The organism is Streptomyces sp. NPDC007863, from assembly GCF_040633895.1.
In the GTDB taxonomy this organism is placed as follows: Bacteria; Actinomycetota; Actinomycetes; order Streptomycetales; family Streptomycetaceae; genus Streptomyces.
Map to the genome: position 1 here is coordinate 112400 of NZ_JBEYEI010000005.1, position 56224 is coordinate 168623.

A 56224-nucleotide genomic window follows, 5' to 3' on the forward strand; every position below is an offset into this window, starting at 1 on the left:
GCGCCCGGTGCCGGCCGTGTCGCGTACGGATCCCGCGGCTCTAGGACATCCGCGGCTCTACGACTTCCGCGGTTCTACGACTCCGAGGAGGCGGAGGCGGAGGCCGTCGCCTTCGGCGAGGCCGAGGTGGTGGGCGTGGCCGTGGCGCCCGCCTTCGGGGAGGCGGAGCCGGACGGCGTCTTCGGGACCGACGGCGTCGGCTTCTGGCAGCCGGGCTGCTGGGCCATGGCCTGGCCCAGCTCGCCGTTCTCCAGGTTGGCCAGCGCGTTCTGGTCCATCTTCTCGATCTTGGTGAGGCCGTCGGCGACGTCCTTCAGGCCCTCGGCGAACTTCTGCTGGTTCGTCGGGTCCAGCGCGTCGACCTGCTTCTTCAGTCCGTCGTAGGCGACGGCGGTCGCGTTGAGCTCCGCGATGACGTCCTTCTGGACCTTCTCGCCGTTCTCGATCGGCGGGACGCCGGCGCTCTCCACGGCCTTGGCGAGCGCCCGGTCGGCGTCCGCGATGTCCTTGAACGCCTGGGAGTCGGCGGCCTGGATCTCCGCCGGACGGCTGTCGGCCGCGGTCGAGATGATGATCTGGTGGGCGTCGGCCCGCTTCTGGATCTGCGGCTTGGCCTGGTCGCAGAACGACTTGGCCCAGTCGTTGACCTTGTCGCCCTCGTCCTCGCTGCAGCCGGACAGCACGAGCACCAGTACCGCACCGCCGGACAGCGCTGCCGCAAGCTTCTTGTTCAACGGATCGGTCCCTTCCAAGACTCTCGGCCCCGGAACATACACGCCGCGCGGACGACTTCCACCTTTCGTACGAGGGATTCCTCCCGTGTTGAATCCGTTTGACCCAAGGGGCGCCCGGCCTCCGGGCGGTCCGCACGTCCGGGAAATGAGACGGACGCCACGTCAGGCGACGGCCACCGGACGGCGCTTGGAGGCGCGGACCGCGACGACCACCACGAGCAGCGCGAAGACGGCGATCCCGGCCCGCGCCCAGGCGTTCGCGTCCTCGCCGTGGCCGAAGCGGACCACGGCCGGGGCGATCAGCAGCGCCACCAGGTTCATGACCTTCAGGAGCGGGTTGATCGCCGGTCCCGCGGTGTCCTTGAACGGGTCGCCGACGGTGTCGCCGATCACCGTCGCCTCGTGCGCCGGGCTGCCCTTGCCGCCGTGGTTTCCGTCCTCGACCAGCTTCTTGGCGTTGTCCCAGGCGCCGCCGGAGTTGGCGAGGAAGACCGCCATCAGCGCGCCGGTACCGATCGCCCCGGCGAGGTACGCGCCGAGCGGGCCGACGCCCAGCGCGAAGCCGACCGCGACGGGGGCGGTGACGGCGAGCAGCCCGGGCGTGGCGAGCTCCCGCAGCGCGTCCTTGGTGCAGATGTCGACGACCCGCCCGTACTCGGGCAGCTCGGTGCCGTCCATGATCCCGGGGTGCTCACGGAACTGCCGCCGTACCTCGTACACCACCGAACCGGCCGACCGGGAGACCGCGTTGATGGCCAGTCCGGAGAAGAGGAAGACGACGGCCGCGCCGAGGATCAGCCCGACGAGGTTGTTGGGCTGCGAGATGTCCATGGAGAGTGTCAACTCCCCGGCCTTGGCGCCGACCTCGGCGACGGAGGTGGCGATGGCGTCGCGGTACGAGCCGAAGAGCGCGGCGGCGGCGAGGACGGCGGTCGCGATCGCGATGCCCTTGGTGATCGCCTTGGTGGTGTTGCCGACGGCGTCCAGCTCGGTGAGGACCTGCGCCCCGGCGCCGCTGACCTCCCCGGACATCTCGGCGATGCCCTGCGCGTTGTCGGCGACCGGGCCGAAGGTGTCCATGGCGACGATCACGCCGACCGTGGTGAGCAGCCCGGTCCCGGCGAGTGCGACCGCGAACAACGCCAGCATCACGGAGGCGCCGCCGAGCAGGAAGGCCCCGTAGACGGCGAGGGCGATGAGGAGCGCCGCGTACACCGCGGACTCCAGGCCGATGGCGACGCCGGCGAGGACGACGGTGGCGGGGCCGGTGAGCGCGGAACGGCCGATGTCCTGGACGGGGCGGCGGCCGGTCTCGGTGAAGTAGCCGGTGAGCCGCTGGATGAGCGCGGCGAGGAAGATCCCGATGGCGACGGCGACCAGGGCGAGGACCCGGGGGTCGCCGTCGTGCTCGTTCAGGCCGGGCTCGGTGACGCCGGCCAGGTCGGCGTAGGAGGACGGCAGGTAGACGAAGGCGGCGACGGCGACGAGGGCGAGGGAGACGACGGCGGAGACGAAGAAGCCCCGGTCGACGGCGCGCATCCCGCCGCGGTCGGAGCGCCGGGGCACGACGGCGAGGACGCCGACGACGGCGGTGAGGACGCCGATCGCGGGCACGACCAGCGGGAAGACCAGGCCGTGGTCGCCGAAGGCGGCCTTGCCGAGGATGAGGGCGGCGACCAGGGTGACGGCGTACGACTCGAAGAGGTCGGCGGCCATGCCCGCGCAGTCGCCGACGTTGTCGCCCACGTTGTCGGCGATGGTGGCGGCGTTGCGCGGATCGTCCTCGGGGATGCCCTTCTCGACCTTGCCGACGAGGTCGGCGCCGACGTCGGCGGCCTTGGTGAAGATGCCGCCGCCGACCCTCATGAACATGGCGATGAGGGCGGCGCCGAGGCCGAATCCCTCCAGGACCTTGGGGGCGTCGGCGGCGTAGACGAGGACGACGCAGGCCGCGCCGAGCAGTCCGAGCCCGACCGTGCACATGCCGACGACGCCGCCGGTGCGGAAGGCGATGCGCAGGGCCCGGTGGGCCGCTTCCACGGGGTCGCGGCCGGGTTCGCCGGGGGCCGGGGCGGCCTCCCGCGCGGCGGCGGCGACCCGGACGTTGGCCCGGACCGCGAGCCGCATCCCCACGTAGCCGGTGACCGCCGAGAACAACGCCCCGACCAGGAAGAACAGCGAGCGCCCGGCCCGCTGCGACCAGGAGTCGGCGGGCAGCGCGAGGAGCAGGAGGAAGACGACGACGGCGAAGAGCGCGATGGTGCGCAGCTGGCGGGCGAGGTAGGCGTTGGCGCCCTCCTGCACGGCGGCGGCGATCCGCCGCATCACCGGGGTGCCCTCGTCGGCCTTGAGCACCTGCCGGCCGAAGAGCCGGGCGGTGACCAGTGCGGCGAGGGCGACCCCGGCGATGACGGCGACGATCGTCCGGTTCCCGCTGGTGAGCACCGCCGCGGCGAGGGCGGCGGGGGCCTGGGCCAATTCCGGTTCCGGGTGCATGGGCACGGATCATAGGCAGTGGAAGTGGGGCGAAAGGGATGGAAGGGATGGCACCCCGCCGGAATCCTTCGATTGCCCCGAGAACGGCCTTGAGCGCGCCTCCGGGGGCCCGGAACGCGTGAAGAGGCCCTGCCGAATACGGCAGGGCCTCTTCACGTACGTCTGTGTACGCCTGTGTACGCCGCCGGGGGCCGCGGGGTCAGGACAGGATGTCCGCGTCCGCCTCCGCCAGGGTGGTGGGCCAGGTCATCCGGATGGTGCCGCCGTCCTCGCCGGCGGTCACCTCGACGTCGTCGACGAGCCCCCGGATCACGGCGAGACCCATCTCGTCCTCGCCGTCGGCCTCGTCGGACTCCTCCGCCGGGGCCTCGGACCGCGCGCCGGGGACACCGGCGGCGGCACCGGAACCGGGCACCTCGTCACCGACCTCGATGGAGAACGTCTTCTCCTCCTCGGTCAGCACGACCCGGATGGGCGTGGTGACGCCGCCGAGGCGGTGCAGCCCGACCGCGCGGGAACACGCCTCGCCGACGGCGAGGCGCACCTCGTCGAGGACCGCCTCGTCCACCCCGGCCCGGCGGGCGACCGCGGCCGCCACCAGGCGGGCCGTGCGGACGTGCTCGGGCTGGGCGCTGAAGCGGAGTTCAACGGTGGCCATGGGATCCCCCCGGTCAGTCGACCGCGTTGACGGCCTCGTCGACCGAGGTGTGGATCGGGAAGACCTTGGTGAGGCCCGTGATCCGGAAGATCTTGAGGATGCGCTCCTGGTTGCAGACCAGGCGCAGCGAACCCTCGTGCGCACGCACGCGCTTCAGGCCACCCACGAGCACGCCGAGGCCGGTGGAGTCGAGGAAGTCCACTCCCTCCATGTCGACGACCAGGTGGTAACTGCCGTCGTTCACCAACTCGACCAACTGCTCGCGCAGCTTGGGCGCGGTATAAACATCAATCTCGCCACCGACCTCGACGACCGTACGGTCGCCGCCAGCTCCGGGCACAGTGCGAGTCGACAGGGACAGGTCCACGGATCCTCCAGCACCTTGCTATCGGGCGTTCGCCCCCTCGGATCTCCCGGGCGGAGTCGGAGAACGAATCGCCAGCCGCGATGGCATTCAATCACTTACCAGCAGCCATGCACGACGCCTTGGAAGCATTGTCCGTCACGCCGGTGACACACTCGGTGCCGATGGCCACGAATCACCGCACCGCTCGACCCGCCGGGGACACGGGCAGCCGCCCCTCCCCGCACCGGGTCCTCGAACGGCTCGCCTCGGGCGAGAGCCGCGCCGCGCGCATCACTCATATGGAGCACATGCCCGCTCGGGCGGGCCGTCATGCCGTCTGGCCGGACCGCATCCGCTCCGAGGTGATCGCCGCGATCCAGGACGCCGGCATCGAGCACCCGTGGGCCCACCAGGCCGAGGCCGCCGAGCACGCCCTCGACGGCGAGTCGGTGGTGATCGCCACGGGTACCGCCTCCGGCAAGTCGCTCGCCTACCTCGCCCCCGTCCTCTCCACCCTCCTCGACGGCGCCGAGGCCGCCAACGGCCGCGGCACGACCGCCCTCTACCTCTCCCCCACCAAGGCCCTCGCCGCCGACCAGCGCCGCGCCGTCCGCGAGCTGGCCGCCCCGCTCGGCAACCGGATCCGGCCCGCCGTCTACGACGGCGACACCCCCGTCGAGGAACGCGAGTGGGTCCGCCAGTACGCGAACTACGTGCTCACCAACCCCGACATGCTGCACCGGGGCATCCTGCCCTCCCACCCCAGGTGGTCCTCCTTCCTGCGCTCGCTGCGCTACGTCGTCATCGACGAGTGCCACACCTACCGGGGCGTCTTCGGATCCCACGTCGCCCAGGTCCTGCGCCGGCTGCGCCGGGTCTGCGCCCGGTACGGCTCCGATCCGGTCTTCCTCCTCGCCTCCGCCACCTCCGCCGACCCGGCCCGCGCCGCCGGCCGGCTCACGGGCCTGCCCGTCACCGAGGTCTCCGACGACGCCTCCCCCCGCGGCGAACTCGTCTTCGCCCTGTGGGAGCCGCCCCTCACCGAGCTCCAGGGCGAGCGGGGCGCCCCGGTCCGCCGCACCGCCACCGCCGAGACCGCCGACCTCCTCACCGACCTCACCCGGCAGGGCGTCCGCACGGTCGCCTTCGTCCGCTCCCGGCGCGGCGCCGAACTGATCTCGGTGATCGCCCAGGAACGGCTCGCCGAGACCGACCGGTCCCTCGCCCGCCGGGTCGCCGCCTACCGGGGCGGCTACCTCCCCGAGGAGCGCCGCGCCCTGGAACGGGCCCTGCACTCCGGGGAGCTCCTCGGCCTCGCCGCCACCACCGCCCTGGAGCTGGGCGTGGACGTCTCCGGCCTCGACGCCGTCCTCATCGCCGGCTACCCCGGCACCCGGGCCTCGCTGTGGCAGCAGGCCGGCCGGGCGGGCCGCTCGGGCGAGGGCGCCCTCGCCGTCATGATCGCCCGTGACGACCCGCTGGACACCTTCCTCGTCCACCACCCCGAGGCGATCTTCGACCAGCCGGTCGAGTCGACCGTCCTGGACCCCGACAACCCCTACGTCCTCGCCCCCCACCTCTGCGCCGCCGCCTCCGAGCTCCCCCTCACCGAGGCCGACCTCGCCCTCTTCGGCCCCGCCGCGCCCGGCCTCATGCCCCAGCTGGAGGGCGCCGGGCTGCTCCGCCGCCGCGCCGGCGGCTGGTACTGGACCCGCCGCGAGCGCGCCGCCGACCTCGCCGACATCCGGGGCGGCGGCGGCAGCCCGGTCCGGATCGTCGAGGAGGGCACCGGACGGCTCCTCGGCACGGTCGACGAGGCCGCCTCCCACGCCTCCGTCCACGAGGGCGCCGTCCACCTCCACCAGGGCCGCACCTACCTGGTCCGCACGCTGGACCTGGAGGATTCCGTCGCCCTCGTCGAAGAGACCGTCCCGCCGTACTCGACCGTCGCCCGCGACACCACCTCCATCCGCGTCCTGGAGACCGACACCGAGCTCCCCTGGGGCGCGGGCCGCCTCTGCTACGGCTCCGTCGAGGTCACCAACCAGGTCGTCTCCTTCCTGCGCCGCAGGCTGATCACGGGCGAGGTCCTCGGCGAGACCAAGCTCGACCTGCCGCCCCGCACCCTGCGCACCCGGGCCGTGTGGTGGACGGTCACCGAGGACCAGCTCGACGCCGCCCGGATCACCCCGGAGATCCTCGGCGGCGCCCTGCACGCCGCCGAACACGCCTCCATCGGCATGCTGCCGCTCTTCGCCACCTGCGACCGCTGGGACATCGGCGGCGTCTCCGTCCCGCTCCACCCGGACACCCTGCTGCCGACCGTCTTCGTGTACGACGGCCACCCCGGCGGCGCCGGCTTCGCCGAACGCGCCTTCCACACCGCCCGGACCTGGCTCGCCGCCACCCGCGAGGCGATCGCCTCCTGCGAGTGCGAGGCCGGCTGCCCCTCCTGCATCCAGTCCCCCAAGTGCGGCAACGGCAACGACCCCCTCCACAAGCGAGGCGCCATCCGCCTCCTCACCGAACTCCTCCGCGAACCCCCCACGGACCCCGCGGACCCCACGGACCCCGCGGCCACGACACCCGCCCCGGAGCCGAACCCGGAGCCGGAGACCGATCCCACGTAGAAGGCACCTCGCCGCCGACCGAACGGCCCGGGGTCAGGGGCCGGAGGGGTCAGGGGCCGGGCGTGGCCGGGCCCGCGCGGGATCTGGCCGTGGGGGCCCATGGCCCGGCGGCCGCCCGGGCCGTCACCTCCGCCTCGGCACCGGTCAGCCGGCAGCGGAGCAGCTCGGCGCCCTGCGCGGTGGCGACGCGGCGGGCCGCCGCGCACGCCTCCGGCTCGCCCCGGACCGCCCGGTCGGCGGCCGCCAGGGCCGCGAGGTCCGCGGCGCCACCGGCCCGGTGCCGGGCGGCCACCGCCTGTCCGAGCGCCAGCACCGCCCCGAAGACCACGCACAGGGCGCAGGCCGCGAAGGCCGTCCACACGCTCGCGACGCCCCGGTCGCCGTGTCCGCGCCTCACACCGGGCCCCCTCCCCCGACGGTGTCCTCGGCGAGGGCCGCGGCCCCGGCCCTCAGAGTCACGCCCAGGCCGCCCGGCCCGGGCGCCGCGGACTCCACGGTCACCCGCCACAGCTCTCCCTCCCGCGCCACCGCCACCCGGGCCCCCTCGGGCGCGGCGGCCCTGGCGGCGGCCACGACGGCGTCCGCGGGCTCCGAACGGGCCGCCGCCCGCGCCCCCGCCCTGGCCGCGTCCACGCACCGGATCTGCGCGGCGGACGCGGCCAGTGCCCACAGCAGCGCCATGGCGAAGAGCGCGAGCACCGGCAGCACCACCGCCGCCTCCACGGTCACCGACCCCCGGTCCCGGCCCCGGTCAGAACGGCGCATCGAGTGCCTTCGTGACCAGGGATTCCAGGGCGCCCGCGACGGACCCGCCGGTCACCACCTTGTAGAACACGGCGGCCAGGCCGGCCGCCGTGAGCGTGCCCAGCGCGTACTCGACCGTGCTCATGCCGCCGTCGGCCCGCAGCGCGGCCCGTCGGGCCGCCCAGAACCCCCGCAGCGCCGCCCGCACCCGCGTGTATGCCGTTTCCATCTCTCTTCCCTCCGTCGTTCGTCCGTCGTTCCGTCGGTTCATGTCGTGTCGTCGTTCAGGGGCCGAGCAGGCCCTTCGCCAGGCCGATCACCACCGGGGCCACCCCGACCGCGAGGAACGCGGGCAGGAAGCACAGCCCCACGGGGGCGCTGATCAGCACCTCGGCCCGGCGGGCCCGGGCGGCGGCCGCGCGGGCGGTCGCCGCCCGCAGTCCGGCCGCGTGCCGGGCCACCGCCTCCGCGGCGGGCGCCCCGGAGGCGTCGGCCCTTTCCAGGCAGCGGGCGAGCCCCTCGGCGCCCGGTATCGCGCCGAATCTCCCCCACACCTCCGCCGGTTCACCGCCGAGCCGCAGCTCGGCGGCGGTCCGCAGCAGCCGCTCCCCGAGCGGCCCGCCGAGGGACCGCCCCACGGCCTCCGCCGCCTCTCCGGGCCCGGCTCCGGCCGAGGCGCAGGCCGCCAGCAGATCGGCCGCCAGCGGGAGCCGTGCCGCCGCCTCCCGGTCCACGGCCGACGACCGGGAGGCACCGGCCCGCCGCAGCCACCACCGGGCACCGAGCACTCCGCCCACGACCGCGAGCAGCGCCGCCACCGCCCCGAGGAACACCCCCGCGACGAGCACCGCGCCCACGACCGCCGCCCGCACCGCTGCCGGCACGTCCCGCGGTCCGGCCGTCAGCCGCGCCCACCGCCGCCCCGGCGCCCCGGCCCGCGCCCCCAAGGGCCCGCCGCCGGCGTCCGCCAGCAGCCCGCCGAGCCGTCGCCGGGCGCCCCGCCCGCCGCGCACCCGCGCCAGTCGCCGCCAGGCCCGGCCGAGCAGCCAGCAGCCCAGGAGCAGCAGCGGGGCCGCCCTCACCAGCAGTTCACTCCGCATCGCCGCCTCCCGCCCGAACGATCCGCGCGGCCCACCACAGCCCGGCCGCCTCCAGCGCACCGCCGAGCACCAGACAGGCCCCTCCGGCGGGGGTGTGCAGCAGCACCCGCAGCGGCTCCGCGCCCATGACCGCGCCGAGACCGATCCCGGCCACCGGGAGGGCCGCGAGCACGGCCACCGTGGCCCAGGCCCCGGACAGTTCGGCCCGCAGCGCCGCGCGCCGCTCGTCCTGCTCCCGGAGGGCGGCCTCCAGCCGGTCGAGGCCGGCGGCCAGTCCCGCGCCGCTGTCGACGGCCACCTGCCAGCAGGCCGCGAGACCCGCGAGGCCTTCGGCGCCCGCCCGGCGGGCCGCTCTCCGCAGCGCCTCCGGCACGTCGCCGCCGAAGCCGACCGCGGCGAGCACCGGGGCCTCCTCCGCGCCGAGGGCGCCGGTGCGGCGGGCCGCGTAGGCGAGGGCGTGGCCCGGCTGGCGGCCGGCCCGCAGCTCGCCGCCGGCGGCCTCGCAGAGCGCCACCACCCGCCCGGCCAGCGCCTCGCGCTCCCTGCGCGCCCCGGCGGCCCGCAGCCGCCGCCGCACGAGCGGGACGGCCAGGGCGCCCACGGCCAGCGGCAGCGGCGACTCGCCCGCCAGCGCGATCAGCCCGGCGGCGGGCAGACAGAGCCACTCCGGTCGCCCACGGGCGGCCGCCCACCAGCGGCCGAGGGCCGCCCGGCCGAAGCCTCCGCTCCCGTACCCGGCCCCGTCCCCGGGGAGCAGGGCCCTCGCCCGCAGGACCACGCGGCGGCGCCCGGCGGCCTGCCGGAGGGCGAGCGCGGCTCCGGCGGCCAGGAGACAGAACCCGGCGTACAGCCCGACCGTCACGGGGCACCTCCGACGAGCGCGCCCAGGCGGGGCCAGCCCCGCTCCCGCTCGAAGCCGGACGGGGCCCAGCGGAGCGCGGGCACCGTCCGCACGAGACCGTCCCGGTCCCGCTCCAGGACGTGGACCTCGGCGATCCGACGGCGCCCGTCGGGGTCGCGCACCAGGTGCAGCACGGCGGAGAGTCCGGCGCCCAGCTGGCTGTGGAGGGCGGCGCGGTCGAGTCCCGCGGCCGTGCCGAGCGCTTCGAGCCGGGCGGGCACATCGGAGGCCGTGTTGGCGTGGAGCGTGCCCGAGCCGCCCTCGTGCCCGGTGTTGAGGGCCGCCAGGAGGTCGACGGCCTCACCGCCGCGGACCTCGCCGACGACCAGCCGGTCGGGCCGCATCCGCAGGGCCTGGCGGACCAGGTCCCTGAGGGTGACGAGGCCGGCGCCCTCCTGGTTCGGCGGCCGGGCCTCCAGCCGCACCACATGGGGGTGGTCGGGGCGCAGCTCGGCCGAGTCCTCGGCGAGGACGATCCGCTCGCGCTCCCCGACGAGGCCGAGCAGGGCGGCGAGGAGCGTCGTCTTGCCCGTGCCGGTGCCTCCGCTGACCAGGTACGACACCCGGGCCTCGATCAGCGCGCGCAGGACCCGGTCGCCGCCGGGCGGCACGGTCCCCGCGGCCGTGAGCTCCTCCAGGGTGAAGGCCCGGGGTCGCATCACCCGCAGCGAGAGGCAGGTGGAGCCGACGGCGACGGGCGGGAGGACCGCGTGCATGCGGGTGCCGTCGGGCAGCCGGGCGTCCACCCAGGGCCGGGCGTCGTCGAGGCGGCGCCCGGCCACGGCCGCGAGCCGCTGGGCGAGCCTCCGGACGGCGGCGGCGTCCGGGAAGACGACGGGCACCCGCTCCAGGCCCGCGCCCCGGTCGACCCACACCCGGTCGGGCGCCGAGACGAGGACGTCGGTGACGTCCGGATCGGCGAGCAGGGCCTCCAGCGGTCCCGCGCCGGTCAACTCGCACCGCAGCTCCTCGGCGGCCCCCAGCACCTCGGTGTCCCCGAGCAGGCGCCCCTGGGCCCGCAGCGCGGCCGCGACGCGGGCCGGGGTCGGCTCGGCGCCGCTCGCCGCGAGCCGCTGCCGCACGGCGTCGAGGAGCCCGGACCCGCCGGCCCGTGCGACCGGAAGCGCACCGGACGGGGCGGTCTCCACCGCGCCGGTGCCGGTCATGCCGCACCGCCGGAGGGCAGCGCCTGCTCCCAGAAGGCGGCGCAGAAGCGGCCGAGCGGGCCCCGGGGGTCGGCGCCCGGTGGGGTGCCCTCGTCCTGGCCCGTCACGATGACGGGGTCGTAGGGGAGTTCGCCGGCGAGCGGCAGTCGCAGCGCGTCGGCGACCCAGCGCTCGTCGAGCCCGGCCGCGTACGGCCCCCGCACCACGGCCCGCAGGTCGCGGACGCCGAGGGAGAGGGTGCCGGCGATGCGGTGGGCGGCGGCGACGGCCCGCAGTTCGCCGGGGACGACGAGGAGGCCGAGGTCGAGCTGGGCCAGGACCTCGGCCCCGGCCTCGTCGACGGCGCGCGGCAGGTCGACCACGACGACCCCGCCGCCGCGCCGGGCCGCGGCGAGCACGGCCCGGACCGCGTCGGGCGGCACGGAGCCGGTGGGCTCCCGGCCCCAGCTCAGCACCCGCACGCCCCGGGCCGCGGGCAGCGACTCGGCCAGGGCCCCGCCGGCCAGCCGTCCCTTCGAGGCGGTGAAGTCGCTCCAGCGCCTGCCCTCCTCCCGCTCGGCACCGAGGAGCACGTCGAGCCCGCCGCCGAGCGGGTCGCCGTCGACGAGCAGGGTCCGCCGGCCCGAGCGGGCTGCGGCGAGCGCGAGTCCGCAGGCGAGGGTGGAGGCGCCGGCGCCGCCGCGTCCGCCGACGACGCCGACGGTCAGCGCCGTCCGGCCGCCCCCTTCGGCGGCGTCGGCGATCCGCTCGACGAGCCGGGACTCGGCGCCCGGCAGCCTGAGCACGCTGTCCGCGCCGAGCTCGACGGCGAGCCGCCACACCTCCGGGTCGTCCGGGGCCCGTCCGACGAGGACGACCCCGGGCCGGCGCACCGAGCCCCGGCAGCGGGCCGCGACGTCCTCCCCGACCAGGACGAGCGGGGGATCGGTCCAGCTCGCCCGCCGCTCGGGCACCCGGTGGTGCACCTCGGGCTCGACGCCGGCCGCGGCGCACAGCCGCAGCAGGTCGTCGAGGAGGGCGACGTCCTCGGTGACGATCAGCGGACCGGGCCCGCGCACCCCTTCCCCGTCCCGCGCCGTGGACTCGTGCCGCGCCGTGGCTTCGTGCTCCGCTCCCGTGCGGGAGACCGTCGGCTTGTGCATCGCGCACACCCCTCTCGTGATTCCTGCGGGCCGCGAACTTCGCGACGGGAATCACGGTGAGGCCGAGCGGGAAATCGTGCGGAGTCCACCGAAAAACTGTGGACAATCCACTGCCTGTGAATATCTCGACCACCCGTCCGAGGACTGCCCGGAACGCAGCCCGCCGGTTACTCTGAGTGACGAATCGAGGGGTCGCCGGGCGCCGGACAGCCGGGCGCGCGGCGGCGGAAGGGAAGGGAGCGAGCCATGGCCCAGCGGGCGAAAACGGCTCCGGACATGCGACGACCCCCGCCGGGGGGGAGAGCGGGGGTCGTCTCTCCGGCCGACTCGGGGGGGGAGGAGCCGGTCCGGGTTAGCACGGTCGCGAACGATCCGTGACTTCCATGGTGTACCCGAGAGCCTTCTCAGGCAAACCCACGCGCCCGAGCGTACGCCGAATGGCGGGCACCTATGCTCAGCGTTGTGGAAAACCACTCCTTGCCGCGCACAGCCGCCTTCTTTGACCTGGACAAGACGGTCATTGCGAAGTCTTCGACGCTGACCTTCAGCAAGTCCTTCTACCGGGGCGGACTGATCAGCCGCCGTGCCGCACTGCGGACGGCCTACATCCAGTTCGTGTTCCTGATCGGCGGGGCCGATCACGACCAGATGGAGCGGATGCGCGAATATCTTTCCGCGCTCTGCAAAGGCTGGAACGTGGCCCAGGTCAAGGAACTCGTCGCCGAGACCCTGCACGACCTCATCGACCCGATCATCTACGACGAGGCCGCCTCCCTCATCGAGGAGCACCACGCCGCCGGCCGCGACGTCGTGATCGTCTCCACCTCCGGCGCCGAGGTGGTCGAGCCGATCGGCGAGATGCTCGGGGCCGACCGGGTCGTCGCCACCCGGATGGTGGTCGGCGAGGACGGCTGCTTCACCGGGGAGGTGGAGTACTACGCCTACGGCCCGACGAAGGCCGAGGCGGTCCGCGAGCTGGCGAAATCGGAGGGGTACGACCTCTCCCGCTGCTACGCCTACAGCGACTCGGCGACCGACCTCCCGATGCTGGAGGCGGTCGGGCACCCGTACGCGGTCAACCCCGACCGGACGCTGCGCCGCGAGGCGGTCGCCCGGGAGTGGCCGGTGCTGGTCTTCGACCGGCCGGTGCGGCTGAAGCAGCGGCTGCCGGACTTCCGGATGCCGCCGCGTCCGGCGCTGATGGCCGCGGCGGCCGTGGGCGCGGCGGCGGCGACGGCCGGACTGGTCTGGTACGCCACCCGGCGGCGCCACCGGGCCGCGACGGCGGTCCTCGCCGGGAGCTGACCGCTTGTCCCGTTTTCAGGCGATCCAGGGCTGAGGACCCTGAAAGAGCGGAAAGAAGCCGACCCACCACTTTCGCTTACCGGCGGACAGGAGTAGAAAGGAATCAGGCCCGCGAGACCTGGGACATCCGAGAGGATCACCTGTTGAGCATGAAGGCCCCACGGACCTGACGCACAAAAACCTGGCACCCACGCGACGTCGACCCGTCGATTACGGGCCAGCCGCACCAGGCGAAGGGCAAAGCACCCCGCCTGATGGGCACATATCGAGGACGCTTGGTAACTGGGTGGACGTGCCAGCGGCGGTACTGAAGGTTGGTACCGCCGCAACCCATGTCCGGGGGCTTTTCAGGCGGCGCCGCGCTGGAGCGCCTCACAGACCGCCGTCGACTCCCGGACGCCGAGTTCCACCGCGCGCCCGCAGTGCGCGATCCAGCCGCCGACGCCCTCCGGGGTGCCGGTGAGGTACCCCTCGAAGGCGGCCGCGTAGGCGGCCCGGCCCTGCTCCGCGTGACCGACCTCGGCCGGGCAGATGCCCTTCGGGTCGAGACCGCTGCCCTCCAGCACGATCCGCTCGGCGGTCCGGGCGACGAGGCCGTTGTGCGAGGTGAAGGGGCGCAGGGCGAGCAGTTCGCCGTGGACCACGGCGGAGAGGACCAGCGCCGGGGCCTCGCTGCCGGCGACGACGAGCTCCGCGAGGCCGTCGAGGCGGGCCGCGACCTCGTCCGGAGTGGGCAGCGGGGCCTCGATCAGCGGCTCGGTCACGGCCTCGCCGGCCTGCCGGGGACGGCCGGTCGACTCCACGTGCTCGCCCGCGGCGACCAGGTGGAGCCGGGCCAGCACGCGGAGCGGCGACTGGCGCCAGATCGAGAGCAGTTCGCCCGCCTCGGCGCTCAGGCGCAGGGCGGCGCCGACGGTGCGGGCCTCGGGGTCGGCGCTGAAGTCGGTCCGGCGGCGGACCTCTTCCAGGGCCCAGTCGGCACCGGCCAGCGCGGCCGAGCCGCGGGCACCGCGGAGCGCAGCCTCGTGGGCGATCTCGTTGCTGCGGCGGCGCATCACACGGTGGCCGTAGACCCGGTCGACGGCCTTGCGTACGGAGTCCACCGCGTCGGCGACGCCCGGCAGGGTGCCGAGGGCGGCCAAGGGGTCAGAGGCGTGCGTACTCATAGGTAAGGAGGCTACGCGCCCCGGGGGCCCGCCCCACGTTGGAGTGGTCTTCTTCATAGACCTTGACCACTCGGCGCGTTCATGCCGCTACGCTAGGTGAACATGAAGATCGCTTTCGTCGGGAAGGGCGGCAGCGGCAAGACGACGCTGTCCTCGCTCTTCGTCCGCCACCTCGCCGCCACCGAGTCGCCGGTCGTCGCCGTCGACGCGGACATCAACCAGCACCTGGGAGTCGCGCTCGGCCTCACCGAGGCGGAGGCGGCCGCGCTGCCCGCGATGGGGGCGCACCTGCCGCTGATCAAGGAGTACCTGCGCGGCAGCAACCCCCGGATCACCTCGGCCGAGACGATGATCAAGACGACGCCGCCCGGGGAGGGTTCGCGGCTGCTGCGGGTCCGGGAGGAGAATCCGGTGTACGAGGCGTGCGCCCGGCAGGTGCGGCTCGACCCGGGCGAGGTGCGGCTGATGGCGACCGGGCCGTTCACCGAGGCGGACCTCGGCGTCGCCTGCTACCACTCGAAGGTCGGCGCGGTGGAGCTGTGCCTGAACCATCTGGTGGACGGGGCCGGCGAGTACGTGGTGGTCGACATGACGGCCGGTTCGGACTCCTTCGCGTCCGGCATGTTCACCCGCTTCGACATGACCTTCCTGGTCGCCGAGCCGACCCGCAAGGGGGTGTCGGTGTACCGCCAGTACAAGGAGTACGCGCGGGACTTCGGCGTCGCGCTGAAGGTCGTCGGCAACAAGGTGCAGGGCCCGGACGACCTGGACTTCCTGCGCCAGGAGGTCGGCGACGACCTGCTGGTCACGGTCGGCCACTCGGACTGGGTCCGGGCCATGGAGAAGGGCCGCCCGCCGCGCTTCGAGCGGCTGGAGCCCGAGAACCACCACGCGCTGCGGACCATGCGGGAGGCGGCGGACGCCGCGTACCCCCGCCGCGACCGGCACCGCTACACGAGCCAGATGGTCCACTTCCACCTCCGCAACGCGGAGAGCTGGGGCAACGCCAAGACGGGGGCCGACCTGGCGGCGCAGGTCGACCCCGACTTCGTGCTCGGCGAGCCCGCCGCCGAACCCATCGCCGCGGGCACGCGCTGACCGGACGGTGCGCCACCGCCGGACGGAGTCCGGCACAGCCCCCCGAAGCCCGGGAGGCGCCCCGGCGCCGAGCGGTGCGAGCGGGGGCCGAAGAAGAGAAGGGTCCGGGGGCCGACCTGGCGGCGCAGGTCGACCCCGACTTCGTGCTCGGCGAGCCGATGGCGGAAGCCATCGGCTGAGCCGTCGGCGGGGGTGGCCAGGCGCGGGTGGCCAGGCGCGGGTGGCTAGGCGCGGGGCTCGGGCTGCCGGGCGGGGGCGGGGGCCTGGGGCTGGGCTGCCAGGAAGGCGGGCCAGCCTCCGGTGGGGGCTTCGCCGACCTTCAGGGTGCGCATCTTGGCGATGACGGCCGGGTCCTGGGCGTCGAGCCAGTCCGCGAGCTGGCGGAAGGAGACGCACTCGACGTCCTTCTGGACGCAGACCGTGGCGATGGTCTCCTCGATGGCGCGCATGTAGGTGCCGCCGTTCCAGGACTCGAAGTGGTTGCCGATGATGACCGGCGCCCGGTTGCCCCGGTAGGAGCGCTCGAAGGCCTGGACGAGGCCGTCGCGCATCTGGTCGCCCCAGTAGCGGTGCATGCCCGGGTCGCCCTGGGTGGTGCCGGGCGACTGGTTGACCAGGAAGTTGTAGTCCATGGACAGGGTCTGGAAGGCGCGGCCGGGGACCGGGACGAGGTGCATGGACAGGTCCCAGAGGCCGTGGTCCTTCTCCGGCCAGATCTGGTCGTTGACGCCGCTGGTGTCGTAGCGGAAGCCCAGCTCGGAGGCGGCCTTCACGAAGTTGGCGCGTCCCTCCAGGCAGGGGGTGCGGGCGCCGACGAGCTCCTTGTCGTAGTCGAAGGGGAGCGGCTGCTCGGCGCGCAGGCCCGCGTTGGTCTTCCAGTTCTTGACGAAGGACTTGGCCTGCCGGATCTCGCTCTTCCACTCCTCCACGGACCAGGTGCCGACGCCGCCCTCGGCGCCGCAGAAGTGGCCGTTGAAGTGGGTGCCGACCTCGTTGCCCTCCAGCCACGCGCCGCGCAGTTCGCGGACGGTGTCACGGATGCCCTCGGCGTCGTTGAAGCCGATGTCGGAGCGGCCGGCGGAGTGCTTGGGCGGGTCGTACATCTCCCGCTTCTCCTCCGGCAGGAGGTACACGCCGCTGAGGAAGTACGTCATGGTCGCGTCGTACTTCTTGCCGACCTTCCGGAAGTGCGAGAAGAGCTTCTGGCTGTCCTCGCCGGCGCCGTCCCAGGAGAAGACGACGAACTGCGGCGGGGCCTCGCCGGGCTTCAGCTTCTTCCAGGTCGGCTGGTGCGGCTGGGCGCCGGTGTAGGCGGTGGAGCCGTCGCCGATCAGCCGGACCGCGTTCTCCGGCGCGGCGGCCGGGGCCTTCTTCGCCCCCGCCCCCGCTCCGGGGGCGCCCTGGGTCCCCGGACCGGAGGAAGCCGGCTCCGAGCAGCCGGCCAGGCCGCCGATCAGGGCGACGGTGAGGGCGCCGGCGGCCAGCGTCTTCCTCCGGAACGTACTTCCTCGCACGACGGCTGACATCCGCCCACCTCTCCTCTGGCGACTACGGGCTACGAGCGGCGTCAACGTCGCACCCGGCCCGCCGGAGAGATGAAACGACAAGCGGCATTTCGCGGCCCATTCACCGGAACCGGTGAACCATTGCCCTGTTTGCCCCGAAAATAATGCCGGAGACTTTACTCTCCATTACGATTCGTTTACTCAGAGTTGAGGTACCCGTTCGGCCCCGAAGGAGACCGGATGACCCTCTGCACCCCCGCCCGCACGCCCAACCGACCACGCGTCCAGCGGCCCCACAGCCCGCCCGGAGGCGCCCGCCGCCTCCTCCCCGCCGGCGCGGACGTCTCCGCGTCGATCGCCGTCTTCCTGATCGCGCTGCCGCTCTCGCTCGGCATCGCCCTCGCCACCGGAGCCCCGCTCCAGGCCGGACTGGTCGCCGCCGCCGTCGGCGGTCTGGTCGCCGGCCGGCTCGGCGGCTCCCCGCTCCAGGTGAGCGGACCCGCCGCCGGCCTCACCGTCGTCACCGCCGAGCTGATCCAGCGGTACGGCTGGCGCACCACCTGCGCCATCACGGTCCTCGCCGGCCTCGCCCAACTCGCCCTGGCCGCCGTGCGGGTGGCCCGCTCGGCGCTCATCGTGTCGCCCGCGATCGTGCACGGCATGGTGGCGGGCATCGGCGTCACCATCGCGCTGGCCCAGCTCCACATCGTCCTCGGCGGCACCCCGCAGAGCTCCGCCATCGACAACGCCCTGGGCCTGCCCGCCCAGTTGGCGGACGTCAGACCCGCCGCACTCGTCATCAGCGGGCTGACCGTCGCCGTCCTGCTCGGCTGGCCCCGCCTTCCCGGCCGCGTCGGCCGGTTCCTGCGGAAGGCCCCCGCCGCCCTGGTCGGCGTCGGCGGCGCGACCCTGCTCGCGCTGGCCGCCGGACTCACCGTGCCCCGGGTCGACCTGCCGTCCTGGAGCAGCCACGCGCTCCCCGGGCTTCCCGACGGACCGGTCCTCGGCATCGCCACCGGGGTCCTGACGATCACCCTGGTCACCAGCGTGCAGTCGCTGCTCTCGGCGGTCGCCGTCGACAAGCTCGTCGCCGCCCGCCCGGACCGGGGCAAGGGGATTCCGCGCTCCGCCCTCGACCGCGAGCTGGCCGGCCAAGGCGCGGCCAACATGGTCTCCGGGGCACTCGGCGGCCTGCCGGTCGCCGGCGTGGCGGTCCGCAGCGTCGCCAACGTCTCGGCGGGCGCGGTCAGCCGTGCCTCCACCATGCTGCACGGCCTGTGGATCGTGCTCGCCGCGCTGCTGCTGGTCCCCGCCATCGACCTGATCCCGCTGGCCGCGCTCGCCGCGCTGGTGATGGTGGTCGGCATCCAGATGGTGAGCATCACCCACATCCGTACGGTGACCCGGCACCGCGAGGTCGCGGTGTACGCGGTGACCGTGACCGGGGTCGTCCTGGTCGGCGTGCTGGAGGGCGTCGCCCTCGGCGTCGCCGTCGCCGTCGCCGTCGCCATGTCCCGGCTCGCCCGGACCCGGATCACCCGGGAGGACCGGGACGGGCGCCAGCTGCTGCGCGTGCGCGGCCAGTTGACCTTCCTCGCCGTGCCGCGGCTGAGCCGGGCCCTGCACCAGATCCCCGCAGGCTCGGAGGTGACCGTGGAGCTGGACGGCTCGTTCATGGACCACGCCGCGTACGAGACGCTGAACGACTGGGCGGCCGGCCACCGGGCGCACGGCGGTGTCGTCGAGCTGACCGGCCCCGCCGGAGGCCGTATCGCCGGGTCGCCCGCCGACCGCGCATCCGGCCCGGAGTCCGGCACGAGCCCGGCGGCGGACGCCTCCCCGCACCCCTGCTGCCGGCCCTGGACCCCCTGGCACAACCACCAGTGCGCCGGGCTGCCCGTGCCGTCCCTCTCCCCCGCCGAGGAGCCTCCGGCGCGGACGGGGCATCAGCTCGTCCACGGCATCGGCACGTTCCAGCGGAACACCGCGCCGCTGGTCCGCGACGAGCTGGCCCGGCTCGCCCGGGAGGGCCAGAGACCCTCCCAGCTCTTCCTCACCTGCGCCGACTCCCGCCTGGTGACCAGCATGATCACCTCCAGCGGTCCCGGCGACCTCTTCACCGTGCGCAACGTCGGCAATCTGGTGCCGCTGCCCGGCGAGGAGAGCGGGGACGACTCGGTGGCCGCGGCGATCGAGTACGCGGTGGACGTCCTGCGGGTGCAGTCGATCACCGTGTGCGGCCACTCCGGCTGCGGCGCCATGCAGGCCCTGCTCGGCGCGGCGCCCGACGGTCCGGCGACGCCGCTGCGCCGCTGGCTGCGGCACGGCCGGCCGAGCCTGGAGCGGATGGCGAGCCGCCGTCACGCCTGGGCGCGGATCTCCGGACGGCTGCCGGCGGACGCGGTCGAGCAGCTGTGCCTGACCAACGTGGTGCAGCAGCTGGAGCACCTGCGGGCGTACGAGTCGGTGGCGAGACGGCTCGCCGACGGCAGCCTCACCCTGCAGGGGATGTACTTCCACGTGGGCGAGGCGCAGGCGTATCTGCTCTCCGACGCGGACGAGGTACGCGGCTACGACGACGTCTTCCACGGCGTGCCGCCGACGGCCCTGGCCGCCCGCGCGTCCTGAACCTTTCCCGTTCCCGCTCCGTGAGACTGTGTGGCCCCTCCGTCCCTCCGCTCGGGACGGAGGGGTCCCCGTCCGTCAAGACACTCACAGGTCTAAACCAATTCCCCGGAGACTCTTGTCACCCGGGGCATCGGGCTGATGAGCTATGACGCGGGACACATACGCACAGAGGACGCCCTGGGAAAGGGAGATGTCGTGAGCAACGAAAGCCTGGCCAATCTGCTCCGGGAAGAGCGCCGCTTCGCGCCGCCCGCCGAGCTGGCCGCGCACGCCAACGTGACGGCGGAGGCGTACGAGCAGGCCGAGGCGGACAGGCTGGGCTTCTGGGCCGAGCAGGCCAGGCGCCTGACCTGGTCCACCGAGCCGACCGAGACCCTCGACTGGTCGAACCCGCCGTTCGCCAAGTGGTTCGCCGACGGCGAGCTCAACGTGGCGTACAACTGCGTCGACCGGCACGTCGAGGCCGGCCACGGCGACCGGGTCGCCATCCACTTCGAGGGCGAGCCGGGCGACAGCCGGGCGATCACCTACGCCGAGCTCAAGGACGAGGTCTCCAAGGCCGCCAACGCCCTGACCGAGCTGGGCGTCCGCAAGGGCGACCGGGTCGCGGTCTACCTGCCGATGATCCCCGAGGCCGCGATCACGATGCTGGCCTGCGCCCGCGTCGGCGCCGCCCACTCGGTCGTCTTCGGCGGCTTCTCCGCCGACGCCGTCGCCTCCCGCATCCAGGACGCCGACGCCAAGGTGGTCGTGACCGCCGACGGCGGCTACCGCCGCGGCAAGCCGTCCGCGCTCAAGCCGGCCATCGACGAGGCCGTGGCCAAGTGCCCGACCGTCGAGCACGTCCTGGTCGTCCGCCGCACCGGCGAGGACACCGCCTTCACCGAGGGCCGCGACGTGTGGTGGCACGACGTCGTCGAGCGCCAGTCCGCCGAGCACACCCCCGAGGCGTTCCCGGCCGAGCACCCGCTCTTCATCCTGTACACCTCGGGCACCACGGGGAAGCCGAAGGGCATCCTGCACACCTCCGGCGGCTACCTCACCCAGGCCGCGTACACCCACCACGCCGTCTTCGACCTCAAGCCGGAGACCGACGTCTACTGGTGCACGGCCGACATCGGCTGGGTGACCGGCCACTCGTACATCGTCTACGGCCCGCTGGCCAACGGCGCGACCCAGGTCATGTACGAGGGCACCCCGGACACCCCGCACCAGGGCCGGGTCTTCGAGATCGTGCAGAAGTACGGCGTCACCATCCTCTACACGGCGCCGACGCTGATCCGCACGTTCATGAAGTGGGGCGACGACATCCCCGCGAAGTTCGACCTGAGCAGCCTGCGGGTCCTCGGCTCGGTCGGCGAGCCGATCAACCCCGAGGCCTGGGTCTGGTACCGCAAGCACATCGGCGCCGACCGGTGCCCCATCGTGGACACGTGGTGGCAGACCGAGACCGGCGCGATGATGATCTCGCCGCTCCCCGGCGTCACCGAGACCAAGCCGGGCTCCGCCCAGCGCCCGCTGCCGGGCATCTCCGCCACCGTCGTCGACGACGAGGCGAACGAGGTGCCGGACGGCGGCGGCGGCTACCTGGTGCTCACCGAGCCCTGGCCGTCGATGCTCCGCACCATCTGGGGCGACGACCAGCGCTTCATCGACACCTACTGGTCCCGCTTCGAGGGCCGGTACTTCGCCGGCGACGGCGCCAAGAAGGACGACGACGGCGACATCTGGCTGCTCGGCCGGGTCGACGACGTCATGCTGGTCTCCGGCCACAACATCTCGACCACCGAGGTCGAGTCCGCGCTCGTCTCCCACCCGGCGGTGGCCGAGGCGGCCGTCGTCGGCGCCGCCGACGAGACCACCGGCCAGGCGATCGTCGCCTTCGTAATCCTGCGCGGCACCGCCAGCCAGGACGACAACCTCGTCGCCGAGCTGCGCAACCACGTGGGCGCCACGCTCGGCCCGATCGCCAAGCCCAAGCGGATCCTGCCGGTGGCCGAGCTGCCGAAGACCCGCTCCGGCAAGATCATGCGCCGACTGCTGCGCGACGTGGCGGAGAACCGCCAGGTCGGCGACGTCACCACGCTGGCCGACTCCTCGGTCATGTCGCTCATCCAGGACCAGCTGCCGGCCGCCTCCAGCGAGGACTGAGCACCGGCACCCCCTCGCGAAGGCCCGTCCCGGCTCCCCCGGGGCGGGCCTTTCCGCGCTGCTCTCACGCCGCGCCGAATGCCCCATACCATCCTAAAGTGATCCTCGCCGGACACGCCCCGGGCTCGTTAGGTAAAGTAAGGAACGCGTCAGGAACGCGACAGAAAGACCTAGGTGAGCCGGGAAGTCTGGTCGGCATGTGCTGTGTGCTGCCCACCCGACCGGAGGCTCCCCGTGTCCACCGACCGTACGTTCCTCGGACGGCTCTCCCTCCCCGAGCGCCGCCACCTCACCGACGCCCTGCGCACCGAGACCGTCGGCGGCGTCCTCCTGCTGGTGGCCGCGATCACCGCGCTCGTCTGGGCCAACGCCCTCCCCGGCAGCTACGAGGCGGTCTCCGGCTTCCACATAGGCCCCGCCTCGCTCGGCCTCGACCTCTCGATCGCGCACTGGGCCGCCGACGGCCTCCTCGCGGTGTTCTTCTTCGTCGCCGGCATCGAGCTCAAGCGCGAACTCGTCGCCGGCGAGCTCCGCGACCCCAAGGCCGCCGCCCTCCCCGTCATCGCGGCGATCTGCGGCATGGCCACGCCGGCCCTCGTCTACGTCGCGGTCAACGCCGTCGGCGGCGGCTCCATGGACGGCTGGGCCGTGCCCACCGCCACCGACATCGCCTTCGCGCTCGCCGTGCTCGCCGTCATCGGCACCTCGCTGCCCTCCGCCCTGCGCGCCTTCCTCCTCACCCTCGCCGTCGTCGACGACCTCTTCGCGATCCTGATCATCGCGGTCTTCTTCACCAGCGACCTGGACTTCGCCGCCCTCGGCGGCGCCTTCGCCGGCCTCGCCCTCTTCTGGTTCCTGCTCCGCAAGGAGGTCCGCGGCTGGTACGTGTACGTCCCGCTGGCCCTGGTCATCTGGGGCCTGATGTACAACAGCGGCGTCCACGCCACCATCGCCGGCGTCGCCATGGGCCTGATGCTCCGCTGCACGACCCGCGAGGGCGAGGAGCGCTCCCCCGGCGAGCACATCGAGCACCTGGTCCGGCCGGTCTCGGCCGGCCTCGCCGTGCCCCTCTTCGCGCTCTTCTCCGCCGGGGTCGCCATCTCCAGCGAGGCGCTGCGCGACGTCTTCACCCAGCCCGTCACCCTCGGCGTCGTCCTCGGCCTGGTCGTCGGCAAGGCCGTCGGCATCTTCGGCGGCACCTGGCTGACCGCCCGCTTCACCAGGGCGGAGCTCAACCCCCAGCTGGCCTGGCCGGACGTCTTCGCCGTCGCCACCCTCGCCGGCATCGGCTTCACCGTCTCGCTGCTCATCGGCGAACTCGCCTTCGAGGGGGACGCGGCGCTCACCGCCGAGGTGAAGGCCGCCGTCCTCATGGGCTCGCTGATCGCCGCGGCCTGCGCCTCGCTCCTGCTCAAGCTGCGCGTGCGCAAGTACCAGCTCCTCGTCGCCGAGGAGGAGCGGGACGACGACGAGGACGGCATCCCGGACGTGTACGAGGAGGGCACCGAGGCGTACCACCTCCGGATGGCCGAGATCCTGGAGCGGAAGGCCGCCGAGCACCGGGAGCGCGCCCGACTGGCGGGGGCACCGCGCGACGGGGCCGACCGTCCGGCATGATCTGAGGCGGACCGTACACAGAGACTCGGACCGTACAAGAGGAGAGGGAGAGCGATGAGCGACCCGTTCGACGGAACCGAGCGCAGCCTCGGCCAGCTGGTCGCCTCGGCGACCGCCGAGATGTCCGCACTGGTGCACGACGAGATCGCGCTGGCCAAGGCCGAGATCCGGCAGGACGTGAAGCGCGGCGCGATCGGTAGCGGCGCGGCCATCGCCGCCGCCGTCGTGCTGCTGTTCTCGCTGCCGATGCTGAGCTTCGCGCTCGCCTACGCCATCAACACCTGGACCGGCGGGCACAACGGCAACGGCGGCTGGAACCTCGTCTGGTGCTTCCTGCTGTCCTTCGCCTTCAACGTGATCGTCGCGGGCCTCCTCGGCGCGATCGCCGTCTCGAAGTTCAAGAAGGTCAAGCCGCCGGAGAAGTCCATCGCCTCTGCCAAGCAGACCGCCGCGATCATGCAGAAGGTGAAGCCGCACCCCCGTCCGGAGGGTGTCCCGGCCGCCGAGGTGACGATGGCCAAGGCCCAGTCTGTGGCACGCTCGTCCGTATGACCCTCCCCGAGAGCAGCACCCCCGGCGGCGGGCCCGTACGCCTCGACGGTCCGTGGACCCACCGTGACGTCGCGGCCAACGGCGCCCGTTTCCACATCGCCGAGATGGGCGACGGCCCCCTGGTGCTGCTGCTGCACGGCTTCCCGCAGTTCTGGTGGACCTGGCGCCACCAGCTGCCGGCGCTCGCCGAGGCCGGCTTCCGGGCGGTCGCGATGGACCTGCGCGGGGTCGGCGGCAGCGACCGCACCCCCCGCGGCTACGACCCCGCCAACCTCGCCCTCGACATCACCGGCGTGGTCCGCTCGCTGGGCGAGCCGGACGCCGCGCTCGTCGGCCACGACCTGGGCGGCTACCTCGCCTGGACGGCCGCCGTCATGCGGCCCAAGCTGGTCCGCCGGCTCGTGGTCTCCTCGATGCCGCACCCGCGCCGCTGGCGCTCGGCGATGCTCTCCGACTTCTCGCAGTCCCGGGCCGGCTCGCACATCTGGGGCTTCCAGCGGCCGTGGCTGCCGGAGCGTCAGCTGGTCGCCGACGACGCCGAGCTGGTGGGGCGTCTGATCCGGGAGTGGTCGGGCCCGCGCCCGGTGGAGGACGAGGCGGTCGAGGCGTACCGGCGGGCGATGCTCGTGCCGTCCACGGCGCACTGCTCGATCGAGCCGTACCGCTGGCTGGTCCGCTCGCTGGCCCGCCCGGACGGCATCCAGTTCAACCGGCGCATGAAGCGGCCGGTGCGGGTGCCGACGCTGCACCTGCACGGTTCGATGGACCCGGTGATGCGGACCCGCAGCGCGGCCGGTTCGGGCGAGTACGTGGAAGCGCCGTACCGCTGGCGGCTCTTCGACGGCCTGGGGCACTTCCCGCACGAGGAGGACCCGGCCGCCTTCACGGCGGAGCTCGTGAACTGGCTGAAGGACCCCGAGCCCGACCGCTGATCCCCGGACGGGCCCGCGCCCGCACGGGTTTGCGTCGAACGGCCATGTGCCGGGCGCATACTCCGATTGGCGGGCCCCGGAACGGTTACCGAGCCCGGCCCCCGGGCACACGTCCGGGTATGGGCTGGACGCACGACTACGGTGACACGGCACGCGACCGCCGCTCGGCCTCCGGGCCGGGCTCCCGCGAGCGGGGAGGTCCGCCGGAGCAGGGCCGCACCCCCGGCGGGCAGGTCGGGATCTCACGCATCCTCAGGCGGCGGGCCCGCTGGGTCTCGGCCCGCCTCCGCCACCCACGCGACACCGCGTAGCCCCCTGGGGGGTCAGAGGGCGCAGCTGTCGGTGTCGACCTGCTGGTTGGCGGTACGGCCGAGCTCGATGTCCTCGCGGATCTCCTGGACCGTCAGCGCGTACCCGGTGTCGGCGTCGTCACGGGAGCGGGCGAAGATCACGCCCGAGACCGTGCCGTCCTCGGTGAGCAGCGGGCCGCCGGAGTTGCCCTGGCGGACCGTCGTGTACAGCGAGTAGACGTCCCTGCGCACCTCGCCCCGGTGGTAGATGTCGGGGCCGTCGGCGCTGATCCGGCCGCGGACGCGGGCGGAGCGGACGTCGTACGAGCCGTTCTCCGGGAAGCCGGCGACGATGGCGTCGTCCCCGCTGTGCGCCTCGCGCTCGGTGAAGCGGAGCGGGGTGGCCTTCAGGTCCGGCACGTCGAGGACGGCGATGTCGCGGCGCCAGTCGTAGAGCACGACCTTGGCGTCGTACAGCCGGCCCTCGCCGCCGATCTGCACGGTGGGTTCGTCGACGCCGCCGACCACGTGCGCGTTGGTCATCACGCGGCGCTCGGAGAAGACGAAGCCGGTGCCCTCCAGGACCTTGCCGCAGCTGGGGGCGGTGCCGACGACCTTGACGATGGAGCGCTGGGCGAGGGCGGCGACGGGGCTGCCGGCGAGCGCCGGGTCCGGCGGGACGACCTCGGTGATGGGCTCGTTGGCGAAGGGGCTGAAGACCTGCGGGAAGCCGCTGCGGGCGAGGGTGGAGCTGAAGTCGGCGAACCAGACGCCGACCTGATCGGGCATCACCCGGGAGACGCCCTGGAGCACCTTGGAGCCGCGCACCTCCTTGCCCAGGGTGGGCAGCGAGGTGCCGGCGAGCGCCGAGCCGATGAGCCAGGCGACGAGCAGCATGGCGACCACGTTGACGAGCGCGCCGCCGGTGGCGTCGAGGGCGCGGGCCGGGGACCAGGTGATGTGGCGGCGGAGCTTGTTGCCGAGGTGGGTGGTGAGCGCCTGGCCGATGGAGGCGGAGACGATGACCGCCATCACGAAGACCACGGTGACCGTGGTGGTGACCTCGCTCTTGTCGGTGAGCTGGTCCCACAGGATCGGCAGCAGCCACATGGCGAGGAGTCCGCCGCCGAGGAAGCCGATCACGGAGAGGATGCCGACCACGAAGCCCTGGCGGTAGCCGATGATCGCGAACCACACGGCCGCGAGCAGCAGCAGGATGTCCAGCACGTTCACGGTCGTCAGCCTCGCAGATTCGTTCTTCCGGTCGCCGTTCCGTCTCCGGCCTCCGGGGGGTCAGCCTGTCATGACCGCCAGTCGAGCGGGACCTTCCGCGAGGTGTCCCAGGGGCGCTCCCAGCCCGCGAAGTGGAGCAGCCGGTCGATCACTCCGGCGGTGAAACCCCAGACCAGAGCGGATGCGACGAGGAAGGCGGGGCCCGCGTGGCCGGCCGGATGGACGGCCATCGCACGGTTCGCCGGATCCGTGAGATCCGCCACGGGCACCGTGAAGACCCGGGCGGTCTCGGCGGGGTCGACGGCCCCGACCGGGCTCGGCTCGCGCCACCAGCCGAGGACGGGCGTGACGACGAAGCCGCTGACCGGGATGTAGAGCCGGGGCAGCACGCCGAAGAGCTGGACGCCGGCCGGGTCGAGGCCGGTCTCCTCCTCGGCCTCCCGCAGGGCGGCGCGCAGCAGCCCGCCGTCGGCCGGGGCGCCGTCCTCGGGGTCGAGGGCGCCGCCGGGGAAGGAGGGCTGTCCGGCGTGCGAGCGGAGGCTGCCGGCCCGCTCCATGAGGAGCAGCTCGGGCCCGCGCTCGCCCTCGCCGAAGAGGACCAGGACGGCGGACTGGCGGCCGGCGCCGCTCTTGGGCGGCAGGAAGCGGCTCAGCTGCTCGGGCGCGACGGTCCGCGCGGCGCGGTCGACCGGCGCCAGCCAGTCGGGCAGGCCGTCCCGGTCCAGCAGGCCGCCGGTGCCGGGGCCGTAGATCTCTTCGTCCGTGCGCGTCATGAGCACCCCCGAGTCGTCCAACGCCGTCGCCCTGCCTCTTCGTTCCCGGAGCTTCCGGAGGCCCTGGACGCCTTCGCGGTGCTCACCGCGCGCCGGAGGGTCGCTGTACGGCCCCGGGGGCCACGCCGGGCGCGGGCGGGGCCGGGCGGCCGGGGTAGTCGGCGGGCGGGTTGAGCCGCTGCCCGGGATAGCCGCCCTTCTCGTACTTGAGCAGCTTCCGGGCCTTCTCCGGGTCGGTCTCGCCCTCGCCGTAGGCGGGGCAGAGGTGGGTGATCGGGCAGGCGCCGCAGGCGGGCTTGCGGGCGTGGCACATGCGGCGGCCGTGGAAGATCACCCGGTGCGACAGCATCGTCCAGTCGCTCTTGGGGAAGATCTCGGCGACCTCGGCCTCGATCTTCACCGGGTCGTCGGACTCGGTCCATCCGAAGCGGCGGGCGAGCCGCATGAAGTGGGTGTCGACGGTGATCCCGGGGACGCCGTAGGCGTTGCCGAGGACGACGAAGGCGGTCTTGCGGCCGACGCCGGGGAGCTTGACCAGGTCCTCCAGGCGGCCGGGGACCTCGCCGCCGAAGTCGTCCCTGAGGGCGGCGGCCAGGCCCATGATCGACTTGGTCTTGGCGCGGAAGAAGCCGGTCGGGCGGATCAGCTCCTCGATCTCCTCGGGGACGGCGGCGGCCAGGTCCTCGGGGGTCGGGTACTGGGCGAAGAGCGCGGGCGTCGTCTGGTTCACCCGCAGGTCGGTGGTCTGCGCGGAGAGGACGGTGGCGACGAGGAGCTCGAAGGGGTTGCGGAAGTCGAGCTCGGGATGGGCGTACGGGTACACCTCCGCGAGCTCCCGGTTGATCCGCCGCGCCCGCCGCACCATGCCGAGCCGCGACTCGCCCTTGCGGGCCTGGGCGGGCGCGACCGTCGCCACGGCCTTCCGGGGGGCGGCGGTCTTCTTGGCGGCGGCCTTCCTCGGGGCGGCCGCCTTCTTCGCCGCGGCGGACTCCTTCGCGGGGGACGCCTTCTTCGCGGGGGCGGCCTTCTTCGCGGGGGACGCCTTCTTCGCCGCGGGCGCCGTCCGCTTCGCCGCGGGCGCCTTCACCGCCCGCCCGGACGGGGGCGAATCATCCCGATTCACGGCTTTCGGCCGCTTCGACACGCCGTGTTCGCCCACAGCGGAATTACCTTCGGCCGACACTCTTCCAGCCCCCTTGGCCTGCGTTCTCACCGGCGAGTTGGACACCCGGCCAGCCTAGGGGCCGAGGGCGACATCCGCCCCGCCCACCGCCGATCGGACCCCTATCGGGCCCCTGACGTTCGGCAATGGCGTCCGGTGCGTCAAACTTGTTGTGATTGATCGCACTGTTTGGCACGTCCGGCATCATGGGAGCCAGGTTCCCGTGAGCAGGTCGACAGTAGGAGTGAACTCGTGGACGACGTTCTGCGGCGCGCCCCGCTCTTCGCGGCGCTCGATGACGAGCAGGCCGCCGAGCTGCGCGCCTCGATGAGTGAGGTGACGCTCGCCCGTGGCGACGCGCTCTTCCACGAGGGCGACCCCGGCGACCGCCTGTACGTGGTCACCGAGGGCAAGGTGAAGCTGCACCGCACCTCCCCCGACGGCCGCGAGAACATGCTGGCGGTCCTCGGCCCCGGCGAGCTCATCGGCGAGCTGTCCCTCTTCGACCCGGGCCCGCGCACCGCGACCGCGACGGCGCTGACCGAGGTCAAGCTGCTCGGCCTCGGCCACGGCGACCTCCAGCCCTGGCTGAACGCCCGTCCCGAGGTGGCCGGCGCCCTGCTGCGCGCCGTCGCCCGCCGACTGCGCAAGACCAACGACCAGATGTCCGACCTGGTCTTCTCCGACGTGCCCGGCCGTGTCGCCCGCGCGCTCCTCGACCTGTCGCGCCGCTTCGGCGTGCAGTCGGAGGAGGGCATCCACGTCGTCCACGACCTCACCCAGGAGGAGCTGGCCCAGCTCGTCGGCGCCTCCCGCGAGACCGTGAACAAGGCGCTCGCCGACTTCGCCCAGCGCGGCTGGCTGCGCCTGGAGGCCCGCGCGGTGATCCTCCTCGACGTGGAGCGCCTCGCGAAGCGCTCCCGCTAGGGATCCGTACGCACGAGAAGGGGGCCGCCCGGTCGAACCGGACGGCCCCCTTCCGCATCGGCGGGCGCGGGTCGGCTAGCGCTTGCCGCCGTCCACGATCACCGGGGTCGAACCGCCGCCGTTGCCGCAGGGCACCGCGTAGACCGGGTTCTTCGCCGCGGCCTCCTTGAAGGCGTCGATGCACTGGTTGGCGAGGACCTTGTCCGTCAGCGAGTCGTTGAGGATCTTGTTGGCGCGGGCGATGCCCTCCGCCTCGATGCGGCGCCGGTCGGACTCCGCCTTGGCCGTACGGGCGGCCTCCAGGGCCCGCTCGGTGGCCTGCTGCTGCTGGATCTTGCGGTCGATCTGGCCCTGGAGGGCGTCCGAGGGCTTCACGTTCCGCAGGTTGACCGTGGTGACGACGATGCCGCGCGGCTCCAGGCGCTCCGTGATGAGCTTGGCGATCTCGGCGTTGATCTTCTCGCGGTCGGAGGCGTACCCCTGCTCGCTGCTGTAGCGGGCGAAGACGTTGCGGACGATCTCGCGGCTGTCGGGGTAGACCAGCCGCTGCTGGATGGCGTCCTCGCTGCCCGCGAGCTTGTAGAGCTCGACGGCCTTGGCCGGGACCACGGCCCACTTCACCGTGACCTCGGCGTACATGACGCCGCCCTGGGAGGAACGGACCTCGACCACGTCCTTGTCGGAGAGGTTGAGGTCGACCGGGCGGGTGGAGAAGGTGGTGACGTCGGTGAACGGCGACTTCACGTGCATGCCGGACGTCATCGGCGAACCGACCTTGCCGAAGGCGACCGGGACGCCGACCTCGTACGCGCTGATCACGTACGTCATGCTCACGATCACGGAGAAGACTCCGGCGACCAGCGCGCCGACGGCACCCAGCTTCCAGCCGGTCGAGTCCTGCGACCGGCCGACGAACCAGAGCACCACCGCGGCGATGACCAGCAGGATGGCTATGACGAACACGGGCATTCCCCCCGAGAGCTACGACCTGATGTAAGCGGAGCGTAAGACACTCGGGGAGCGCGGAGGGTTCCCGGGGTGGGGGCGGATCGCCCCGGGGTGCCGGGGGTCAGAGCGCGCCGCGCTCCCGCAGGTACTCCAGCTGGGCCCGCACGGAGAGTTCCGCCGCCGGCCACAGCGAGCGGTCCACGTCCGCGTACACGTGCGCCACCACCTCCGGCGCCGTCCGGTGCCCGGCCGCGACCGCCGCCTCCACCTGCGCGAGCCGGCTCTTCCGGTGCGCCAGATAGAAGTCCACGGCCCCCTGCGCGTCCTCCAGGACCGGCCCGTGGCCCGGCAGGACCGTGTGCACGCCGTCGTCGACGGTCAGCGAGCGCAGCCGCCGCAGCGAGTCCAGGTACTCGCCGAGCCGCCCGTCCGGGTGCGCCACCATCGTGGTGCCGCGCCCCAGGATCGTGTCGCCGGTCAGCACCGCCCGGTCGGCGGGCAGGTGGAAGGAGAGCGAGTCGGAGGTGTGGCCGGGCGTCGGCACCACCCGCAGCTCCAGGCCGCCGACGGTCACCACGTCGCCCTCCCCCAGGCCCTCGTCGCCGAGGCGGAGCGCCGGGTCGAGCGCGCGGACGGACGTGCCGGTCAGCTCGGCGAAGCGTCCCGCGCCCTCGGCGTGGTCCGGGTGACCGTGGGTCAGCAGCGTCAGCGCGACCCGCTTGCCCCGCTTCTCCGCCGTGTCGAGCACGTGCCGGAGGTGGCCCTCGTCGAGCGGGCCCGGGTCGACGACGACGGCCAGGTCCGAGTCCGGCTCGGAGAGCAGCCAGGTGTTGGTGCCGTCCAGCGTCATCGCGGACGGGTTGGGCGCGAGCACGTTCACGGCCCGCTCGGTCGCGGCCCCCGAGGCGACGACCCCGCGCGGCTGCCCCGGCAGGGACGCGGCGTCGGTCACGGGGTGCCTCCCTCGACCCGCTTGGTGAACTCGTCGTGCCCCGGCCAGGTGAGCACCACCTGATCGCCCTCCACGCGCGCGTGCGCCAGGACCGGGGTCAGGTCCTGCTTCCCGGCCGCCGCCAGCGCCTCCGCGGCCGTGGCGCAGGGCTGGAGGGAGCGCAGGGTCGCGATGGTCGGCGGCATCATCGTCAGCTCGCCCCGGTCGTAGCCGCCGGCCGCGTCGGCAGGGAGGGTCCACACGGTGCGGTCGGCCTCGCCGGAGACGTCCCGGGTCCGCTGCCCGGCCGGCAGCGCGGCCACGAAGAACCAGGTGTCGTACCGGCGCTGCTCGAACTCGGGGGTGATCCAGCGGGCCCAGGCGCCGAGCAGGTCGGAGCGGAGCGCGAGGCCGCGACGGTCGAGGAAGTCCGCGAAGGACAGCTCGCGGGCGACCAGCGCCTGCCGGTCGCGCTCCCAGTCCTCCCCGGTGGTGTCGCCGACGACGGTGTCCGCGGTCTCCCCGGCGAGCAGCACGCCCGCCTCCTCGAAGGTCTCGCGGACGGCGGCGCAGACCACCGCCTGCGCCTGCGCGGGCTCGTCGAGCCCGAGCCGCCGCGCCCACTCCTCCAGCGGGGGCCCGGCCCAGCGCACCGGCTGCTCGTCGCGCGGGTCCACCCCGCCGCCCGGGTAGGCGTACGCGCCGCCGGCGAAGGCCATGGAGGCGCGGCGGCGCAGCATGTGGACCTCGGGCCCGCCCGCCGCGTCGCGCAGCAGGAGCACGGTGGCGGCGCGCCGGGGCGTCACCGGCACCAGCTCGCCGGCGGCGAGGGCGCGGATGCGGTCGGGCCATTCCGGCGGGTACCACTGACCATTCGACATGGGCGGATGCTATGCGCAACGAACGGAATGCACGAGGGCACGCCGGAACGCGGAAGCCGGCCGCCCCGGGGAGGGGCGACCGGCTCCCGGCATGCCGTACGGGCGGATCAGGCCTCGGTCAGCTCGACCTGGACCTCGACCTCGACGGGGGCGTCGAGGGGGAGGACGGTGACGCCGACGGCGCTGCGGGCGTGCACGCCCTTGTCGCCGAGGATCTCGCCGAGCAGCTCGCTGGCGCCGTTGACGACGCCGGGCTGGCCGGTGAAGTCGGGGGCGGAGGCGACGAAGCCGACCACCTTCACGACCCGCTTGATCCGGTCGAGGTCGCCGGCGACCGACTTCACGGCCGCGAGCGCGTTCAGCGCGCAGGTGGCGGCGAGGGCCTTGGCCTCCTCGGGGGTCACCTCGGCGCCGACCTTGCCGGTCACCGGAAGCTTGCCCTCCACCATCGGGAGCTGGCCCGAGGTGTAGACGTACACGCCCGACTGCACGGCCGGCTGGTACGCGGCGATCGGCGGGACGACCTCGGGCAGCTTCAGGCCCAGCTCGGCGATCCGCGCCTCGACGGCCCCGCTCACGACAGCGGCCGCTTCATGTAGGCCACCAGCTGCTCCGGGTTGTTGGGCCCGGGCACGACCTGGACGAGCTCCCAGCCGTCCTGGCCCCAGTTGTCGAGAATCTGCTTGGTCGCGTGCACCAGAAGCGGCACCGTGACGTACTCCCACTTGGTCATGGGCCCGACTGTAGCCGCTGCGCCGGGGTGCTCCGCCGAGGCTCCCCCTAGGGTCCGGCTCGGGGGCTTCTCCGGGGCGGTCCGCTGATTGCGCGGGCCCGCCAGTGGTTAGGCTCGACAGCGTGAGCAGGCTCCAGGTCGTCAGCGGCAAGGGCGGTACCGGTAAGACGACGGTCGCCGCCGCCCTCGCCCTCGCCCTCGCGACGGAGGGGAAGCGCACGCTCCTCGTCGAGGTCGAAGGCAGACAGGGCATCGCACAGCTCTTCGAGACGGAGGCGCTTCCCTACGAGGAGCGCAAGATCGCCGTGGCTCCGGGCGGCGGCGAGGTGTTCGCGCTGGCCATCGACGCCGAGCGCGCCCTCCTCGACTACCTCCAGATGTTCTACAAACTGGGCGGCGCGGGCCGCGCCCTGAGGAAGCTCGGGGCGATCGACTTCGCGACGACGATAGCGCCGGGTGTGCGGGACGTCCTGCTCACCGGGAAGGCGTGCGAGGCGGTCCGGCGGCGCGAGCGCGACGGCCGGCCGGTGTACGACCACGTGGTGATGGACGCGCCGCCGACCGGCCGCATCACCCGCTTCCTCAACGTGAACGACGAGGTGGCGGGGCTGGCCCGGATCGGCCCGATACACAATCAGGCGCAGGCGGTGATGAAGGTCCTCAAGTCCCCCGAGACGGCGGTGCACTTGGTGACGCTCCTGGAGGAGATGCCGGTCCAGGAGACGGCGGACGGCGTCGCCGAGCTGCGCGCGGCGGGGCTGCCGGTGGGCACGGTGGTGGTGAACATGGTCCGCCCGCACGTCCTGGACGCGGCGGCGGTACGGGCCGCCTCCGGCGACCACCGCGAGGCGATCGCGCGGGCCCTGGCCTCGGCGGGGGTCCAGGGCGGCGCAGCCCTGGTGGAGCCGCTGCTCGACGAGGCCGCCGGGCACGCGCGCCGGGTGGAACTGGAGCGGGAGCAGCGGACGGTCCTGGACGGCCTGGGCCTGCCCGCGTACGAGCTGCCGTATCTGGGGGACGGAGCGGACATCGCGGGCCTCTACCGCCTGGCGAAGGAACTGCGGAAGCAAGGGGTGGGTGCGGCGTGACGGAGAAGACCCCCGGCCCGGCGAAGGCCGGCGGCCTGGACGCGGCGCCCTTCCTGGACATCGACCCGATCCTCGACGACCGGGGCACCCGGATCATCGTCTGCTGCGGCGCGGGCGGCGTCGGCAAGACGACGACTGCGGCGGCGCTCGGCGTGCGGGCGGCGGAGCGGGGCCGCCGGGTGGTGGTCCTCACCATCGACCCGGCGCGCCGGCTGGCCCAGTCGATGGGCATCGACGCGCTGGACAACACCCCGCGGAAGGTAGACGGCATCAAGGGGTCGGACGGCGGCGAGCTGCACGCGATGATGCTGGACATGAAGCGGACCTTCGACGAGATCGTCGAGGCGCACGCGGAGCCCGCGCGGGCGCGGGCGATCCTGGAGAACCCCTTCTACCAGTCCCTGTCGGCCGGTTTCGCCGGTACGCAGGAGTACATGGCGATGGAGAAGCTGGGCCAGCTGCGGGCGCGGGACGAGTGGGACCTGATCGTCGTCGACACCCCGCCGTCGCGTTCTGCCCTGGACTTCCTGGACGCGCCGAAGCGGCTCGGGTCCTTCCTGGACGGGAGGTTCATCAAGCTGCTGATGGCGCCGGCGAAGGTGGGCGGCCGGGCGGGGATGAAGTTCCTCAACGTCGGCATGTCGATGATGTCGGGGACGCTGGGGAAGCTGCTCGGCGGTCAGTTCCTGGGGGACGTGCAGACCTTCGTCGCCGCGATGGACACGATGTTCGGCGGCTTCCGGACGCGGGCGGACGCCACCTACCGGCTGCTGCAGGCGCCGGGGACGGCCTTCCTGGTCGTCGCGGCGCCGGAGCGGGACGCGCTGCGGGAGGCAGCGTACTTCGTGGAGCGGCTGGCCGCGGAGGGCATGCCGCTGGCGGGGCTCGTCCTCAACCGGGTCCACGGCACGGGGGCCGGGCGGCTCTCGGCGGAGCGGGCGCGGGCCGCCGCGGAAAATCTTGACGAGGGCCGCATGGTGGATCAGGGGCCCGGGAAGACTGGAGGGCGTGGCGTCCCGGCCACGTCGTCCGAGCCGTCGTACTCCGCCACCGCCGCCGCGTTCCCCGCACGTACCCCTGCCGCATCCGAGGCTGCCCCCACAGCCGACGCGACCGAAGACCACAGCGGCACCGCCGGCCCGGAGACCGGTCCGGACGCCGGCACCGTTCCCGAGACCGATCCCGACATCGCGCGGCTCACCGCGGGTCTGCTGCGGCTGCACGCCGAGCGGATGCGGGTGCTCGCGCGCGAGCAGCGCACGCGGGACCGCTTCACGGCCCTCCATCCGGAGGTGCCGGTGACCGAGGTGGCCGCCCTGCCCGGCGATGTGCACGACCTCGCCGGGCTGCGGGCCATCGGTGAGCGCCTCTCGTCCCCGCGCGACCGGTCCTGACGGGACCTCGCGCGCGTGGATCGGAGCGCGGCTATCCGACCGCGGCGTACTCCTCGTACGTCGCGTCGTCCTCCATGGCCACGGGCAGCAGGCCCGCGCCGCGCTCGTACTCGGTGCGGGCGGTCTCCAGGAGCCGCCGCCACGAGGTGACCGTGGGGCGCCGGCGCAGCAGGGCGCGGCGTTCGCGCTCCGTCATGCCGCCCCACACGCCGAATTCCACGCGGTTGTCCAGGGCGTCGGCGAGGCACTCGGTGCGTACCGGACAGCCGGTGCACACCGCCTTTGCCCTGTTCTGTGCCGCTCCCTGCACGAAAAGTTCATCCGGATCGGTAGTGCGGCAGGCCGCCTGCGCACTCCAGTCAGCTACCCAGCCCATACCGGCGCCGTCCTCTCCCGAATCGAGGCTCCCCCACGGCGGCAGCGGCATATTCACCGCTGCCAGTTGGGACGTTACGGAAGGCGGGGACAGCGCAACACCCCCTTCGGGCCCAATCTTGAATGGCCCGAACGGACTATGCGTGCGCGTCAGATCACCCAGGGGAGTGATCGAAGGACATGCGTGTGTTAAAGGGCACCCCCTGACACACGCACTGGAATCGGACACGCCGTTCCGCGTATTCGGGACGCGGAACTCATGCCGAAAACAGGTCGATGTCACGCACGGGGGTTGATGCCGGACCGCACTCCTGTGACAGTTGGGAGCAGCTTAGGCCAAGGCCTGTCCGCGTGTCCGGCGATTGAGAACGTAGGGCGCTCCACCTCGCCGTGCCCCGAACCTCAGCCGGCGGGCTCTCCGTCCGCGGTCCGCGCGTAGAGGCGCCGCTGCCACTCATCGGCCTCCGGCCCCGGGTCGGCGGTCAGGACGGGACGCGGGGCCGTCTCGATGAGGTGGAGGAGCGTCCAGGCGACGCCGTAGCAGTCGTCCGGGCCGAAGCAGGCGACGAGCGCGCGGGCCTCCTCCCCGGTGACCGGCCGTGCGATCGCCTCCAGCTGGCGCGCACGCCTGTCGATCTCCTCCTCGCTCGCGTCCCAGTCGGGCAGCGGGCCGTCGGCGACGAACGTCCGTACTTCGGGTCTCATGGTGAGGATGATCGGCCGCCTCCGTCCCCGCGGGCAAGGCGTGCCGTCTCCGGCACGGCCCGGACACGCCGCCCGGATGTCACGGTCTGGTACTCGAACGCTCCGAGAGGGACCCGGTCCTGCTGAACGCCCAGGAACACGGATTAGGCTGCCCCCCATGGCAAAGAAGCGCTCGGGCGGTGGTCTGACCGGGACCCAGCAGGCCGCCAAGTTCCTCGGTGTCAGTGTGCTCTCCGGAGCGGTACTGGCGGGCATCGCCCTGCCCGCGGCCGGGGCACTGGGTCTGGCGGCGAAGGGGACGGTCGAGGGGTTCGACGAGATCCCCTCGAATCTGAAGACCCCACCGCTCAGTCAGCGCACCACCATCCTGGACTCCGAGGGCGGGCTGATCGCCACCGTCTACTCCCGGGACCGCAAGGTGGTGCCGCTGGAGAAGATCTCCCCGTACATGCAGAAGGCGATCGTCGCGATCGAGGACGCGCGCTTCTACGAGCACGGGGCCATCGACCTCAAGGGCGTGCTGCGCGCGATCAACAAGAACGCGCAGTCGGGCGGGGTCTCCGAGGGCGCCTCCACGCTGACCCAGCAGTACGTGAAGAACGTCTTCGTCGAGGAGGCCGGTGACGACCCGGAGAAGGTCGCGCAGGCCACCCAGCAGACGATCGGCCGCAAGGTCCGCGAGCTGAAGTACGCGATCCAGGTCGAGGAGGAGCTGGGCAAGAAGAAGATCCTGGAGAACTACCTCAACATCACGTTCTTCGGGCAGCAGGCGTACGGCATCGAGGCCGCCTCGCAGCGCTACTTCTCCAAGCCCGCCGCCAAGCTGAACCTGGGCGAGGCCGCGATGATGGCCGGCCTCGTGCAGTCGCCGAGCCGCTTCGACCCGATCAACGACCTCCAGGAAGCCACCAAGCGGCGCAACATCGTCCTCCAGCGGATGACGGACGTCGGCGACATCACCCAGGCCGAGTTCGACAAGGCCAAGGCCGCGCCGATCAAGCTGAAGGTGAAGACGCCGAAGAACGGCTGCATCACCGCCGTCGACGGCGCCGGCTTCTTCTGCGACTACGTCCGCAAGACGATCCTGACCGACCCGGTCTTCGGCAAGACCGTCGAAGACCGCCAGAAGTTGTGGAACCTCGGCGGTCTGACCATCCGGACCACGCTGGACCCGAAGGCGCAGGCGGCGGCGAACGAGGCCGCCGTGGCCAAGGTCAACAAGGACGACCCGGTCGCGACCGCCGTCGTCCAGGTCAAGCCCGGCACCGGCCGCATCGTGTCGATGAGCCAGTCCCGCCCGTACGGCCTGGACCAGAAGCAGCACCAGACCACGCTCAACCTCGCCGTCGGCAGCAAGATGGGCGGCACCACGTACGGCTTCCCGGTCGGTTCGACCTTCAAGCCGATCACGGCCGCCGCCGCCCTGGAGAAGGGCCTGAGCCCGGCGCAGAGCTTCGACACGCCGTGGAAGATCTCCATGAAGGAGAGCGACTACACGCGCTGCGACGGCAAGCCCGCGGGATACGCGGACTGGTCCGTCCAGAACGAGCTCAAGACGGAGAAGGGGGCGTACGACATGACGAGCGCCCTCGGCAAGTCCATCAACACGTACTTCGCCAAGCTGGAGCAGATGGCCGGCCTCTGCGAGACGCTGTCGATGGCGAAGAAGGTCGGCTACGAGCGCGAGCTGGGCAAGCCGATCAAGCAGAGCCCCTCCGCCACCCTCGGCTCGCTGGAGAGCACGCCGCTCGACATGGCGAACGTCTACGCGACCTTCGCCAACCGCGGCATCTACTGCGTCCCCGTGGTCATCGACTCCATCCGGACCGCCACCGGCGAGAAGCTCAACGTGCCGCAGACCAAGTGCACGCGCGCGATGTCCGACCGCACCGCCGACATGGTCAACCAGATGCTCAAGGGCGTGGTCGAGGACGGCACGGGTACGAAGGCCGGCCTGAGCGACCGGGACAACGCGGGCAAGACCGGCACCACCGAGGGCCGCAAGGACGCCTGGTTCGTCGGCTACACCCCGGACCTGTCCACCGCCGTCTGGGTCGGCGACGACGTCGGCAAGCGCGAGGAGATGTTCGACCTCACCATCGGCGGCGTCTACTACGACAAGGTCTGCGGTGGCTGCCTCCCCGGCCCGATCTGGCGGATCGCCATGACCGGCGCGCTCGGTGACGACAAGCCGTCCTTCGTCGGCATCACCGTCCCCCGGGCCGAGAAGCCGAAGGACCCGAAGGACGACAAGCGGGACGACAAGCCGCGCCGGGGCGACGACAAGCCGGCCGACCAGCCGACCAACCCCCTCCCGGGCATCACCCTCCCCGACCTGACCGGCGGGGACATCACCCGGCCGGGCAACGGCCGCGGCGGAAACCGCTGACCTGAGCACACGAGAAGGGCCCCACCGGCGAGACCGGTGGGGCCCTTCCGTCACGTCCCGGACGGGGGCTCAGCCCGCGAGCAGCTTCTTCACCGCGGCGGCGACCCGGCCGCCGTCGGCCTGCCCGGCCACCTTCGGGTTCACGATCTTCATGACGGCGCCCATGGCGCGCGGGCCCTCGGCACCGGCGGCCTTCGCCTCCTCGACGGCCTCCGCGACGATGCCGTCCAGCTCCTCGTCGGAGAGCTGCTTCGGCAGGTACGCGTCGAGGAGGACGCCCTCCGCCCGCTCACGCTCGGCCGACTCCGCGCGACCGCCCTGCTCGAAGGCGTCCGCGGCCTCGCGCCGCTTCTTCGCCTCCTTGGCGATCACCTTCTGCACCTCGTCCTCGGAGAGCTCGCGCTTGGTCTTGCCCGCGACCTCCTCCTTGGTGATCGCGGCGATGGTGAGCCGCAGGGTCGAGGAGCGCAGTTCGTCGCGGTCCTTGATCGCGGCGTTGAGGTCGTCCTTCAGTCGTGCCTTGAGCGTGGTCATGGCCTCAAGTGTGGCAGGTGCCCCGGGCGTACCGCCCGTGCATTTACGCCCCGCGGGTCTGGAACGATGGGGGAATGCGCGCACGGTACGGGATCCCCCTGAAGATCACGGCAGGCGTCGCGGCCACGGCCGCGGCCGGACTCGTCTACGCGGCGGGCTTCGAGGCCCGCTCGTTCCGGCTCCGGCGGGTCACCGTCCCCGTCCTGCCACCGGGCATGGACGACCTGCGGGTCCTCCAGGTCTCCGACGTGCACATGGTGTGCGGGCAGGACAAGAAGCGCGGCTGGCTGCAGAAGCTCGCCGGGCTCCGCCCCGACTTCGTCGTGAACACCGGCGACAACCTCTCCGACACCGAGGCCGTGCCGGAGCTCCTCGACGCGCTCGGCCCGCTCATGGAGTTCCCCGGCGTCTACGTCTTCGGCTCCAACGACTACTACGGACCCCGCTTCCGCAACCCCGGCCGCTACCTCCTGGAGAAGGTCCAGGGCCGGCACGGGCTCAACGGCAACAAGCCGGTCGTCGGCGCCGTCCACAACCCGTGGGAGGGCATCAAGGACGCCTTCGACGCGGCCGGCTGGGTGGACCTCACCAACACCCGCGGCCGCCTCAAGCTCCCCCAGGCCGACCTCGCCTTCACCGGCCTCGACGACCCGCACATCAAGCGGGACCGGTACGAGAAGGTCGCCGGCGGCCCCGAGGATTCCGCGGACTTCTCCCTCGGCATCGTCCACGCCCCGTACCTGCGCGCCCTCGACGCCTTCACCGCCGACGGCTACGAGCTGGTCCTCGCCGGGCACACCCACGGCGGGCAGCTGTGCGTCCCCTTCTACGGGGCGCTCGTCACCAACTGCGACCTCGACACCGACCGGGTGAAGGGCCTCTCCACCCACACCGCCGGCGGCCACACCTCCTACCTGCACGTCTCCGCCGGCTGCGGCACCAACCGCTTCACCCCGGTCCGCTTCGCCTGCCCGCCCGAGGCGACGCTGCTCACCCTGACGGCACGCGCCTGAACCCCGCTACGGGGGCGCCCCGCCCCCGTACCGTGGCGGCCATGACGAACCGATTCGCCGCCGTCCTCCGCGCCCTGATCGCCCTCGCCGCGGCGACCGGCGTCACGATCGACTGCGTCCAGGGCGACCCGCTCGTCGCCTTCAGCTTCTTCACCGTCTGGACCAACACCGCCGTCGCCGTCGCCCTCGGACTCGGCGCCGCCCGCGCCTGGACCGGCCGGCCCCCGCTGCCCGCCGTCTGGAGCGGCGGCGTGCTCCTCTGCATCTCCGTCGTCGGGCTCGTCTTCCACCTGGTCCTCGACAACCCGGCGAGCTCCTTCAACCAGGCCGCCGCCATCGACGCGCTCACCGGCGCCCGCGCCGTCTCCAACCAGCTCCTGCACACCGTCACCCCGATCGGCGTCGCCCTGGACTGGCTGCTCCTCACCCTCCCCGGCGCCTTCCGCCCCCGCCACGCGGCCCTCTGGCTCGCCGCCCCCGGCACCTACCTGGTCTTCTCCCTGGTCCGCGGCGCCCTGCTCCCCGCCGGCCACCCGACCCGCTACACGTACCCCTTCCTCGACGTCACCGCCCACGGCTACGCCGGCGTCCTCGTCAACGCCCTCGTCCTCGGCCTCGCCTTCTACGCCCTCGGGCTCCTCCTCGTCGCGGCGGACCGCTTCCGACCTGCGGTCGCGGGCCGCCGAAACCGGATTTCGTCTCTGGGCGCCGGTGGGCTAAAGTAATCGATGTCGCCGCGACGAGAAGATCAGAGCAGCGACATCGGGGTGTAGCGCAGCTTGGCAGCGCGCTTCGTTCGGGACGAAGAGGTCGTGGGTTCAAATCCCGCCACCCCGACAGCCAGAGATTCAGGGCCTGATCCGCGCAAGCGGGTCGGGCCCTGAGTCGTTTCCGGGACCGGACCAGGGGGCGGGCCGACCATGACGGGACCGTACGAGGAGTACCTCGACGGGTACGCCGGAATCCTCGCCGGCGTCTGCGCCACCGGGCGGCGGCTGAGCCGCGAGGAGCTGGAGGGGCCGCGGACCCGGGGGGAGCGGGCCGCCGAGGCGGGGATCGGGCTGCGGGAGCTCGTACGGGCCCATCTCGCCGCCGCACGGGCCGCACGGAGCGGACTGCCCCACGGCACCGACCCCGATCTGCTGCTCGCCGCCGTCGAACAGGCCGTCGACGCCTTCGCCGAGGGACACGAGCGGGCACAGAAGCTGGCGGTGCGCCAGGAGGAGGCCGCCCGGAGGGAGTTCGTCGACGACCTGCTGTACGGGCGCAGCGACCTCGGGCGGCTCGCCGAGCGGGCCGAGCGGTTCGGGCTGCTGCTCTCCCACGCGCACGCGGTCGCCGTCGCCCGGGCACCCGAGCCGTTCGGGGACGGGGCGCCGGTCTCGCGGAGCGTGGAGTCCTCGCTCCTCGCCCGCTTCGGTACGCGCCGGATCCTGCTCACCACCAAGGACGGGCGGCTGATCTGCGTCGCCCCCGCCGACGAGCCCGAGGTCCTCGCCCACTTCGCCAAGCAGACGTACGCCGCCGCCGACGGCAGCCTCGTCGCGATCGGGCGCGCGCACCCCGGCGCCGGCGGGGTCGTCCACTCGTACGAGGAGGCGCTCGGCGCCCTCGACCTCGCCGACCGCATCGGGCTCGACGGCCCCGTGCTGTACGCCGCGGACCTGCTCGTCTACCCGGTCCTCGGCCGCGACCGGCAGGCCATGGCCGACCTCGTCCGCACCGTCCTCGGGCCGCTCGCCGGCGCCCGGGGCGGCGCGCGGCCGCTGCTCGACACCCTGCACGCCTACTTCGACGCGGGCTGCGTCACGACCGAGACCGCCCGCCGGCTCGCCCTGAGCGTGCGGGCCGTCACGTACCGGCTCGACCGCGTCCACAAGCTCACCGGCACCGACCCCGGCGACCCCACCCAGCGGTACACGCTCCAGACCGCCGCGATCGGGGCGCGGCTGCTCGGCTGGCCGGACGAAGAGCTGTGAGCCGACCCGCGGGCCGTGAGATTCCGGCGGCCGATTCCGGGCGGCATTAAGGGCGCGTAAAGATTGCCGGGCACCGGCAATGCGGGGGCCGGGCACGCGATGAAACGATCCTCTGGACGGCGGACAGGGCACGGCGGCCGGAGGAGCGGGGACATGGTCTGGTTTCTTGGTCTCGGCATCGGCGGACTGCTGCTGCTCGTCCTGAGCCTGGTCTTCGACGGGGTCCTGGAAGGACTCTTCGACGGGCTCGGGGGGCTCGACGGGCTGCTGTCGCTGCCGGTGGTCGCCGGGTTCGTCTCGGCGCTCGGCTTCACGGGGGCGCTCGTGCTCGGCACGAGCGGCGCGGGGGCGGGGGTCGCGAGCGGCGCGGGCGTCGTGGCGGGGGTCGGCGTGGGGTGGGTGACCTGGCGGTTCTGCCGGGCCCTCCTCCACGACACGAACGCGTCCGCGCCCCGCGGCGCGGACCTCGCCGGCAGCTCCGGCTCGGTCGTCACCGCCGTCCCGGCGGACGGCTACGGCGAGGTGCTGCTTCACCTGGGCGGCCAGCCCGTGAAGTACGCGGCCCGCGCGGACCGGCCCGTCCCGCGCGGCACCGAGGTGTGGGTCGAGTCGGTCCTCTCGGCGACCTCGGTCCTCGTACGGCCCGTCGACCGCTGACCGTCGACCGCTGACCGTCGGTCGACGACCGCCGGATCCCATCTTCCCGTACCGAACGAAGGGGGGTTCTCCATGAGCCCTGTCCTCATCGCCGTGGTGGGCATCGTCGTCCTCCTCGTCCTGCTCGGCCTCGCCGTCGTCACCCGCTACAAGGTCGCGGGGCCCAGCGAGGCGTTCATCATCACCGGCCGCCGCGGCCAGAAGGCCACCGATCCGGCGACCGGCCGCGTCTACACCGACAACAGCGGCCAGAAGGTCGTCGTCGGCGGCGGCGTCTTCGTCGTGCCCTTCGTGCAGCAGAAGTTCACCCTCGACCTCTCCAGCCGGCACATCCCCATCGCCGTCCGCGGCGCCGTCACCCTGCGCGGCGTCAAGGCCAACCTGGAGGGCGTCGCCATCGTCAAGGTCGGCGGCACCGAGGACTCCATCCGCGCCGCCGCCCAGCGCTTCCTCATGCAGCAGGACGGCATCGTCGGGTTCACCCAGGAGGTGCTCTCCGGAGCGCTGCGGTCCATCGTCGGCCGGATGTCGGTCGAGGACATCATCCGCGACCGGGCCGCCTTCGCCGGGCAGGTCGCCGAGGAGGCCGAGGCGAGCCTCTCCGGGCAGGGCCTCGTCCTCGACGCCTTCCAGATCCAGGACATCACCACCGAGGGCTCCTACCTGGAGGACCTCGGCCGGCCCGAGGCCGCCCGCGCCAAGCAGGAGGCCGACATCGCCGAGGCCGAGGCCCGGCGCGCCGCCGAGCAGGCCCGGCTGAAGGCCGAGGAGGAGATCGCGGTCGCCCAGCGGACCCTGTACCTGAAGCAGGCCGAGATCAAGGCGCAGACCGACGAGGCCGCCGCCCAGGCCAACGCCGCGGGGCCGCTCGCCGAGGCCGCCCGCCAGCAGGACATCCTCGCCGAGCAGGAGAAGGTCGCCGCCCGGCAGGCCGCGCTCACCGACCGCCAGCTCGACACCCAGGTCCGCAAGCCCGCCGACGCCAAGCGGTACGAGGCCGAACAGCAGGCCGAGGCCCAGCGCACCGCCCGGGTGAAGCAGGCCGAGGCCGAGCGGATGGCCGCCATCGCGGCGGCCGAGGCCGAGGCCGAGCGGGCCCGGCTCACCGGTGAGGGCGAGAAGCAGCGCCGCCAGGCCCTCGCCGAGGCCGAGGCCATCGAGGGCGCCAAGCGCGGTGAGGCCGAGCGGGCCCGGCGCGCCGCCATCGCGGAGGCGGTCCGCCTGGAGGGCGACGCGGAGGCCGGTGCCATCGCGGCGAAGGGCGCCGCCGAGGCGGAGGCCATGCACAAGCGGGCCGACGCGTTCGAGCGGTACGGCGACGCGGCCGTGCTCCAGATGCTGGTGGAGGTCCTGCCGCAGGTCGTCGCCAAGGCGGCGGAGCCGCTGGCCGCCGTGGACAAGATGACCGTCATCTCCACGGACGGGGCGGGCAGGCTGCCGCGCGCGGTCGCGGACAACGTCGCCCAGGGCATGGAACTGCTCTCGTCCACGACGGGGGTCGACCTGGCCGCGCTCCTCCAGGGACTGACGGCGAAGGCGTCGTCCGTGGCAGCGGCCGCGCCGGGGGCCGCACCCGGGCCCGTGCCGCAGGTGAACGGGACCAACGGGATGAGCGGGAAGGTCGAGATCACCGACTGATCCGGACGCCCCGGCCCCTGGAAGGGGGTCGGGGCGTTGGGCGTTGAGCTCGGCGCGTCGGGTGGTGGGCGCTGAGCTCTGGGCGTTGAGCTCTGGGCGTTGGGCGTTGAGCTCGGGGCGTTGAGCCGGAGTGTCGGGTGGTGGGCGCGGGGCCGTCAGATGATCGGCGGGCGGCCCAGCTTCGTCATGCGCAGCACCGTCGACCAGCGCATCGGACGGCGCTGCCCGGCGGGGGCCTTCAGGCCCTCCGCGAAGCCGGCGAACCAGGAGCGCAGGCCGCGCACCGAGCGGGTGCGGGCCACCGTCAGGAGGACCCAGACCGCCAGGTAGAGCGGGACCAGCGGGGCCGGGAGGTTCCGCTTCGCCAGCCACACGCGGTTGCGGGCGGTCATCCGGTAGTAGACGTCGTGCCGGGCCGGGCTCGTCTTCGGGTGCTGGAGCAGCAGCTCGGGCGCGTACCGGATCCGCCAGCCCGCGTCGAGGGCGCGCCAGGCCAGGTCGGTCTCCTCGTGCGCGAAGAAGAAGTCCTCGGGCCAGCCGCCGATCCGGTCCAGCATCGGCATCGACAGGCCGTGGCCGCCGCCGAGGAAGGTGGTGACCTCGCCGCCGCGCATCGGGTCCTTGGCGCCGAGCCGGGGGATGTGCCGGCGCTGCGTCTCGCCCGTCTCGTCGGCGATCCGGAAGGAGACCACGCCGAGCTTCGGCTCGGTCTCGTACAGGTCGGCCAGACGGCGGAAGACGTCCGTGTCGACGAGCAGGCCGTCGTCGTCCAGGTCGACGAGAACGTCCACGTCACCGAAGGAGCGGAGGGTGTCGATGGCCACGTTCCGACCGCCGGTGACCCCGCGGTTCTCGGCCAGCTCCACGCCGGTGACGCCCTCGGGGAGGGCGGGCAGCGAGCCGGTGCCGTTGCCGACCACGACGACCCGGGCGGCGGGCTCGTCCTGCATCGCCACCGAGTCGAGCAGCGCGCCCAGCTCGGCGGGGCGGGTGCCCATCGTCAGTACCGCCACGCCCACTCTCGGTCGCGCCACGGTCCACTCCGTTCCAGGTCGGGGTCGGGTCTCGCGTGCGGGCCGGCGCCCGCCGGCCGCACGGCACCCATTGTTCACCCTCCGGGAACCCCCGTGGAACCCGGAAGGAACCCTGAGGGCCCGGACCGGGGGAAACGCCGGGTTCCCGGAACCCCGAAGGCCCTTCCGTACGTCCGTGCGTACGACGGCGGTCGCACGGCGGTTCCACGGTGGACCGGGTGTGGTTCCGCGGCGGACCGGGTGTGGTTCCGCGGCGGAACGGTCGTGGTTCCGCTTCGGGGGGAGCGCGGCGAGCACGCACACCGGGCGGCTCTACCCTGGTCCTCTGCCGTCAAGTGATCGATTGTCGAAAGGGCGTCTCCTGGTGCTGGTCGCGGACCGATATCGGCTTCACGGGTGTATCGGCCGTGGCGGCATGGGCGAGGTGTGGCAGGCCACCGACGAGGTCCTCGGCCGGCCCGTCGCCGTGAAACTGATGCTGGCGCAGTCCACCGACCCCTCCGGCGCCGACCGCTTCCGCCTGGAGGCGCAGACCGCCGCCCGGCTCAGCCACCCGCACGTCGTCGGCGTCTTCGACTTCGGCACCTGGGACGGCAAGCTCTTCCTGGTGATGGAGCTGGTCGAGGGCGACAGCCTGGGCTCCTCCCCCGCGAACCCCCTGGTCCTGCCCGCCGAGCGGGTCGCCGTCGTCGCCGCGCACGCCGCCGCCGGTCTCGCCGCCGCCCACCGGCAGGGCGTCGTCCACCGCGACATCAAGCCCGGCAACCTGCTCATGGACGCCGAGGGCACGGTCAAGCTGGCCGACTTCGGCATCGCCCGCTTCGTCGACGACCCCTCGGCCGGGCTGACCACGACCGGGCAGATCGTCGGCACCGGCCTCTACCTGGCCCCGGAGCGGGCCCTCGGCAAGCCCGCCTCCCCCGCCTCGGACGTCTACTCGCTCGGCTGCGTCCTCTACCAGCTGCTGACCGGGCACCCGCCCTTCCGCGCCGACACCGCGACCGCGCTGCTGTACCAGCACATCGACAGCGCCCCGACCCCGCCGAGCCGGCTCGGCGTCGTCCTCACGCCCGCCTTCGAGGCGTATCTGCTGAGCCTGCTCGCCAAGCAGCCCGAGCAGCGCCCGCCGGCGCAGGCCATCGCCGACTGGTTCGGCTCCGGCGCCTGGCGGGAGTACGCGCCCCGGCCCGCGTCCGCCGCCATGCCGGGCACCGTCCACACCCCGCCGGGCCACGTACCGCCCTCCCATGTACCGCCCGCCCACGTCGCACCCGCGCACACCTCGCACACGCACACGCACGCGCCGACGCCGGCGCCGGCCGCCATGCCCGCGCCGCGGCCCTCCGGCCCGCGCACCCCGCAGCCCGGTCCGGCGGGCGGCCCCACGGCGGGTCCGACGGGCGTGACCGCCCCGGTGGGCGGCGGGTCCCGGCGGCGGGCGCCCGAGCGGTCCGGGAACAGCGGCTCCACCGGGGGCGCGCTCGCCGAGCTGTCCCGCCGGCGGCCCCGCAAGACGGCCGCCGTCGCCGGCGTCGTCGCCTTCGTCGTCTTCCTCTTCATCGGCATGGCCTGGCTCTCCTGACCCGGCCTGCCGCCCCGTCCCGCCGCCCGGTCCTCAGTACAGTCGCGGCGCCATGACGTGCGGATCCGCGTCGCCCTCGGCGATCAGGAGACAGCGGGGCACGCCCGGCCCCGAGGTGGCGCGCACCGTCGCCGGCGTCGGCGGATCCGTCGGCAGCTCGATCGGGACGGCCACCGGCCGGTCGCCCTGGATCGACGCGTACCCGGTCTCCTTGCCGTCGACGAGCACCTCGACCACCGGCCGCATGCCGGTCTCCACCGTCGCCGAGACCGAATGGCCCCGGTAGTCGATGTGGAAGTGGTGGCGTCGCCTCATGGGGTCACCTCCGCGGCGGGATCCCGGACACCTCCTGCGGCACCCTCGGACACCTCCGTCCCTCCAGCGTAGGGACGCGGGGCCCACCCCGCCCCTCCGGCACCGCCCGGGGGCCTCCCCCCTCCCCCCTCCCTCCCGCCCCCTCCCCCTCTCCCGGTGTCACCCCGTGACGGCGAGTCCCAGACCCCCGATGGCCACGAGGACGGCGCAGACCGTGAGGTTGACCGCGCGGTGCTCCAGGAAGACCGCGGCGAACTCGCGGATCGTGGCGCTGGGCCAGAAGTACGCGGCGGTCGGCGAGCCCACCACCTGGCCGTCCACCCCGGCCTTCCGGGCCATCAGCGCGGCCCGGAAGGCGTGGAAGTTGTTGGTGACGACCACGCAGGCCGCCCCCGGGCGCTCCGCCTCCATCAGTTCCTTGCTGAACAGGAGGTTCTCCTCGGTGGTGCGGGAGCGGTCCTCGCGGAGGATCCGGTCCTCGGGGAAGCCCCGCTCCAGCAGGTAGTCGGCCATGGCGTGGGACTCCGGCAGTTCCTCGTCCGGGCCCTGGCCGCCCGAGGTGATCAGGAGCGGCGGGGCGCCGGTGCCGCGCGCGGCCAGCCGCTCGTACACCTCGCGGCCCCGGTCGAGTCTGCTCGCGAGCAGCGGCGGCACCCGCCGGCCGCCGATCAGCCCGGAGCCGAGGACCACCACGAAGTCCGCGTCCCGGCGCAGCCGCATCCGGCCGTACAGGAAGGCGTACCCGACGAAGCAGACGAAGAGGAAGGAGACGTAGCCCAGGACGAGGAGCAGGGTGACGGCGACGACGCCGAGGACCCGGGAGTGGGTGAGGACGGCGGCGGCCATCAGCCCCAGCACGCCGAGGATGCCCAGGCCGGCGAGGAGCGACAGCAGGTTGGCCGGGCGTCTGCCCTCCTTGCGGACCATCTTGACGCCGTTGGCGCACAGCAGCCCGGCGAGGACCAGGGGCCCCAGGCCGAGGACCAGCAGGAGCAGGACGAGGACCGTCTCGGTCAGGCCGGGTGGCAGGTCGTCGACGGCCGAGAGCAGGCCGAGGCCGAGGAAGGTGACGGCGAGACCGAGATACACCGCGTTCCCGAAGCGGCGGCGGTCGCGCAGTACACCGACCCCGAAGAGCAGGGCGAACAGGGCGGACACCGCGAAAGCGATCATGCCGTCATCGTAGGCAGCCGGCCCGGCGCCCGAGCAGACCTCGGACGAAGCTGTGGACAACATGGCGCCGGGCCGGCCGTCCCCACCCCGGACGGGTGAGTCACCGTTCCCGGGAGAGTGCGAACAGCCCCTTCCGCGCGCCCTCTTCGTACGCCTCCCGCAGTTCGGGGTCGTCGAGCAGGGTCCGCAGCGCCTCGTCGCTGCGGGCCCGGGACACCGTGCAGTACCGCCCCGGCTGGTAGGAGGTGTCGAAGGCGGAGTTCCGCAACAGGTCTACGGCACCGAGGAGATGGGCCGCCCGGTCGGGCCGGCCGTCCAGCAGCCGTACCCGGGCGAGGAGTTCGGCCGCGCAGGCCGCGCCGACGGCGGAGCCGAGCCGCAGGTGCTCGCGCAGCGCCCGGCGGGCGTGCTCGGCGGCCCGGGTCGGCTCCCCGTCCCAGGCGAGGAGTTCGGCCCGGGCGTGGTCGGCCCAGGCGTCGGCGAAGAGGTCCCGGCCCGCCCAGGTCCGCCGCCCGGCCCCGTCCAGCTCCAGCTGGTCCAGCGCCTCCTGCGCGGCCTCCGGGTCGGTGCGGCTGTGGCAGAGCGCGAGCGCGGCCCAGCAGGCCTCGCGGGTCGGCCCGAAGTCGGGTACGTCCCCGATCTGGTCCAGCGCCTCCCGGAACTCGCCCGCCGCCGCCCGGGTACGGCCCTGGTAGAGGGCGATCGCGCCGCGCAGATGGGCGAGGAGCCCCAGACAGCGCTCGTCGCCGTCCCGTACCGCGCTCGCCCACGCCTGGACGAGGAGCGGGTCGGCGTCCTCGGGGCGCCCCGACTCCAGCTCCAGGAAGGCGGCCAGCCACAGCGCGCGGGCCGGCGGCGGGCCGGGGTGCAGCGACAGGGCGTGGCGCAGCCGGGTCCGCCCCTCCGCGACCCGCCCGCAGGAGACCCACAGGAACCACAGCGAGACCGCGATCTCCAGGGCGGGCCCGGCCTCGTCGCCCGGCGTGAGCGGTGCCGTCGTCGGGTCCATGGCGGCGGCCAGGTCGGGGAGTTCGCGCAGCGCCAGGTCCCGGGCGTCCACCTGGCGGCCCCGCTGCCACCATTCGGCGGCCCGCCGGGCGACCTGGACGCACCACCTGCGGTGGTGCAGGAGCACGATCCAGCGGTCGCCCCGGGCGGTGAGCCGGCGGGCGCCGACGGCCCGCATCGCGTGCGGCATCCAGTGGCGCTGCCCGCCGTCCTCCCCGTCGAAGAGGTCGTCCACCGGCAGCAGCGCCGACCGTGCCAGCCGGTCGAGCACGGCGCCCACGTCCACGACGGACAGCGCCCCGTATCCGCAGACCTCCTCGACGGCCCGCTGGTCGAAGGCGCCCTCGAAGACGGAGAGCCGCTCCCAGAGCAGCCGTTCGGCGGGCCCCGCGGCCGCGTATCCCTCCTCGGCTGCGTCCAGTTGGCCGCAACCCACCGGTTCGCCCCACAGCACCTGGTACTCGGGGGTCTCCCCCGGTACTCGCCCCATGGTCGCCATCCCCCGCGCGTCCCCCTTCTCCGGTTCTCCGGTTCTCCGGTTCTCCGACCGCCGCCTCCGCCGGATCCGGTCGAAGTCGATACCGTCGGAGTCGATGCCATCAGAGTCGATGCCGTCAGAGTCGATGCCGTCACCGTTGATGTCCCACCGCCGATGTCGTCATCGCCGGTGTCGCCACTGTGACTTTCGGCCCTTTCGTGGCCAAAGAGCGCCGAGGCGGCTTGAATGCATATGCCCTGGTCCACATCCTGGAGTGCTCCCGGACCCACGACCAAGGTTTTCCGGGGGATCGGCCAAGGAGGGAAATGCGTACCGGGGAATCCGTCCTGGGAGAGGCGGATATGTCGCTGATCCACGCGCTCCAGATCCTCCCCAGAGCGAGCTGGACCCAGCTGTCCACCGTCCTCGCGGCCGGTCCCGACACCCTCGCGCGCCGGTGGGAGCACCTCACCGCCGGCGGCTACGCCTGGACGTCGCTGCTCATCGCCCGGCGCGGCGGCGAGTCCGCGCTGTACGCCTGGGTCGAGCTGGAGTGCACCGCGGACAGCGCCGAGGCCACCGCGATCGAGCTGTCCGGCGACCCCGGCACCCTCGGCGTGCACGCGGTGACCGGCGGCGCCGACCTGATCCTGCTGCTGATCGCGCCGGACCTGCCCGCCCTCGACGCGTACGTCACCGGCCGGGTGCGCCGGCTGCCCGGCGTGCTGCGGGCCCGCACCCAGGTCGCCACCCGGATGCACAACCGCCCCTACCGCTCCCGGATCGAGCAGCTCACCCCGGCGCAGGCCCGGCTGCTCGCCGAGGTCGGCGCCCTGGAGCGGCGGGACGGGGCACGCGCGCGTGGGCCCGTCCATCCTTCCCAGGCCCCCCAGGTGACGGACCTGGACCGGCGGATCGTCGCGGAGCTGGCCGGCGACGCCCGCCGGAGCGCCGCCGAGCTGGCCCGGCAGTGCGGCACGAGCGAGTCGACGGTACGGCGCCGTCTGGAGGTCCTGGCGGCGGGCGGCGCGCTCCATCACCACTGCCAGCCGGCGCCCCGCTTCTCCGGGCGCCCGGTGTGGGCCATGGTGACGGCGCAGGTGGCGCCGCAGGACGAGGCGGTGACGGTGGCGGCGCTGACCCGGCTGCGGCGCACCCAGGTGATCACCTCGGTGACCGGGCCGCACAACCTGGCGCTGGCGCTGTGGCTGGCCTCGGTGGAGGAGCTCCACGAGATCACGGCGCGGCTCGTCCGCACCGCTCCGGCGCTGCGGATCACGGGGACGGCGGTCAGCCTGCGGACGTACAAGATCGGGGCGCAGGTGCTCGGCCCCGACGGCCGTCGGCTGCACCACATACGCCCGGAGGCCTGAGCCGGCCTCCCCATCGCGCCGCCTCGCCGCCGCGCCACCGCCTCGCCGCCGTGCCGCCCCGTCGCCCCGCCACCGCGCCGCCTCGTCTCCCGTCCCAGAGCCCCCATCCGGGCCCACGGCCCCCACCGGCCCCCCACGGCCCACCGGCCCGCCCCAGGGGCCTTCCTGCGCCCTCCAGGGCCCTCCAGGGCCCTCCGAGGCCTCTTCCCGGGCCCCGGTGCGGCGTGGTTCCCTGGGGCATGGAGTTCGCCGTGTTCGTGACGCTGCCGGGTCTGGTCATCCTGCTGACCGTGATCGCCTTCGCCGACCAGTTCCTGCGCATGACCGGCCGCGGGAAGCGGCGGGGCACGGTCTCCTCGACCGGCTTCGAGCAGCTGCACGCCACCTTCTCGCCCGGCAAGCAGAGCGAGCTGAAGGAGCGGCAGAGCGCCCTGCTGCTGCGCGACGACGAGGAGGACGGGGCGCCGCCGCGCCGGACCACGGTGGACCTGGCGGGCGGGCGCGCGGTGATCAGGCTCCGGCCGGACGCCGGACGCTAGCCGCCGCTCGGGGCGCCGGGGCGGGCCCCGCCCGACGGGGGGACGGGGCCGTCCCCGTACCGTGGGGGTGTGTACCGGTTCCTGAGGACCCCCCGCTGGTGGGGGATCAATCTCTTCGTCCTGCTGGCCATCCCGTTCTGCGTGTTCATGGGGACCTGGCAGCTGGGCAAGTTCGAGGATCGCGTCGACTCCCACCAGGAGGCCGAGCGGAAGCCGACCGCGGCCGAGCTGCGGGCCGAGCCGCTGGCGTCGCTGCTGCCGGTGGACAAGGAGACCTCCGGCCGCACCGCCGAGGCCCGGGGACGGTACGGGGAGCAGTTCCTGGTGCCGGACCGCGAGCTGGACGGGCGGTCGGGCTCGTACGTGCTGACGCTGCTGCGGACGGACGCGGGGCGGTCGCTGCCGGTCGTCCGGGGCTGGCTGCCGGCGGGCGCGCAGGCGCCGGCGGCGCCGTCCGGCGAGGTGACGGTGGTGGGTGCGCTCCAGGCCTCCGAGAACCAGGGCACGAAGGGCGTGCGGACGGCCGGCGGGCTGCCCGAGGGGCAGCTCGGCATGATCAGCGCGGCCGCGCTGGTGAACGTCGTCCAGGACGACGTGTACGACGCCTGGGTGACCCTCACCGACTCGCCCGCGGGGCTGACGCCGGTGCCGGCGGCCGCGGCGGCGGGCACGGGGCTGGACGCGAAGGCCTTCCAGAACCTCGGGTACACCGCCGAGTGGTTCGTCTTCGCCGGCTTCGTCGTCTTCATGTGGTTCCGGCTGCTGCGCCGGGAGGCGGAGGCGGCCCGCGACGCGGCGCTGGGCCTGGCGGAGCACTGACGGGCCCGCGGGACGGGCGTGGCGGGGACGGCGAAGGGGCCGGGGGAGCGTGTCCCCCGGCCCCTTCGTCGTACCGTCCTCAGCTCTTGAGCATGCCGGTCCGGTAGAGGGTGCCGGCGCAGGCGCCGTCGAGGACCGTGGTGAGGGTCGGGTCGCCGGGCTCCGCGGTGTAGCTGACGGAGACGCTGCCCGCGGCCGGTTCGGCGCGCAGGAGCTGGGTGGTCAGGCCGGAGTCCGTGCCGGTGCCGGCGTCCGTGCCCGTCCCGGTGCCGCCGCCGGTCTCGGTGCCGCCGGAGCCGGCGCCTTCGCCGTCGGTGGTGGGCGTGGGCGTGGGCTCGGTCGGGACCTGGGTGGGCTCGGTCGGCGTGGGCGTCGGCTCGGTGGGGACCTCGGTGGGCTCGGTCGGCGTCGTCGGGGTGGCGCCGCCACCGTCGGTGGAGCAGCTCGCGGACGGCACCCAGGCGAACTTCACCTGGTACGAGTCGCCCGCCTTGAGCAGCAGCGGCTTGGCGTCCGCCGAGGTGGCGGGCAGGCCGGTCGCCGGGTCGCCGTCGTAGTGGCGGACGACCGAGATCCGGCCCGGGTCGGCCGCGCCGCTCGCCGAGACGGCGACGAGTCCGGAGCCGTCGAGCCGGCAGGTCGAGCCGGAGCCGTTGACGACGGTGAAGCCGCCGTAGACGACTCCGGTGGAGTCGGGGCCGCTGTTGTAGCCGCCGGCGGACTGGAGCGTGCCGCGGCCGCAGACGGGCGTGGAGCCCGAGCCCGGGCCGGCGTCCGCGCCGGTGCCCGCGCCGGGCCGGCTGCCCTCGGGGTCCGGCTTGGCCTCTCCCTTGTCGGTGGCGCCCTGGGTGGGGCCGGTGGTGGAGGAGACCTTGCTGGACGGCGCCTTGGTGGAGGCCGGGCCGTCACCCTCGGCCTCGGCGCCGGTACCCCCCTGGGCCTGCTCCCCGTGCCCGGCGAGGGCCGGGTTGGCGGTGGTGAGGCCGGGTGAGCCGGCGACGTGGATGAAGGCGGGGACGGCGGTGCCGATGAGGACGGCCGCGGCGGCGGCGCCGACGAGTGCCTGGCGCTTGCGGGCGCGTCGGGCGGGGACGGCTCGGCGCAGGTGGTCGAGGGTGGCGGCGGACGGTTCGAGCCCGGAGACGGCGCCGTGGAACAGCCGGCGCAGCGCGAGCTCGTCCTCCCCCTCGTCCTCGCCGGGGCCGGGCTCGAAGTCCATCATCAGTCGTCCACTCAGCTCGTCACGTCCGACGCGGGCCTGTTCTGCGCCGCGTCCGCTGCGTTCGTCGGGGTCGTGGCGCTCCTCGCCGTCGCCGTGCCCGTCCCGCGCCTCGCGGGTCGTGTCGTCCTCGTGTTCGCGGCTCATGCCTTGGCCTCCATGACGACGCGGAGGGCGGCTATGCCCCGGGAACCGTACGCCTTGACGGAGCCGAGCGAGATCCCGAGGGTCTCGGCGACCTGGGCCTCCGTCATGTCGGCGAAGTAGCGCAGGACGAGGACCTCGCGCTGGCGGCGCTGGAGGCCCTTCATCGCCTTGATGAGGTCGTCGCGCTCCAGCTGGTCGTACGCGCCCTCTTCGGCGCTGGCCATGTCCGGCATCGGCTTGGACAGGAGCTTGAGGCCGAGGATGCGGCGGCGCAGCGCGGACCGGGAGAGGTTGACCACGGTCTGGCGCAGGTAGGCGAGGGTCTTCTCGGGGTCGCGGACGCGCCGGCGGGCCGAGTGGACGCGGATGAAGGCCTCCTGGACGACGTCCTCGCAGGAGGCGGTGTCGTCGAGCAGGAGGGCGGCGAGGCCGAGCAGCGACCGGTAGTGGGCGCGGTAGGTCTCGGTGAGGTGGTCGACGGTGGTGCCGGCGTCGGCGACGGGGCCGTCGGCGGCCTTGCGCGGCGTCGGGATGCCGCTGACTCGCGCGCGGGATTCGGTGGGCACGGCGGTGGTCACCGCAGGACCGTCGAGCGGGCGCGGGCGCCCGTGCGGACGGAGCGCGCCGGCGCCGCCGGGCGCCCGGAGGGGGAGCACGGCCGTGCGGACCCCGCGGAGCGGGGAGACCGCGGGAATGTCGAGTACGTCTGCCACGCCTGTTGGACCCGTGTTCCCCCGGAATGGTTGTACGCCTGCACCGCATTTCTCGGCGGTGAGCTGTTTGTCCTCATGCGTAACCGTTCTCCCCCAATGCCCCGTTACTTCGCGTGTCCGCGCCACGTTCGTGGGTGAACGCGGAGACGCGCCCCGCCCAACTACTAGTTGCAGCACGGGGGAAGAGCATCGTCCGACACCGCATCACCGCAGTTCAAGGGGGTTCTGCCGCCGATTTGCTCACAGGATGTCCACAGAACCTACGAAGCCCCCACAATCGGATGCGCGACTGCGCCCGGCCGCTGGGGTGCGGCCGGGCGCGGTGGGTGCGGGGCGGTGGATCAGCGCCCGGTGCCGCCGTAGACGACGGCCTCGTCCGAGTCGCTGTCCAGACCGAAGGCGGTGTGGACGGCGGTCACGGCCTCGTTGACGTCGTCGGCGCGGGTGACGACCGAGATGCGGATCTCGGAGGTCGAGATGAGCTCGATGTTGACGCCCGCGTCGGACAGGGCGCGGAAGAAGTCCGCGGTGACGCCCGGGTTGGTCTTCATGCCGGCGCCGACAAGGGAGATCTTGCCGATCTGGTCGTCGTAGCGCAGCGAGTCGAAGCCGATCGCGGTCTTCGCCTTCTCCAGGGCGTCGATGGCCTTGCGGCCCTCGGCCTTGGGGAGGGTGAAGGAGATGTCGGTGAGACCGGTGGAGGCCGCCGACACGTTCTGCACGATCATGTCGATGTTGATCTCGGCGTCCGCGACGGCCCGGAAGATGGCCGCGGCCTCGCCCGGCTTGTCCGGCACGCCGACCACGGTGATCTTCGCCTCGGAGGTGTCGTGGGCGACACCGGAGATGATGGCCTGCTCCACCTTGTCCCCTGTCGGTTCGTTGCTGACCCACGTGCCCTGGAGTCCGGAGAAGGACGAGCGGACGTGGATCGGGATGTTGTAGCGGCGCGCGTATTCGACGCAGCGGTGCAGCAGCACCTTGGAGCCGGAGGCGGCGAGCTCCAGCATGTCCTCGAAGGAGATCCAGTCGATCTTCTTCGCCTTCTTCACCACGCGCGGGTCGGCGGTGAAGACGCCGTCGACGTCGGTGTAGATCTCGCAGACCTCGGCGTCGAGCGCCGCGGCGAGCGCCACGGCCGTGGTGTCGGAGCCGCCGCGGCCCAGCGTGGTGATGTCCTTCTTGTCCTGGGACACGCCCTGGAAGCCCGCGACGATGGCGATGTTGCCCTCGTCGAGGGCGGTGCGGATCCGGCCCGGCGTGACATCGATGATGCGCGCTTTGTTGTGGACCGAGTCGGTGA

Annotated in this window: 53 protein-coding genes and 1 tRNA gene (1 of these 54 only partly in view); 23 read left to right on the plus strand and 31 right to left on the minus strand. The window is 73.5% G+C overall.

The features are described 5' to 3' along the window. Positions 1-74: 74 nt before the first annotated feature. The 4 genes from ABZ621_RS09690 to ABZ621_RS09705 form a co-directional block, all read right to left on the minus strand. Positions 75-734 (minus strand): small secreted protein, encoded by a 660-nt coding sequence (locus tag ABZ621_RS09690; RefSeq protein ID WP_360602468.1) that lies wholly within the window; start codon positions 732-734, stop codon positions 75-77. Between the two features lie 162 nt (positions 735-896). Continuing rightward, positions 897-3230, minus strand: coding sequence for a sodium-translocating pyrophosphatase (locus ABZ621_RS09695; RefSeq protein ID WP_360602470.1), 2334 nt, complete (start codon positions 3228-3230; stop codon positions 897-899). 199 nt (positions 3231-3429) lie between these two features. Then, a complete protein-coding gene (locus tag ABZ621_RS09700) occupies positions 3430-3888 on the minus strand; it encodes an ATP-binding protein (protein WP_360602472.1) in 459 nt (152 codons plus the stop codon). A 13-nt stretch (positions 3889-3901) separates the two neighbouring features. Further along, a complete protein-coding gene (locus ABZ621_RS09705) occupies positions 3902-4255 on the minus strand; it encodes an STAS domain-containing protein (RefSeq protein WP_030749286.1) in 354 nt (117 codons plus the stop codon). A gap of 80 nt (positions 4256-4335) precedes the next feature. Between ABZ621_RS09705 and ABZ621_RS09710 the strand changes: the two genes are divergently transcribed. Next, the gene (locus tag ABZ621_RS09710; protein ID WP_360602474.1) at positions 4336-6864 is read left to right on the plus strand and encodes a DEAD/DEAH box helicase; all 2529 of its coding nucleotides are present in this window, start codon (positions 4336-4338) and stop codon (positions 6862-6864) included. A 49-nt stretch (positions 6865-6913) separates the two neighbouring features. Here ABZ621_RS09710 and ABZ621_RS09715 read toward each other — a convergent pair whose 3' ends face one another. Genes ABZ621_RS09715 through ssd form a run of 7 tightly spaced genes read right to left on the minus strand, consistent with a single transcriptional unit; the run spans position 6914 to position 11917 of the window. Beyond that, a complete protein-coding gene (locus tag ABZ621_RS09715; protein ID WP_360602476.1) occupies positions 6914-7261 on the minus strand; it encodes an Rv3654c family TadE-like protein in 348 nt (115 codons plus the stop codon). Further along, positions 7258-7629: a TadE family type IV pilus minor pilin gene (locus ABZ621_RS09720; protein WP_360602478.1), complete on the minus strand. Its 372-nt coding sequence runs from the start codon at positions 7627-7629 to the stop codon at positions 7258-7260. Before ABZ621_RS09720 ends, ABZ621_RS09715 begins: the two co-directional genes overlap by 4 nt. Next, the gene (locus ABZ621_RS09725; protein ID WP_360602480.1) at positions 7616-7837 is read right to left on the minus strand and encodes a DUF4244 domain-containing protein; all 222 of its coding nucleotides are present in this window, start codon (positions 7835-7837) and stop codon (positions 7616-7618) included. Before ABZ621_RS09725 ends, ABZ621_RS09720 begins: the two co-directional genes overlap by 14 nt. A 55-nt stretch (positions 7838-7892) precedes the next feature. Beyond that, positions 7893-8708, minus strand: coding sequence for a type II secretion system F family protein (locus ABZ621_RS09730; RefSeq protein WP_360602482.1), 816 nt, complete (start codon positions 8706-8708; stop codon positions 7893-7895). Beyond that, entirely contained in the window at positions 8698-9570 is an 873-nt protein-coding gene (locus tag ABZ621_RS09735; protein ID WP_360602484.1) for a type II secretion system F family protein, read from the minus strand. The genes ABZ621_RS09730 and ABZ621_RS09735 overlap by 11 nt, the downstream gene beginning before the upstream one ends. After that, on the minus strand, positions 9567-10775 hold the full coding sequence (locus ABZ621_RS09740; protein ID WP_360602486.1) for a TadA family conjugal transfer-associated ATPase: 1209 nt from the start codon (positions 10773-10775) through the stop codon (positions 9567-9569). The genes ABZ621_RS09735 and ABZ621_RS09740 overlap by 4 nt, the downstream gene beginning before the upstream one ends. Beyond that, positions 10772-11917 carry a septum site-determining protein Ssd gene (ssd, locus tag ABZ621_RS09745; protein ID WP_360602488.1) on the minus strand — a complete coding sequence of 382 codons (1146 nt, stop codon included), beginning with the start codon at positions 11915-11917 and terminating at the stop codon, positions 10772-10774. The genes ABZ621_RS09740 and ssd overlap by 4 nt, the downstream gene beginning before the upstream one ends. 450 nt (positions 11918-12367) lie before the next feature. Here ssd and ABZ621_RS09750 point away from each other — a divergent pair, with 450 nt between their 5' ends. Beyond that, positions 12368-13222 (plus strand): HAD-IB family hydrolase, encoded by an 855-nt coding sequence (locus ABZ621_RS09750; protein WP_360602490.1) that lies wholly within the window; start codon positions 12368-12370, stop codon positions 13220-13222. Between the two features lie 347 nt (positions 13223-13569). On the opposite strand, the gene ABZ621_RS09755 is transcribed toward ABZ621_RS09750, so the two are convergent. Beyond that, entirely contained in the window at positions 13570-14388 is an 819-nt protein-coding gene (locus ABZ621_RS09755) for an oxidoreductase (RefSeq protein ID WP_360602491.1), read from the minus strand. A 102-nt stretch (positions 14389-14490) separates the two neighbouring features. On the opposite strand from ABZ621_RS09755, the gene ABZ621_RS09760 reads away from it, so the two are divergent. Beyond that, entirely contained in the window at positions 14491-15486 is a 996-nt protein-coding gene (locus tag ABZ621_RS09760) for an ATP-binding protein (protein ID WP_360602493.1), read from the plus strand. Between the two features lie 224 nt (positions 15487-15710). On the opposite strand, the gene ABZ621_RS09765 is transcribed toward ABZ621_RS09760, so the two are convergent. Then, complete coding sequence (locus ABZ621_RS09765) at positions 15711-17012, minus strand: hypothetical protein (protein ID WP_360602495.1); 1302 nt, start codon at positions 17010-17012, stop codon at positions 15711-15713. A 219-nt stretch (positions 17013-17231) separates the two neighbouring features. On the opposite strand from ABZ621_RS09765, the gene ABZ621_RS09770 reads away from it, so the two are divergent. The 6 genes from ABZ621_RS09770 to ABZ621_RS09795 all read left to right on the plus strand — a co-directional run bounded on the left by ABZ621_RS09770 (position 17232) and on the right by ABZ621_RS09795 (position 25182). After that, positions 17232-19619: a SulP family inorganic anion transporter gene (locus ABZ621_RS09770; protein WP_360602497.1), complete on the plus strand. Its 2388-nt coding sequence runs from the start codon at positions 17232-17234 to the stop codon at positions 19617-19619. Positions 19620-19814: 195 nt separating this feature from the next. Then, positions 19815-21770 carry an acetate--CoA ligase gene (acs, locus tag ABZ621_RS09775; RefSeq protein WP_360602499.1) on the plus strand — a complete coding sequence of 652 codons (1956 nt, stop codon included), beginning with the start codon at positions 19815-19817 and terminating at the stop codon, positions 21768-21770. Between the two features lie 234 nt (positions 21771-22004). Further along, positions 22005-23387: a Na+/H+ antiporter NhaA gene (nhaA, locus tag ABZ621_RS09780; protein WP_360602501.1), complete on the plus strand. Its 1383-nt coding sequence runs from the start codon at positions 22005-22007 to the stop codon at positions 23385-23387. Positions 23388-23441: 54 nt separating this feature from the next. Then, the gene (locus ABZ621_RS09785) at positions 23442-23939 is read left to right on the plus strand and encodes a phage holin family protein (RefSeq protein ID WP_360602503.1); all 498 of its coding nucleotides are present in this window, start codon (positions 23442-23444) and stop codon (positions 23937-23939) included. Beyond that, positions 23936-24871, plus strand: coding sequence for an alpha/beta hydrolase (locus tag ABZ621_RS09790; protein WP_360602505.1), 936 nt, complete (start codon positions 23936-23938; stop codon positions 24869-24871). Before ABZ621_RS09785 ends, ABZ621_RS09790 begins: the two co-directional genes overlap by 4 nt. 119 nt (positions 24872-24990) lie before the next feature. Next, positions 24991-25182 (plus strand): hypothetical protein, encoded by a 192-nt coding sequence (locus tag ABZ621_RS09795; protein ID WP_360602507.1) that lies wholly within the window; start codon positions 24991-24993, stop codon positions 25180-25182. A gap of 12 nt (positions 25183-25194) precedes the next feature. Here ABZ621_RS09795 and ABZ621_RS09800 read toward each other — a convergent pair whose 3' ends face one another. The 3 genes from ABZ621_RS09800 to nth all read right to left on the minus strand — a co-directional run bounded on the left by ABZ621_RS09800 (position 25195) and on the right by nth (position 28254). After that, complete coding sequence (locus tag ABZ621_RS09800; RefSeq protein ID WP_360602509.1) at positions 25195-26394, minus strand: MarP family serine protease; 1200 nt, start codon at positions 26392-26394, stop codon at positions 25195-25197. A gap of 68 nt (positions 26395-26462) precedes the next feature. Then, positions 26463-27167: a CoA pyrophosphatase gene (locus tag ABZ621_RS09805; RefSeq protein ID WP_360602511.1), complete on the minus strand. Its 705-nt coding sequence runs from the start codon at positions 27165-27167 to the stop codon at positions 26463-26465. Between the two features lie 82 nt (positions 27168-27249). Further along, a complete protein-coding gene (gene nth / locus ABZ621_RS09810) occupies positions 27250-28254 on the minus strand; it encodes an endonuclease III (RefSeq protein WP_360602513.1) in 1005 nt (334 codons plus the stop codon). Between the two features lie 327 nt (positions 28255-28581). Between nth and ABZ621_RS09815 the strand changes: the two genes are divergently transcribed. Next, positions 28582-29256 carry a Crp/Fnr family transcriptional regulator gene (locus ABZ621_RS09815; protein WP_030495802.1) on the plus strand — a complete coding sequence of 225 codons (675 nt, stop codon included), beginning with the start codon at positions 28582-28584 and terminating at the stop codon, positions 29254-29256. Between the two features lie 75 nt (positions 29257-29331). Here the strand turns inward: ABZ621_RS09815 and ABZ621_RS09820 are convergent, their stop codons facing one another. The 5 genes from ABZ621_RS09820 to ABZ621_RS09840 all read right to left on the minus strand — a co-directional run bounded on the left by ABZ621_RS09820 (position 29332) and on the right by ABZ621_RS09840 (position 32749). Further along, positions 29332-30219 (minus strand): prohibitin family protein, encoded by an 888-nt coding sequence (locus ABZ621_RS09820; RefSeq protein WP_360602515.1) that lies wholly within the window; start codon positions 30217-30219, stop codon positions 29332-29334. Positions 30220-30325: 106 nt separating this feature from the next. After that, entirely contained in the window at positions 30326-31156 is an 831-nt protein-coding gene (locus ABZ621_RS09825; RefSeq protein ID WP_360602517.1) for an MBL fold metallo-hydrolase, read from the minus strand. After that, positions 31153-32016 (minus strand): NUDIX hydrolase, encoded by an 864-nt coding sequence (locus ABZ621_RS09830; RefSeq protein WP_360602519.1) that lies wholly within the window; start codon positions 32014-32016, stop codon positions 31153-31155. The genes ABZ621_RS09825 and ABZ621_RS09830 overlap by 4 nt, the downstream gene beginning before the upstream one ends. A 107-nt stretch (positions 32017-32123) precedes the next feature. Further along, positions 32124-32594, minus strand: a complete 471-nt coding sequence (locus tag ABZ621_RS09835; protein WP_360602521.1) for a RidA family protein — start codon at positions 32592-32594, stop codon at positions 32124-32126. Then, positions 32591-32749, minus strand: coding sequence for a DUF4177 domain-containing protein (locus ABZ621_RS09840; protein ID WP_169093077.1), 159 nt, complete (start codon positions 32747-32749; stop codon positions 32591-32593). Before ABZ621_RS09840 ends, ABZ621_RS09835 begins: the two co-directional genes overlap by 4 nt. A gap of 122 nt (positions 32750-32871) precedes the next feature. Between ABZ621_RS09840 and ABZ621_RS09845 the strand changes: the two genes are divergently transcribed. Together ABZ621_RS09845 and ABZ621_RS09850 are read left to right on the plus strand one after the other, a co-directional pair. Next, positions 32872-33837, plus strand: coding sequence for an ArsA-related P-loop ATPase (locus tag ABZ621_RS09845; RefSeq protein ID WP_360602523.1), 966 nt, complete (start codon positions 32872-32874; stop codon positions 33835-33837). After that, positions 33834-35231: an ArsA family ATPase gene (locus ABZ621_RS09850; RefSeq protein ID WP_360602525.1), complete on the plus strand. Its 1398-nt coding sequence runs from the start codon at positions 33834-33836 to the stop codon at positions 35229-35231. Before ABZ621_RS09845 ends, ABZ621_RS09850 begins: the two co-directional genes overlap by 4 nt. A gap of 31 nt (positions 35232-35262) precedes the next feature. Here ABZ621_RS09850 and ABZ621_RS09855 read toward each other — a convergent pair whose 3' ends face one another. Both ABZ621_RS09855 and ABZ621_RS09860 read right to left on the minus strand, forming a co-directional pair. After that, a complete protein-coding gene (locus ABZ621_RS09855; RefSeq protein WP_030495795.1) occupies positions 35263-35607 on the minus strand; it encodes a WhiB family transcriptional regulator in 345 nt (114 codons plus the stop codon). A gap of 401 nt (positions 35608-36008) precedes the next feature. Next, positions 36009-36311, minus strand: coding sequence for a hypothetical protein (locus tag ABZ621_RS09860; RefSeq protein ID WP_360602527.1), 303 nt, complete (start codon positions 36309-36311; stop codon positions 36009-36011). 157 nt (positions 36312-36468) lie between these two features. On the opposite strand from ABZ621_RS09860, the gene ABZ621_RS09865 reads away from it, so the two are divergent. Next, the gene (locus ABZ621_RS09865) at positions 36469-38700 is read left to right on the plus strand and encodes a transglycosylase domain-containing protein (RefSeq protein ID WP_360602529.1); all 2232 of its coding nucleotides are present in this window, start codon (positions 36469-36471) and stop codon (positions 38698-38700) included. Between the two features lie 69 nt (positions 38701-38769). Here the strand turns inward: ABZ621_RS09865 and ABZ621_RS09870 are convergent, their stop codons facing one another. Further along, entirely contained in the window at positions 38770-39234 is a 465-nt protein-coding gene (locus ABZ621_RS09870; RefSeq protein WP_360602531.1) for a GatB/YqeY domain-containing protein, read from the minus strand. Positions 39235-39308: 74 nt separating this feature from the next. Between ABZ621_RS09870 and ABZ621_RS09875 the strand changes: the two genes are divergently transcribed. From ABZ621_RS09875 to ABZ621_RS09900, 6 genes are all read left to right on the plus strand, one after another. After that, on the plus strand, positions 39309-40247 hold the full coding sequence (locus tag ABZ621_RS09875) for a metallophosphoesterase (protein ID WP_360602533.1): 939 nt from the start codon (positions 39309-39311) through the stop codon (positions 40245-40247). Between the two features lie 41 nt (positions 40248-40288). Next, a complete protein-coding gene (locus ABZ621_RS09880) occupies positions 40289-40972 on the plus strand; it encodes a Pr6Pr family membrane protein (RefSeq protein ID WP_360602535.1) in 684 nt (227 codons plus the stop codon). Positions 40973-41010: 38 nt separating this feature from the next. Continuing rightward, a tRNA-Pro gene (locus ABZ621_RS09885) sits at positions 41011-41084 on the plus strand. An 83-nt stretch (positions 41085-41167) separates the two neighbouring features. Further along, positions 41168-42226, plus strand: a complete 1059-nt coding sequence (locus tag ABZ621_RS09890; RefSeq protein WP_360602537.1) for a helix-turn-helix domain-containing protein — start codon at positions 41168-41170, stop codon at positions 42224-42226. A gap of 153 nt (positions 42227-42379) precedes the next feature. Beyond that, positions 42380-42883 carry a hypothetical protein gene (locus ABZ621_RS09895; protein WP_360602539.1) on the plus strand — a complete coding sequence of 168 codons (504 nt, stop codon included), beginning with the start codon at positions 42380-42382 and terminating at the stop codon, positions 42881-42883. 72 nt (positions 42884-42955) lie between these two features. Further along, a complete protein-coding gene (locus ABZ621_RS09900) occupies positions 42956-44521 on the plus strand; it encodes an SPFH domain-containing protein (RefSeq protein ID WP_360602541.1) in 1566 nt (521 codons plus the stop codon). Between the two features lie 155 nt (positions 44522-44676). Here the strand turns inward: ABZ621_RS09900 and ABZ621_RS09905 are convergent, their stop codons facing one another. Next, positions 44677-45555: a glycosyltransferase family 2 protein gene (locus ABZ621_RS09905; RefSeq protein WP_360602543.1), complete on the minus strand. Its 879-nt coding sequence runs from the start codon at positions 45553-45555 to the stop codon at positions 44677-44679. Between the two features lie 364 nt (positions 45556-45919). Here ABZ621_RS09905 and ABZ621_RS09910 point away from each other — a divergent pair, with 364 nt between their 5' ends. Further along, positions 45920-47137 carry a protein kinase gene (locus ABZ621_RS09910; RefSeq protein WP_360602545.1) on the plus strand — a complete coding sequence of 406 codons (1218 nt, stop codon included), beginning with the start codon at positions 45920-45922 and terminating at the stop codon, positions 47135-47137. 33 nt (positions 47138-47170) lie between these two features. Here ABZ621_RS09910 and ABZ621_RS09915 read toward each other — a convergent pair whose 3' ends face one another. The 3 genes from ABZ621_RS09915 to ABZ621_RS09925 form a co-directional block, all read right to left on the minus strand. Further along, a complete protein-coding gene (locus ABZ621_RS09915; RefSeq protein WP_360602547.1) occupies positions 47171-47452 on the minus strand; it encodes a hypothetical protein in 282 nt (93 codons plus the stop codon). A 159-nt stretch (positions 47453-47611) separates the two neighbouring features. Then, a complete protein-coding gene (locus tag ABZ621_RS09920; protein ID WP_360602549.1) occupies positions 47612-48625 on the minus strand; it encodes a YdcF family protein in 1014 nt (337 codons plus the stop codon). A 100-nt stretch (positions 48626-48725) separates the two neighbouring features. After that, entirely contained in the window at positions 48726-50123 is a 1398-nt protein-coding gene (locus ABZ621_RS09925) for a tetratricopeptide repeat protein (RefSeq protein WP_360602551.1), read from the minus strand. 350 nt (positions 50124-50473) lie between these two features. Between ABZ621_RS09925 and ABZ621_RS09930 the strand changes: the two genes are divergently transcribed. The 3 genes from ABZ621_RS09930 (at position 50474) to ABZ621_RS09940 (ending at position 52842) form a co-directional block, all read left to right on the plus strand. Further along, on the plus strand, positions 50474-51484 hold the full coding sequence (locus ABZ621_RS09930) for an AsnC family transcriptional regulator (protein WP_360602553.1): 1011 nt from the start codon (positions 50474-50476) through the stop codon (positions 51482-51484). Positions 51485-51723: 239 nt separating this feature from the next. Next, complete coding sequence (locus ABZ621_RS09935; RefSeq protein WP_360602555.1) at positions 51724-52023, plus strand: DUF6191 domain-containing protein; 300 nt, start codon at positions 51724-51726, stop codon at positions 52021-52023. A 69-nt stretch (positions 52024-52092) separates the two neighbouring features. Next, positions 52093-52842 carry an SURF1 family protein gene (locus tag ABZ621_RS09940; protein ID WP_360602557.1) on the plus strand — a complete coding sequence of 250 codons (750 nt, stop codon included), beginning with the start codon at positions 52093-52095 and terminating at the stop codon, positions 52840-52842. Between the two features lie 79 nt (positions 52843-52921). Here ABZ621_RS09940 and ABZ621_RS09945 read toward each other — a convergent pair whose 3' ends face one another. The 3 genes from ABZ621_RS09945 to ABZ621_RS09955 all read right to left on the minus strand — a co-directional run. Continuing rightward, positions 52922-54208 (minus strand): hypothetical protein, encoded by a 1287-nt coding sequence (locus ABZ621_RS09945; protein ID WP_360602559.1) that lies wholly within the window; start codon positions 54206-54208, stop codon positions 52922-52924. Then, positions 54205-54741, minus strand: a complete 537-nt coding sequence (locus ABZ621_RS09950; RefSeq protein ID WP_360603002.1) for a SigE family RNA polymerase sigma factor — start codon at positions 54739-54741, stop codon at positions 54205-54207. Before ABZ621_RS09950 ends, ABZ621_RS09945 begins: the two co-directional genes overlap by 4 nt. 521 nt (positions 54742-55262) lie before the next feature. Continuing rightward, positions 55263-56224: the 3' portion of an aspartate kinase gene (locus ABZ621_RS09955; protein WP_360602561.1), read on the minus strand. The gene runs 307 nt beyond the window's last position; only the last 962 of its 1269 coding nucleotides appear in the window; the start codon falls outside the window, past its right edge; the stop codon is at positions 55263-55265.

Bases quoted from the DNA above. Each gene is read 5' to 3' on its own strand.
- ABZ621_RS09695 (WP_360602470.1), bottom strand. From the start codon at position 3,230: ATGCACCCGGAACCGGAATTGGCCCAGGCCCCCGCCGCCCTCGCCGCG.
- ABZ621_RS09700 (WP_360602472.1), bottom strand. From the start codon at position 3,888: ATGGCCACCGTTGAACTCCGCTTCAGCGCCCAGCCCGAGCACGTCCGC.
- ABZ621_RS09710 (WP_360602474.1), top strand. From the start codon at position 4,336: ATGGCATTCAATCACTTACCAGCAGCCATGCACGACGCCTTGGAAGCA.
- ABZ621_RS09720 (WP_360602478.1), bottom strand. From the start codon at position 7,629: ATGCGCCGTTCTGACCGGGGCCGGGACCGGGGGTCGGTGACCGTGGAG.
- ABZ621_RS09725 (WP_360602480.1), bottom strand. From the start codon at position 7,837: ATGGAAACGGCATACACGCGGGTGCGGGCGGCGCTGCGGGGGTTCTGG.
- ABZ621_RS09730 (WP_360602482.1), bottom strand. From the start codon at position 8,708: ATGCGGAGTGAACTGCTGGTGAGGGCGGCCCCGCTGCTGCTCCTGGGC.
- ABZ621_RS09740 (WP_360602486.1), bottom strand. From the start codon at position 10,775: ATGACCGGCACCGGCGCGGTGGAGACCGCCCCGTCCGGTGCGCTTCCG.
- ssd (WP_360602488.1), bottom strand. From the start codon at position 11,917: ATGCACAAGCCGACGGTCTCCCGCACGGGAGCGGAGCACGAAGCCACG.
- ABZ621_RS09750 (WP_360602490.1), top strand. From the start codon at position 12,368: ATGCTCAGCGTTGTGGAAAACCACTCCTTGCCGCGCACAGCCGCCTTC.
- ABZ621_RS09755 (WP_360602491.1), bottom strand. From the start codon at position 14,388: ATGAGTACGCACGCCTCTGACCCCTTGGCCGCCCTCGGCACCCTGCCG.
- ABZ621_RS09760 (WP_360602493.1), top strand. From the start codon at position 14,491: ATGAAGATCGCTTTCGTCGGGAAGGGCGGCAGCGGCAAGACGACGCTG.
- ABZ621_RS09765 (WP_360602495.1), bottom strand. From the start codon at position 17,012: ATGTCAGCCGTCGTGCGAGGAAGTACGTTCCGGAGGAAGACGCTGGCC.
- ABZ621_RS09770 (WP_360602497.1), top strand. From the start codon at position 17,232: ATGACCCTCTGCACCCCCGCCCGCACGCCCAACCGACCACGCGTCCAG.
- ABZ621_RS09785 (WP_360602503.1), top strand. From the start codon at position 23,442: ATGAGCGACCCGTTCGACGGAACCGAGCGCAGCCTCGGCCAGCTGGTC.
- ABZ621_RS09790 (WP_360602505.1), top strand. From the start codon at position 23,936: ATGACCCTCCCCGAGAGCAGCACCCCCGGCGGCGGGCCCGTACGCCTC.
- ABZ621_RS09795 (WP_360602507.1), top strand. From the start codon at position 24,991: ATGGGCTGGACGCACGACTACGGTGACACGGCACGCGACCGCCGCTCG.
- ABZ621_RS09805 (WP_360602511.1), bottom strand. From the start codon at position 27,167: ATGACGCGCACGGACGAAGAGATCTACGGCCCCGGCACCGGCGGCCTG.
- ABZ621_RS09830 (WP_360602519.1), bottom strand. From the start codon at position 32,016: ATGTCGAATGGTCAGTGGTACCCGCCGGAATGGCCCGACCGCATCCGC.
- ABZ621_RS09840 (WP_169093077.1), bottom strand. From the start codon at position 32,749: ATGACCAAGTGGGAGTACGTCACGGTGCCGCTTCTGGTGCACGCGACC.
- ABZ621_RS09855 (WP_030495795.1), bottom strand. From the start codon at position 35,607: ATGGGCTGGGTAGCTGACTGGAGTGCGCAGGCGGCCTGCCGCACTACC.
- ABZ621_RS09860 (WP_360602527.1), bottom strand. From the start codon at position 36,311: ATGAGACCCGAAGTACGGACGTTCGTCGCCGACGGCCCGCTGCCCGAC.
- ABZ621_RS09865 (WP_360602529.1), top strand. From the start codon at position 36,469: ATGGCAAAGAAGCGCTCGGGCGGTGGTCTGACCGGGACCCAGCAGGCC.
- ABZ621_RS09870 (WP_360602531.1), bottom strand. From the start codon at position 39,234: ATGACCACGCTCAAGGCACGACTGAAGGACGACCTCAACGCCGCGATC.
- ABZ621_RS09875 (WP_360602533.1), top strand. From the start codon at position 39,309: ATGCGCGCACGGTACGGGATCCCCCTGAAGATCACGGCAGGCGTCGCG.
- ABZ621_RS09880 (WP_360602535.1), top strand. From the start codon at position 40,289: ATGACGAACCGATTCGCCGCCGTCCTCCGCGCCCTGATCGCCCTCGCC.
- ABZ621_RS09890 (WP_360602537.1), top strand. From the start codon at position 41,168: ATGACGGGACCGTACGAGGAGTACCTCGACGGGTACGCCGGAATCCTC.
- ABZ621_RS09895 (WP_360602539.1), top strand. From the start codon at position 42,380: ATGGTCTGGTTTCTTGGTCTCGGCATCGGCGGACTGCTGCTGCTCGTC.
- ABZ621_RS09900 (WP_360602541.1), top strand. From the start codon at position 42,956: ATGAGCCCTGTCCTCATCGCCGTGGTGGGCATCGTCGTCCTCCTCGTC.
- ABZ621_RS09915 (WP_360602547.1), bottom strand. From the start codon at position 47,452: ATGAGGCGACGCCACCACTTCCACATCGACTACCGGGGCCATTCGGTC.
- ABZ621_RS09920 (WP_360602549.1), bottom strand. From the start codon at position 48,625: ATGATCGCTTTCGCGGTGTCCGCCCTGTTCGCCCTGCTCTTCGGGGTC.
- ABZ621_RS09925 (WP_360602551.1), bottom strand. From the start codon at position 50,123: ATGGGGCGAGTACCGGGGGAGACCCCCGAGTACCAGGTGCTGTGGGGC.
- ABZ621_RS09930 (WP_360602553.1), top strand. From the start codon at position 50,474: ATGTCGCTGATCCACGCGCTCCAGATCCTCCCCAGAGCGAGCTGGACC.
- ABZ621_RS09935 (WP_360602555.1), top strand. From the start codon at position 51,724: ATGGAGTTCGCCGTGTTCGTGACGCTGCCGGGTCTGGTCATCCTGCTG.
- ABZ621_RS09945 (WP_360602559.1), bottom strand. From the start codon at position 54,208: ATGAGCCGCGAACACGAGGACGACACGACCCGCGAGGCGCGGGACGGG.